This window comes from Streptomyces nidicola, from assembly GCF_050106155.1.
In the GTDB taxonomy this organism is placed as follows: Bacteria; Actinomycetota; Actinomycetes; order Streptomycetales; family Streptomycetaceae; genus Streptomyces.
Genome location: NZ_JBNBPI010000001.1, coordinates 4,869,957 through 4,926,082, shown reverse-complemented (window position 1 = coordinate 4,926,082; position 56,126 = coordinate 4,869,957). Strand labels below are relative to the sequence as shown.

At 72.1% G+C, this 56,126-nt stretch carries 49 protein-coding genes, 1 pseudogene and 1 riboswitch (2 of these 51 cut by a window edge); of the genes and pseudogenes, 33 read left to right on the top strand and 17 right to left on the bottom strand.

Translation table 11 applies throughout. From position 1 onward, the window contains the following. On the bottom strand, nt 1–233 hold the 5' portion of the coding sequence (locus ACOKM3_RS22475) for a chitinase (protein WP_426902843.1). The gene continues 775 nt to the left of window position 1, outside the view; only the first 233 of its 1,008 coding nucleotides appear in the window; its start codon is at nt 231–233; its stop codon lies beyond the left edge, outside the window. A gap of 272 nt (nt 234–505) precedes the next feature. Between ACOKM3_RS22475 and ACOKM3_RS22470 the strand changes: the two genes are divergently transcribed. From ACOKM3_RS22470 to ACOKM3_RS22460, 3 genes are read left to right on the top strand one after another with little or no spacing between them, the layout of a single operon-like run. Then, the gene (locus ACOKM3_RS22470) at nt 506–733 is read left to right on the top strand and encodes a hypothetical protein (protein WP_426902842.1); all 228 of its coding nucleotides are present in this window, start codon (nt 506–508) and stop codon (nt 731–733) included. A 28-nt stretch (nt 734–761) separates the two neighbouring features. Continuing rightward, nucleotides 762–3,020, top strand: coding sequence for a bifunctional polysaccharide deacetylase/glycosyltransferase family 2 protein (locus ACOKM3_RS22465; protein WP_426906869.1), 2,259 nt, complete (start codon nt 762–764; stop codon nt 3,018–3,020). 53 nt (nt 3,021–3,073) lie between these two features. Then, nucleotides 3,074–4,093, top strand: coding sequence for an acyltransferase family protein (locus tag ACOKM3_RS22460; protein WP_426906868.1), 1,020 nt, complete (start codon nt 3,074–3,076; stop codon nt 4,091–4,093). Nucleotides 4,094–4,108: 15 nt separating this feature from the next. Here ACOKM3_RS22460 and ACOKM3_RS22455 read toward each other — a convergent pair whose 3' ends face one another. Next, complete coding sequence (locus ACOKM3_RS22455; RefSeq protein WP_327662624.1) at nt 4,109–4,375, bottom strand: winged helix-turn-helix domain-containing protein; 267 nt, start codon at nt 4,373–4,375, stop codon at nt 4,109–4,111. Between the two features lie 166 nt (nt 4,376–4,541). On the opposite strand from ACOKM3_RS22455, the gene ACOKM3_RS22450 reads away from it, so the two are divergent. The 4 genes from ACOKM3_RS22450 to ACOKM3_RS22435 all read left to right on the top strand — a co-directional run bounded on the left by ACOKM3_RS22450 (nt 4,542) and on the right by ACOKM3_RS22435 (nt 7,932). Then, the gene (locus tag ACOKM3_RS22450; protein ID WP_426902841.1) at nt 4,542–4,715 is read left to right on the top strand and encodes a hypothetical protein; all 174 of its coding nucleotides are present in this window, start codon (nt 4,542–4,544) and stop codon (nt 4,713–4,715) included. Then, a complete protein-coding gene (locus tag ACOKM3_RS22445; protein ID WP_426902840.1) occupies nt 4,712–4,894 on the top strand; it encodes a hypothetical protein in 183 nt (60 codons plus the stop codon). Before ACOKM3_RS22450 ends, ACOKM3_RS22445 begins: the two co-directional genes overlap by 4 nt. A 47-nt stretch (nt 4,895–4,941) precedes the next feature. Beyond that, nucleotides 4,942–5,346 (top strand): hypothetical protein, encoded by a 405-nt coding sequence (locus ACOKM3_RS22440; protein ID WP_426902839.1) that lies wholly within the window; start codon nt 4,942–4,944, stop codon nt 5,344–5,346. A gap of 90 nt (nt 5,347–5,436) precedes the next feature. After that, nucleotides 5,437–7,932, top strand: a complete 2,496-nt coding sequence (locus ACOKM3_RS22435) for a polysaccharide lyase family 8 super-sandwich domain-containing protein (RefSeq protein WP_426902838.1) — start codon at nt 5,437–5,439, stop codon at nt 7,930–7,932. 21 nt (nt 7,933–7,953) lie between these two features. On the opposite strand, the gene cobN is transcribed toward ACOKM3_RS22435, so the two are convergent. After that, entirely contained in the window at nt 7,954–11,727 is a 3,774-nt protein-coding gene (gene cobN, locus ACOKM3_RS22430) for a cobaltochelatase subunit CobN (RefSeq protein ID WP_426902837.1), read from the bottom strand. Nucleotides 11,728–11,781: 54 nt separating this feature from the next. Beyond that, a riboswitch (cobalamin riboswitch) is annotated at nt 11,782–11,874 on the bottom strand. Between the two features lie 85 nt (nt 11,875–11,959). On the opposite strand from cobN, the gene cobG reads away from it, so the two are divergent. The 3 genes from cobG to cobJ are packed head-to-tail and all read left to right on the top strand — an operon-like array spanning nt 11,960 to nt 15,521. Further along, entirely contained in the window at nt 11,960–13,342 is a 1,383-nt protein-coding gene (cobG, locus tag ACOKM3_RS22425; RefSeq protein ID WP_426902836.1) for a precorrin-3B synthase, read from the top strand. A gap of 8 nt (nt 13,343–13,350) precedes the next feature. Then, complete coding sequence (locus ACOKM3_RS22420; protein WP_403721942.1) at nt 13,351–14,001, top strand: precorrin-8X methylmutase; 651 nt, start codon at nt 13,351–13,353, stop codon at nt 13,999–14,001. Then, entirely contained in the window at nt 13,998–15,521 is a 1,524-nt protein-coding gene (gene cobJ / locus ACOKM3_RS22415; RefSeq protein WP_426902835.1) for a precorrin-3B C(17)-methyltransferase, read from the top strand. The genes ACOKM3_RS22420 and cobJ overlap by 4 nt, the downstream gene beginning before the upstream one ends. Before the next feature lie 165 nt (nt 15,522–15,686). On the opposite strand, the gene ACOKM3_RS22410 is transcribed toward cobJ, so the two are convergent. Continuing rightward, nucleotides 15,687–16,421: a cobalt-precorrin-6A reductase gene (locus ACOKM3_RS22410; RefSeq protein WP_426902834.1), complete on the bottom strand. Its 735-nt coding sequence runs from the start codon at nt 16,419–16,421 to the stop codon at nt 15,687–15,689. An 11-nt stretch (nt 16,422–16,432) separates the two neighbouring features. On the opposite strand from ACOKM3_RS22410, the gene ACOKM3_RS22405 reads away from it, so the two are divergent. From ACOKM3_RS22405 to ACOKM3_RS22390, 4 genes are all read left to right on the top strand, one after another. Continuing rightward, a complete protein-coding gene (locus ACOKM3_RS22405) occupies nt 16,433–17,584 on the top strand; it encodes a cobalt-precorrin-5B (C(1))-methyltransferase (protein WP_426902833.1) in 1,152 nt (383 codons plus the stop codon). Between the two features lie 43 nt (nt 17,585–17,627). Further along, nucleotides 17,628–19,559, top strand: a complete 1,932-nt coding sequence (locus ACOKM3_RS22400; protein ID WP_426902832.1) for an SMI1/KNR4 family protein — start codon at nt 17,628–17,630, stop codon at nt 19,557–19,559. Between the two features lie 62 nt (nt 19,560–19,621). Next, on the top strand, nt 19,622–19,891 hold the full coding sequence (locus ACOKM3_RS22395; RefSeq protein WP_426902831.1) for a type II toxin-antitoxin system Phd/YefM family antitoxin: 270 nt from the start codon (nt 19,622–19,624) through the stop codon (nt 19,889–19,891). Continuing rightward, the gene (locus ACOKM3_RS22390) at nt 19,884–20,147 is read left to right on the top strand and encodes a type II toxin-antitoxin system RelE family toxin (RefSeq protein ID WP_426902830.1); all 264 of its coding nucleotides are present in this window, start codon (nt 19,884–19,886) and stop codon (nt 20,145–20,147) included. The genes ACOKM3_RS22395 and ACOKM3_RS22390 overlap by 8 nt, the downstream gene beginning before the upstream one ends. A gap of 10 nt (nt 20,148–20,157) precedes the next feature. Here ACOKM3_RS22390 and cobM read toward each other — a convergent pair whose 3' ends face one another. Continuing rightward, nucleotides 20,158–20,907: a precorrin-4 C(11)-methyltransferase gene (cobM, locus tag ACOKM3_RS22385; RefSeq protein ID WP_426902829.1), complete on the bottom strand. Its 750-nt coding sequence runs from the start codon at nt 20,905–20,907 to the stop codon at nt 20,158–20,160. Further along, entirely contained in the window at nt 20,904–22,166 is a 1,263-nt protein-coding gene (cbiE, locus tag ACOKM3_RS22380) for a precorrin-6y C5,15-methyltransferase (decarboxylating) subunit CbiE (protein WP_426902828.1), read from the bottom strand. Before cbiE ends, cobM begins: the two co-directional genes overlap by 4 nt. A 119-nt stretch (nt 22,167–22,285) precedes the next feature. On the opposite strand from cbiE, the gene ACOKM3_RS22375 reads away from it, so the two are divergent. Then, nucleotides 22,286–22,696, top strand: coding sequence for a bleomycin resistance protein (locus ACOKM3_RS22375; protein WP_426902827.1), 411 nt, complete (start codon nt 22,286–22,288; stop codon nt 22,694–22,696). A 98-nt stretch (nt 22,697–22,794) separates the two neighbouring features. Next, nucleotides 22,795–24,594: a DUF6049 family protein gene (locus ACOKM3_RS22370; RefSeq protein ID WP_426902826.1), complete on the top strand. Its 1,800-nt coding sequence runs from the start codon at nt 22,795–22,797 to the stop codon at nt 24,592–24,594. A gap of 10 nt (nt 24,595–24,604) precedes the next feature. On the opposite strand, the gene ACOKM3_RS22365 is transcribed toward ACOKM3_RS22370, so the two are convergent. After that, the gene (locus tag ACOKM3_RS22365; protein ID WP_426902825.1) at nt 24,605–25,567 is read right to left on the bottom strand and encodes a S8 family peptidase; all 963 of its coding nucleotides are present in this window, start codon (nt 25,565–25,567) and stop codon (nt 24,605–24,607) included. A 66-nt stretch (nt 25,568–25,633) separates the two neighbouring features. Further along, entirely contained in the window at nt 25,634–26,581 is a 948-nt protein-coding gene (locus ACOKM3_RS22360; RefSeq protein WP_426902824.1) for a LysR family transcriptional regulator, read from the bottom strand. A 112-nt stretch (nt 26,582–26,693) separates the two neighbouring features. On the opposite strand from ACOKM3_RS22360, the gene ACOKM3_RS22355 reads away from it, so the two are divergent. From ACOKM3_RS22355 to ACOKM3_RS22335, 5 genes are all read left to right on the top strand, one after another. After that, nucleotides 26,694–27,932 (top strand): MFS transporter, encoded by a 1,239-nt coding sequence (locus ACOKM3_RS22355; protein ID WP_426902823.1) that lies wholly within the window; start codon nt 26,694–26,696, stop codon nt 27,930–27,932. A gap of 58 nt (nt 27,933–27,990) precedes the next feature. Continuing rightward, on the top strand, nt 27,991–28,890 hold the full coding sequence (locus ACOKM3_RS22350) for a nucleotide-binding protein (RefSeq protein ID WP_426902822.1): 900 nt from the start codon (nt 27,991–27,993) through the stop codon (nt 28,888–28,890). Beyond that, nucleotides 28,890–29,714: a ParB/RepB/Spo0J family partition protein gene (locus ACOKM3_RS22345; protein WP_426902821.1), complete on the top strand. Its 825-nt coding sequence runs from the start codon at nt 28,890–28,892 to the stop codon at nt 29,712–29,714. Before ACOKM3_RS22350 ends, ACOKM3_RS22345 begins: the two co-directional genes overlap by 1 nt. 47 nt (nt 29,715–29,761) lie before the next feature. Continuing rightward, nucleotides 29,762–31,183 (top strand): IclR family transcriptional regulator domain-containing protein, encoded by a 1,422-nt coding sequence (locus tag ACOKM3_RS22340; RefSeq protein WP_426902820.1) that lies wholly within the window; start codon nt 29,762–29,764, stop codon nt 31,181–31,183. A 72-nt stretch (nt 31,184–31,255) separates the two neighbouring features. Further along, on the top strand, nt 31,256–32,554 hold the full coding sequence (locus ACOKM3_RS22335; protein ID WP_426902819.1) for a PP2C family protein-serine/threonine phosphatase: 1,299 nt from the start codon (nt 31,256–31,258) through the stop codon (nt 32,552–32,554). Here ACOKM3_RS22335 and ACOKM3_RS22330 read toward each other — a convergent pair. Continuing rightward, entirely contained in the window at nt 32,482–33,117 is a 636-nt protein-coding gene (locus ACOKM3_RS22330; protein ID WP_426902818.1) for an NAD(P)-dependent oxidoreductase, read from the bottom strand. The genes ACOKM3_RS22335 and ACOKM3_RS22330 overlap by 73 nt on opposite strands. 125 nt (nt 33,118–33,242) lie before the next feature. On the opposite strand from ACOKM3_RS22330, the gene ACOKM3_RS22325 reads away from it, so the two are divergent. After that, nucleotides 33,243–33,665, top strand: a complete 423-nt coding sequence (locus ACOKM3_RS22325; protein ID WP_426902817.1) for a hypothetical protein — start codon at nt 33,243–33,245, stop codon at nt 33,663–33,665. 34 nt (nt 33,666–33,699) lie between these two features. Here the strand turns inward: ACOKM3_RS22325 and ACOKM3_RS22320 are convergent, their stop codons facing one another. Then, nucleotides 33,700–34,143 carry an SH3 domain-containing protein gene (locus ACOKM3_RS22320; protein ID WP_426902816.1) on the bottom strand — a complete coding sequence of 148 codons (444 nt, stop codon included), beginning with the start codon at nt 34,141–34,143 and terminating at the stop codon, nt 33,700–33,702. A 198-nt stretch (nt 34,144–34,341) separates the two neighbouring features. On the opposite strand from ACOKM3_RS22320, the gene ACOKM3_RS22315 reads away from it, so the two are divergent. From ACOKM3_RS22315 to ACOKM3_RS22295, 5 genes are all read left to right on the top strand, one after another. Next, nucleotides 34,342–35,355, top strand: coding sequence for an ATP-binding cassette domain-containing protein (locus tag ACOKM3_RS22315; RefSeq protein ID WP_426902815.1), 1,014 nt, complete (start codon nt 34,342–34,344; stop codon nt 35,353–35,355). After that, nucleotides 35,352–36,206: an ABC transporter permease gene (locus tag ACOKM3_RS22310; RefSeq protein ID WP_426902814.1), complete on the top strand. Its 855-nt coding sequence runs from the start codon at nt 35,352–35,354 to the stop codon at nt 36,204–36,206. The genes ACOKM3_RS22315 and ACOKM3_RS22310 overlap by 4 nt, the downstream gene beginning before the upstream one ends. Nucleotides 36,207–36,285: 79 nt before the next feature. After that, entirely contained in the window at nt 36,286–37,242 is a 957-nt protein-coding gene (locus ACOKM3_RS22305) for a hypothetical protein (RefSeq protein WP_426902813.1), read from the top strand. Continuing rightward, entirely contained in the window at nt 37,172–37,666 is a 495-nt protein-coding gene (locus ACOKM3_RS22300) for a DUF7144 family membrane protein (RefSeq protein ID WP_426902812.1), read from the top strand. Before ACOKM3_RS22305 ends, ACOKM3_RS22300 begins: the two co-directional genes overlap by 71 nt. A gap of 86 nt (nt 37,667–37,752) precedes the next feature. Next, nucleotides 37,753–38,754, top strand: coding sequence for an endonuclease/exonuclease/phosphatase family protein (locus ACOKM3_RS22295; protein ID WP_426906867.1), 1,002 nt, complete (start codon nt 37,753–37,755; stop codon nt 38,752–38,754). Nucleotides 38,755–38,895: 141 nt separating this feature from the next. Here ACOKM3_RS22295 and snpA read toward each other — a convergent pair whose 3' ends face one another. Further along, entirely contained in the window at nt 38,896–39,591 is a 696-nt protein-coding gene (gene snpA, locus ACOKM3_RS22290; protein ID WP_426902811.1) for a snapalysin, read from the bottom strand. Between the two features lie 128 nt (nt 39,592–39,719). On the opposite strand from snpA, the gene ACOKM3_RS22285 reads away from it, so the two are divergent. The 3 genes from ACOKM3_RS22285 (at nt 39,720) to metG (ending at nt 44,785) form a co-directional block, all read left to right on the top strand. Next, nucleotides 39,720–40,652: a LysR family transcriptional regulator gene (locus ACOKM3_RS22285; RefSeq protein WP_426902810.1), complete on the top strand. Its 933-nt coding sequence runs from the start codon at nt 39,720–39,722 to the stop codon at nt 40,650–40,652. Nucleotides 40,653–40,806: 154 nt separating this feature from the next. Further along, nucleotides 40,807–42,888 carry a VWA domain-containing protein gene (locus ACOKM3_RS22280; protein ID WP_426902809.1) on the top strand — a complete coding sequence of 694 codons (2,082 nt, stop codon included), beginning with the start codon at nt 40,807–40,809 and terminating at the stop codon, nt 42,886–42,888. A 166-nt stretch (nt 42,889–43,054) separates the two neighbouring features. Further along, complete coding sequence (gene metG, locus ACOKM3_RS22275) at nt 43,055–44,785, top strand: methionine--tRNA ligase (RefSeq protein ID WP_426902808.1); 1,731 nt, start codon at nt 43,055–43,057, stop codon at nt 44,783–44,785. Nucleotides 44,786–44,801: 16 nt separating this feature from the next. Here metG and ACOKM3_RS22270 read toward each other — a convergent pair whose 3' ends face one another. The 3 genes from ACOKM3_RS22270 to ACOKM3_RS22260 all read right to left on the bottom strand — a co-directional run bounded on the left by ACOKM3_RS22270 (nt 44,802) and on the right by ACOKM3_RS22260 (nt 47,955). Next, entirely contained in the window at nt 44,802–45,497 is a 696-nt protein-coding gene (locus ACOKM3_RS22270; RefSeq protein WP_426902807.1) for a hypothetical protein, read from the bottom strand. Nucleotides 45,498–45,580: 83 nt separating this feature from the next. Beyond that, nucleotides 45,581–47,017: an ABC transporter permease subunit gene (locus ACOKM3_RS22265; protein ID WP_426902806.1), complete on the bottom strand. Its 1,437-nt coding sequence runs from the start codon at nt 47,015–47,017 to the stop codon at nt 45,581–45,583. Then, the gene (locus ACOKM3_RS22260; RefSeq protein WP_426902805.1) at nt 47,014–47,955 is read right to left on the bottom strand and encodes an ABC transporter ATP-binding protein; all 942 of its coding nucleotides are present in this window, start codon (nt 47,953–47,955) and stop codon (nt 47,014–47,016) included. The genes ACOKM3_RS22265 and ACOKM3_RS22260 overlap by 4 nt, the downstream gene beginning before the upstream one ends. A gap of 121 nt (nt 47,956–48,076) precedes the next feature. Here ACOKM3_RS22260 and ACOKM3_RS22255 point away from each other — a divergent pair, with 121 nt between their 5' ends. Together ACOKM3_RS22255 and ACOKM3_RS22250 are read left to right on the top strand one after the other, a co-directional pair. Next, on the top strand, nt 48,077–49,237 hold the full coding sequence (locus tag ACOKM3_RS22255) for a sensor histidine kinase (protein ID WP_426902804.1): 1,161 nt from the start codon (nt 48,077–48,079) through the stop codon (nt 49,235–49,237). Next, nucleotides 49,234–49,938: a response regulator gene (locus ACOKM3_RS22250; RefSeq protein ID WP_426902803.1), complete on the top strand. Its 705-nt coding sequence runs from the start codon at nt 49,234–49,236 to the stop codon at nt 49,936–49,938. The genes ACOKM3_RS22255 and ACOKM3_RS22250 overlap by 4 nt, the downstream gene beginning before the upstream one ends. Before the next feature lie 2 nt (nt 49,939–49,940). Here the strand turns inward: ACOKM3_RS22250 and ACOKM3_RS22245 are convergent, their stop codons facing one another. After that, complete coding sequence (locus ACOKM3_RS22245; protein WP_461855373.1) at nt 49,941–50,837, bottom strand: intradiol ring-cleavage dioxygenase; 897 nt, start codon at nt 50,835–50,837, stop codon at nt 49,941–49,943. Nucleotides 50,838–51,051: 214 nt separating this feature from the next. Then, nucleotides 51,052–52,818: an aspartate--tRNA ligase gene (aspS, locus tag ACOKM3_RS22240; protein ID WP_426902801.1), complete on the bottom strand. Its 1,767-nt coding sequence runs from the start codon at nt 52,816–52,818 to the stop codon at nt 51,052–51,054. A gap of 324 nt (nt 52,819–53,142) precedes the next feature. Between aspS and ACOKM3_RS22235 the strand changes: the two are divergent. Next, a pseudogene (locus tag ACOKM3_RS22235) lies at nt 53,143–55,290 on the top strand (ATP-binding SpoIIE family protein phosphatase); the annotation flags it as partial. Here ACOKM3_RS22235 and ACOKM3_RS22230 read toward each other — a convergent pair. Continuing rightward, on the bottom strand, nt 55,230–56,126 hold the 3' portion of the coding sequence (locus ACOKM3_RS22230) for an AI-2E family transporter (RefSeq protein WP_426902800.1). The gene runs 273 nt beyond the window's last position; 897 of the gene's 1,170 nt are visible here — the last part of the coding sequence; the start codon falls outside the window, past its right edge — the gene reads right to left on this strand; it ends in the stop codon at nt 55,230–55,232. The pseudogene ACOKM3_RS22235 and the gene ACOKM3_RS22230 overlap by 61 nt on opposite strands.

Sequence of the window (56,126 nt, the reverse complement as noted above, 5' to 3'; positions counted from 1 at the left end):
CCGTTGGAGACGACGAAAGCGAGGTTGTACGCGTCCGGGGAACCGGCCGAGTCGGTGGCGTAGGCCGTGGAGGCGCTGACGTACGGGGCGTACTCGGTGGCGGCGGAGGAGTCGGCGTCGGAGCCGGCCTTGGAACCGGTGTCGGAACCGGTGTCGGACGACGTGGCGCAGCCCGCGCACGCGAGCACGGCCACGCCCAGCATCCCGGCGACGGACTTCAGCGGAATCGGCATACGGAGAACCTCGCACCCGAAACTGTGTCGGCCGGCCGTTTTCGCCCAAGAATTGCACAGGAGAACCGGGGCAGAACGACCGGTAACCCCCGACCTGCCCAGGCCGCTGACAGCCTTCGGCGCCTTTCACGGCGGGCTGACAAGTAGCGCTCAGCATGGGCCACAGAAGGCTGCATACTCTCCGCGGAATGCGCTCCGATGCCGTTCTCGAAACCCCTTCCGCAGGTCGCGGTCGCCGCCGGAAACCCCGTGGTGCCCCTGGCGAAGGTCCCGTGTTCGTCGACTCCTCAGGCCGCAGAGCACGACTGCTGCGCCGCCTGGGGATCGCCGTGTGCGTGGGCTGCGCGGGATACGTGATGTTGCTGGTGCTCGCGTTCATGGGCGTGGGCATCCCGCTGACCTCCTCGGACCTGCTGCCCTTCGGTGACGCCCGGCCGGCGCCCCCTTCCGCTCCCGCCTACGGCGCCAACGGCGGCCCCGGTGCCCCCGGCGCCAACTGAGCGGAGGACAGACCGAGTTATGACCCAGATGACGAAGCCGCCCGCGCCGCGCGGCGGACGCCGGCACGCCAATCCGAGCCGTATCGCCCGCATGGGCCGCCGCGCCGCGACGCTCCAACGCCCGCGCACACTCCTCGCGTTGCTGCTCCTGCTGGCTCTGAGCTGCGCGCTGCTGCTCGACGGCTATGTACGCGGCGAGGTGTTCAACGACCACCGGGTCCGGGACGGAGCCGCGTACGACCAGGTGTCGGACTCCGTCCTGGATTCCGGCCCGATCTGGACGTCCCGCAACGGGAAGGTCCAGGACGAGTCCGTGCCGGACAAGACCATCGTGCTCACCTTCGACGACGGCCCGAACCCCGAGTACACGTCGAAGGTCCTCGACATCCTCGACGAGAACGACGTGCCCGGCACGTTCTTCCTGGTCGGCTCGATGGCCGCGCGCTACCCGGACCTCGTGAAGCAGACGGTCGACCAGGGCAATGAGGTCGGCATCCACTCGTTCTCGCACGTGGACCTCTCGTACCAGTCGTACGCGCGCCTGAAGCGGGAGCTGAAGCAGACGCAGCTGGCGATCGCGGGCGCGGCGGGCGTCACCACGACGCTGTTCCGGGCGCCGTACTCCTCGGAGACCGACGCCATCGACAACTACAGCCTGGGCGTCTACAAGAAGGTCGCGAAGCTCGGCTACACCAGCGTGTTCATCGACACCGACAGCGACGACTGGAAGCAGCCGGGCGTCAAGAGCATCGTCGACACGGCCACGCCCAAGTCCGGCAAGGGTGCCTCGGTGCTCTTCCACGACGCGGGCGGCGACCGGGACCAGACGCTGAAGGCGCTGCCGCAGTACATCAAGAAGATGAAGGCCAAGGGCTACACCTTCACCACGGTGAGCGGCGCACAGGCGATGAACCAGAAGGCCCGGATGCCGGGCGGGGAGCGGGGCGGGCGGAGCCTCGATCCCACCTCCACGGCCGCCGAGCAGTCCGCGATGCACAAGGCGACCGGCTCCCTGCTGTACGTCGGCAAGTCCCTCATCGTGGCCACCGCGATCGCCGAGTGGACGATGCCGGTGCTCTCCGGGTTCCTGGCCGTCGTCGGCGCCGCCGTCCTGGCCAGGTTCCTGCTGATGCTGCTCGTGGCCCGGCGCCACTACCGGCAGCGCAACAGACCTTCCTTCTCCTGGGGGCCGCCCGTCACCCGCCCGGTGAGCGTGATCGTGCCCGCGTACAACGAGAAGGAGTGCATCGCGAACACGGTGAACTCGCTGATGGCGGGCACGCATCCGATCGAGGTCATCGTCGTCGACGACGGATCGTCGGACGGCACCGCGGAGATCGTCGAGTCCCTCGGCCACCCGAACGTGCGCGTCGTCCGGCAGGAGAACGCGGGCAAGTCCGCCGCCCTCAACAACGGTGTGCGCCACGCCCGTTACGACATCGTCGTGATGATGGACGGCGACACGGTCTTCGAGCCGGACACCGTCGCCAAGCTCGTGCAGCCCTTCGCCGACCCCGAGGTGGGCGCCGTCTCCGGCAACGCCAAGGTCGGCAACCGCAGGACGCTCATCGGCGCCTGGCAGCACATCGAGTACGTGATGGGCTTCAACCTGGACCGCCGCATGTACGACACGCTGCGCTGCATGCCCACCATCCCGGGCGCCATCGGCGCGTTCCGCCGGGACGCGGTGCTCGCCGCGGGCGGCATGAGCGAGGACACGCTGGCCGAGGACACCGACATCACCATCGCCATGCACCGGGCGGGCTGGCGCGTCGTCTACGAGGAGCACGCGCGGGCGTGGACAGAGGCGCCGGGCTCGTTCAAGCAGCTGTGGAGCCAGCGCTACCGCTGGTCGTACGGCACGATGCAAGCCCTGTGGAAGCACCGTAAGTCCCTTACGGACAAGGGGCCTTCGGGCCGGTTCGGGCGGGTCGGCATGCCGCTCGTCGTGCTCTTCCAGATCGTCACGCCGGTCTTCGCGCCGCTCATCGACGTGTTCACCGTCTACTCGATGATTTTCGTGGACTTCAAGGCGTCGCTGCTGGCGTGGCTGGCCGTGCTCGGGGTTCAACTCGCGTGCGCCGCCTACGCGTTCAGGCTCGACAAGGAGAAGTACCGGTATCTGCTGATGCTGCCGCTGCAACAGCTCGCGTACCGGCAGATGATGTATCTCGTCCTGATCCACTCCTGCGTCACCGCCCTCACGGGCGGCCGGCTGCGCTGGCAGAAGCTCAAGCGCACGGGCGAGGTCGGGACGCCGACGGCCGGCACGGGGGCGGGTCGGTGATCGAGGACTCTCCGACGCGGGAGCTGCGGGCGGTGGGCGTGCCGCCGGGTCCCATGCCTTCCGCGCCTCCGGCGGGGCGCGACCGGTACTTCGACGCGTTGCGGGCGGTAGCGCTGGTGCGTGTGGTGACGTACCACTGCTTCGGGTGGGCCTGGGCTGGGCTTGTGTTTCCGTCCATGGGCGTGATGTTCGCGCTGGCGGGGTCGCTGATGGCCCGGTCCCTGCAACGGCCCGCGCTCTCCGTGATCCGCAGCCGGATGCGGCGGCTGCTCGTGCCGTTCTGGGCGTGGGGCGCGATCGTCGTCGCGGCGATGCTGATCCATGGCTGGATGCCGGACTGGCGGATCGTCTACTGGGTGGTCCCCCTCGGCGATCCGCCGGGCAACGCCTGGGGCGAGCAGGCGTGGGAGATCCTCTGGTACCTGCGCTGCTACCTGTGGTTCGTGCTGCTGTCCCCGCTGCTGCTGCGGGTGTTCCGGTGGGCGCCGGTGCCGGTGCTGCTGCTGTCGCTCGTTCCGATCGCGCTGTTCGACACCGGGGACGCGACCGACTTCTGCATCTTCGTCTTCTGCTGGCTGCTCGGATTCGCCCACCGGGACGGGTTGTTGGAGCGGTGGAGGGCGTCGGCCGTCGTCGTGCTTTCGCTGGGTGCGCTCGCGTTCGGCCTCTGGTACGCGCTCAGCCACCAGGGCGAGTACGGGACGTACGACCTGGACGACGTGCCGCTCGCGCAGGCGTTCTGGTCGGCCGGGTTCGTCACGCTGCTCTTCTACGTGAAGGTGCGGTGGCGCGTCGACTTCGCGTGGCTCGCACGGTGGCGGCGGCTCGACCGGGTCGTCACCGTGTTCAACGCGCGTGCCGTCACGATCTACCTGTGGCACGAGATCGCGCTGATCCTCGCGGTGCCGTTGGTCGACACGTTCTGGAACGTTCCGGCGTTCGAGCGGTGGCTTCCGCTGGAGAGCCAGTGGTTTTTGTTCGGTGTGGGGTGGCTGCTGATCGCGGTGGCGGTGCCGATGTGGGGGTGGGTGGAGGACGTCGCGGCGAAACGCGCGCCGCGGCTGTTGCCGTGAGCCCTGGGGCCCCCGCTATTCGGCGGGGGCCTCTTCCGTTGGCAGTTCGCGGACTACGAAGGTGCCGCGGGCGTGGACGGTGACCACGAGACCCTTGTCGCGCAGGATCGACAGGGCGCGGCGCACCGTAATGGTGCCCGCGCCGAAGTCGTGCGCCATCGTCATCTCGCCGGGAAGCCGCGTCCCCGGCGCATAGGTGCCCTCACGGATGCGCCGCTCAATGATGTTGGCGAGCTGCACGTAGTGGTAGTCGATGCCCTCGGGGTCAATCTTGTCGCTCACGAAAGCGACCGTAATGGGTCGACCACGGCCATGCACTATCAGTATCGGTCAGTAGCGGTCAGCCGCTTCTTATCGCTTCAAGAAGCTTCTAGCTTCAGCAATGGAAGACCCCCGCGACGGGCCAACGTCCGGGGGCACGGCCAACGCTTAAGCAGGAGCGCTGACGATGTCCGACCTTATCCGCCTCACCCTCACCTGGGTGCTGCATCTCGTACTTCCGGGGACCGGCCGGCACCGCGCCGGAAACCCCTACCCCCTCGCGCGGAGGCGCCTCGCCCTCGTGCTCGCCGCAGATTGCGGGATCGATCTCGACCGACACGTACGAGGAGCAGCCGCATGAACGACAACCCCCACCGCCCCGTCCGCATGTGCGTGTGGTGCGAGGTGATCACGCACGAACCCGTGCTCGTCGCCGAGGTGCACCAGGGCACGGGCCCCGGGTTCAACGTGTACGCGTGCCCGCAGTGCGCCGAGTGGACTCAGCCGCACGAAGTCGACCTTCCGAGGCGGCTACCGTGAGGGACGGAACGCGAACCGTGGAGGCGGCATGCCGGCAAGCGGTCGAAGTGGAGACCAACGTCTTCTTCAAGCCCGACAAGTCCAGCTTCCTCACCCCCGACTTCCTGGTCCGCCGCGGCCTGCCCGGAGCCGACGCCTTCGCCGACGACACCGTCCTGGTCGGCGAGGTGGTCTCCGGCCCGTACAACCACCGCCCGGATCGGAGGATGTACCGGTACGCGGAGGCCGGGGTCCCCTGGTACTGGCAGGTCGAACTCGACCCCAACAAGGCATGGGACGTCATGTCGGTGCGGGCGTACGTACTGGCCCCCATCATCCAGGCCAGGCTCGCCGTGAAACCGCTGCATCCCACGGCGTACGTCCCCGTCGGCGAGTGGGAGCCGGCCGGCCTCGGCATCGAGTTCCCCGAGCCCTTCGCGATGAGCGTCAGCTGGGAGGACCTGGCGTTCTGAGCCGACAGCTCTTGTCGGGGATCACCCCGTCTGCTTGACTCCGGCGCGCGCGTGCCGATCGTGGGCGAACGACGGAGGGACGGACGACCGATGGAGATCACCCGGAGACGTCTGCTGAGTGTCCTGGCCGCGAGCGGGGTGCTCGCCGCCGTGCCCACCCAGTGGGCGAGTGCGGCTCAACTCGCGGACGGGACCGCGCGGTTGCTCGCCAATACGGTCGAGATGTTCGCGGGCACCGCCGCGTCCAACGCCCGCGATGAGACCGCCGCCAAGCTCGCCGCGATCGAGAAGACCGCGCGGACGAACCTCGCCGCGATGGACGCGGCGTCCGGCGACGGCGAGCTGTTCAAGGGCGTGCCGCTCGGCAGCAGCGATCCGAACCTCAACACCACGTATCAGCGGGTGTACGAGATCGCGCTCGCGACCAGGACGCCCGGCATCTCCCCCGATCTGTACGGGAGTTCGGCCGTGCGCGGCCGTGTCGTCGACGCGCTGACGTGGCTGCACGAGCGGTACTACGGCGACCAGTCCAAGGGCTATTACGGCAACTGGTTCACCTGGGAGATAGGCGTCTCGCAGCACGTCAGCCGCACCCTGGTGCTGCTGGGCGACGCGGCGTCCGCCGAGCTGACCACCACGTACATCGCCTCCATGGACGCCTATCTGCGCAGCGGCGAGAACGGCGACGTCGACCTCGACTCGCGCTTCCACACCGGCGCCAACCTCGCCGACATCACCACCAACCGCATCCTCCAGGGCGCCCTCACCGGCGACGAGGCCCGCATCCGCAAGGCCCTCACCGACCAGCTGACGGTCTTCGCGACAATCGACCCGTACGACCTGAAGCACGGCGTCACGGACGGGCACTACGCCGACGGCTCCTTCATCCAGCACTCCTCCGTCGCGTACACGGGCTCGTACGGAAAGGGCCTGCTCACGCGCGTGATCCAGACGCTGAAGCTGCTCGACGGGACCGGGTTCGCGTACGGCGACGAGCTGATCCCGACGGTGCAGAAGTGGGTGCGCGACGGGTTCGCGCCGCTGATCTTCGAGGGCTGGATGATGGAGGCGGTCAAGGGGCGGGCGGTATCGCGGACGGCCAGCGGGTACACCGACTCCGCCGTCGTCGTCGAGGCCGTCGTCGACCTCGCGTCCCTGTCGACGGGCGACGCGGCGACCGCGCTCAAGTCGTACGTGAAGCACATCCGCGGCACGTCGAAGGCCTCGCTCGACCCCGCGACGTTCGTCTCGCCGCTGAGCATCGTCCGGTACGCCGACATCCTCGCGGACTCCTCCGTCCCGGCCGCCGACCTCAACCCGCCCGCCCGCTCCGTCGCCTTCAACGCCATGGACCGCACGGTGCACCGCCGCCCCGACTACGCGTTCACGCTGTCCCGGTCGTCGTCCCGCATCAGCAAGTACGAGTACATGAGCGGCGAGAACCTGCTGCCCTGGTTCCAGGGCGACGGCACGCACTATCTGTATCTCGCCGGACAGGACCAGACACAGGCGTTCGGCGTCGACTACTTCACCACCGTGTCGCCGTACGGGCTCGCGGGCGTGACGGCGCCCGTCGAACACCGGGGATCCGTACCGGAGTTGTACGGAGGCAAGCTGTTCTACGACAACCCGGGCCACCCCCTGAACTTCACCGCGTCGTCCGAGTCGCAGAACAAGTACGTGTACTTCCCGACGGCCACGCAGGCGTACTCGGGCGGCGCCGTGCTCGACGACACGTACGGAGCTGTCGGGTGGGTCGCGTCGGACGACGTGCCGTGGCGGGACAAGCGGGCGGGGCTGCTGCCCGAGGACTTCGTGGCGTACCGGAGCGCGCGGGCCACCAAGTCGTGGTTCCTGCTCGACGACGAGATCGTGGTGCTCGCGGCCGGGGTCGGGGACGCTCCGGGCGGCGGGCGGGCCGTGACGACGACCGTCGACGCGCGCGTGGCCCCGGCGGGCGACTCGGTGACCATCGCCGAGGGCGACGGTTGGGTGCGCTGGGCGGACGGGACGCGGGACGCGGCGGTGGGGTATGTGCGGTTGGCCGGACCGGAGGCGAAGGCGCGGCTCGACACCGTGACGCGCAGCCGCCGCGTCGTACGGACCTCGAACCCGGACACGGCGGTGACGAAGCAGGTGTTCTCGCTGACGGTCGAGCAGGCGGCCGGGGCGAAACCGGTGTCCTTCGCGTACGCGCTGCTGCCGAACGCGTCCGAGTCCGCGGTGCGGGCGTACGAGGGTGCGCGCGTGCTCGCGAACACGTCGCGGATGCAGGCCGTGGCCCACGACGGGCTCGGGCTCACGGGGGTGAACACCTTCACGTCCGGCGCGCACCGCACGGCGGGACTCGACGTCGACGGTCCCGCGTCCGTCCTCGTGCGGCGCCGGGGCGGCGAGGTCACGGTGGCGGTGTCCGACCCGTCGACCGAACGCGACACGGTGACGCTGGTGCTGCGCGGTCGCCGCCTGCGCAAGGCCGACGGCGACGACGCGGTGCGCGTCACCGCCGTGCCGGGCGGAACCCGGCTCGACGTCGACACGCACCACGCGTACGGACGGAGCTTCGCGGTGACGCTGAAGCGGTAGGACGGTGGGAGGCCGTGAGGCCTACTCGTCCGCCTCCAGGTCGCCCTCCGACTCCAGGTACACCTGGCGGAGGGCCTCCAGCGTCTGCGGGTCCGGCTTCTCCCACATGCCGCGCGACTCGGCTTCGAGCAGCCGCTCCGCGATGCCGTGCAGGGCCCACGGGTTGTTCTCGGAGAGGAACTGGCGGTTCGTCTCGTCGAGGACGTACGTCTCGGTCAACTTGTCGTACATCCAGTCGGCGATGACGCCGGTCGTGGCGTCGTAGCCGAACAAGTAGTCCACCGTCGCGGCGAGTTCGAAGGCACCCTTGTAACCGTGGCGGCGCATCGCCTCGATCCACTTGGGGTTCACGACGCGGGCGCGGAAGACGCGGGACGTCTCCTCGACGAGCGTGCGGGTCTTGACCGTCTCGGGACGGGTCGAGTCGCCGATGTACGCCTCCGGGGCCTTGCCCCGCAGCGCGCGCACGGTGGCGACCATGCCGCCGTGGTACTGGAAGTAGTCGTCGGAGTCGGCGATGTCGTGCTCGCGGGTGTCCGTGTTCTTGGCGGCGACCGCGATCCGCTTGTAGGCCGTCTCCATCTCCGTACGGGCGGAGCGACCCTCCAGGCCGCGGCCGTACGCGTATCCGCCCCACACCGTGTAGACCTCGGCGAGGTCGGCGTCCGTGCGCCAGTCCTTGGAGTCGATCAGCTGGAGCAGACCGGCGCCGTACGTCCCCGGGCGGGAGCCGAAGATCCGGGTCGTGGCGCGGCGTTCGTCGCCGTGTTCGGCGAGGTCGGCCTGGGTGTGCGCGCGTACGTAGTTGTGTTCCGCCGGTTCATCGAGCGACGCGGCGAGGCGCACCGCGTCGTCGAGGAGGCCGATGGTGTGCGGGAACGCGTCGCGGAAGAAGCCGGAGATCCGGAGGGTGACGTCGATGCGGGGGCGGTTCAGCTCCTCGTACGGGATCGGCTCCAGGCCGGTGACGCGGCGCGAGGCGTCGTCCCAGACCGGGCGGATACCGAGGAGGGCGAGGGCCTCCGCGATGTCGTCGCCGGCGGTGCGCATGGCGCTCGTGCCCCAGAGGGAGAGGCCCACGGAGGTGGGGTACTCGTCGTTGTCGTCCTTGTACCGGGCGAGGAGGCTGTCGGCGAGCGCCTGGCCTGTTTCCCAGGCGAGGCGGGACGGGACGGCCTTCGGGTCGACGGAGTAGAAGTTCCGCCCGGTCGGCAGCACGTTGACGAGCCCGCGGAGCGGCGAGCCGGACGGCCCCGCCGGTACGAAGCGGCCTTCCAGGGCGCGGACGGCGTTGTCCAGCTCGTCCGTGGTTGCGCTCAGCCGAGGCACGACCTCGCGAGCCGCGAAGTCGAGGATGGCGGCAACGGGGTCGGGGCCCTCGTCATCGGCGCCCGGCGCCGTGGGCCGCCTTGCCCACCCTGCCGCCCCAGGCGGCAGATTGCCCAAGTCGGTGGCGGCCGACCGCAAATCAAGCCCCTCCGGCGTTTGAGGAGCGGGGTCCGGGGCGGAGCCCCGAGGCGTGAGGGCGGACAAGGCGGTACCGACCGCCTCCGGGTCCCAATCTGCCGCCTCCATGGCCTCGACGAGGGCCCTGGCCATGGCCTCCGCCTCGTCGGCAGACGTAAGGGTCGCCGCCGACTCGTCCAGGCCCAGCGCCTCCCGCAACCCCGGCAGGGCCTGGTTGCCGCCCCAGATCTGCCGCGCACGCAGAATCGCCAGGACCAGGTTGACCCGGTCCGCCCCGGAGGGCGCCGTGCCGAGGACGTGCAGGCCGTCGCGGATCTGGACGTCCTTGATCTCGCAGAGCCAGCCGTCGAGATGCATGATGAAGTCGTCGAAGCCCTCGTCCTCGGGCCGGTTCTCGATCCCCAGGTCGTGGTCGAGCTTCGCGGCCTGGATGAGGGTCCAGATCTGGGCCCGGATCGCCGGCAGCTTCGCCGGGTCCATGGACGCGATCTGGGCGTGCTCGTCGAGGAGTTGCTCAAGCCGGGCGATGTCACCGTAGGAGTCCGCACGGGCCATCGGCGGCACCAGGTGGTCGATGAGCGTGGCGTGCACGCGCCGCTTCGCCTGCGTGCCCTCACCCGGGTCGTTGACCAGGAATGGGTAGATCAGCGGCAGATCGCCGAGCGCCGCGTCAGGACCGCACGCCGCCGACAGCCCCGCGTTCTTGCCCGGCAGCCACTCCAGGTTGCCGTGCTTGCCGAGGTGGATCATCGCGTCCGCGCCGAAACCGCCGTCGCCCGAAGACGCCGCGATCCAGCGGTACGCCGCCAAGTAGTGGTGGGACGGCGGGAGATCGGGGTCGTGGTAGATCGCGATCGGGTTCTCGCCGAAGCCGCGCGGCGGCTGGATGAGGATGAGGAGGTTGCCGCGGCGCAGCGCCGCGAGGACGATGTCGCCCTCCGGATTGCGCGACCGGTCCACGAACATCTCGCCGGGCGGCGGCCCCCAGTGCCGCTCGACGCTCTCCCGCAGCTCCTGCGGCAGCGTCGCGTACCAGCGCTTGTAGTCGGCGGCCGGGATACGGACCGGGTTCTTCGCGAGCTGCTCCTCGGTCAGCCACTCCTGGTCGTGGCCGCCCGCGTCGATGAGCGCGCGGATCAGCTCGTCGCCGTCACCGGAGGCGAGACCGGGGATCTCGGCCCGGTCCCCGAAGTCGTAGCCCTCGTCGAGGAGCCGCTTGAGCAACGACACAGCAGAGGCCGGAGTGTCGAGGCCCACCGCGTTGCCGATGCGCGAGTGCTTCGTCGGGTACGCGGACAGGACGAGCGCGAGCTTCTTGTCCGCCGCCGGGATGTGCCGAAGTCGCGCGTGCCGTACGGCGATCCCGGCGACGCGGGCCGCGCGCTCGGGGTCGGCGACGTACGCCGGGAGCCCGTCCTCGTCGATCTCCTTGAAGGAGAACGGGACGGTGATGAGGCGGCCGTCGAACTCCGGCACCGCGATCTGGCTCGCGGCGTCCAGCGGCGAGACACCCTCGTCGTTCTCCTCCCAGTCGGCCCGGGAGGACGTCAGGCACAGGGCCTGGAGGATCGGGACGTCGAGCTGGGTGAGCGCGCCCGCGTCCCACGACTCGTCGTCGCCACCGGCACTCGCCTCCGCCGGTCGCGTGCCGCCCGCGGCGAGGACCGTCGTGACGATCGCGTCGACCGGGCGCAGGGCGTCGATCAGCTCCGGCTCGGGGGCGCGCAGCGACGCCACGTACAGCGGGAGGGGGCGGGCGCCCGCGCGCTCGATCTCGTCGCAGAGGCCCTGCACGAACGCCGTGTTGCCGCTCATGTGGTGGGCGCGGTAGTAGAGCACGGCGACCGTGGGGGCGTCGCCGTGCTCCGTGGCGGGCTCGCGGTCCAGCGGGCCCCAGGTCGGCGCGGCCACCGGCGGCTCGAAGCCGTGGCCGGTAAGCAGCACCGTGTCCGAGAGGAAGCGGGCCAGGTGGTCCAGGTTCTGCGGGCCGCCGTGCGCCAGGTACTTGTGGGCCTCGGCCGCGATGCCGACCGGCACCGTGGACGTCGCCATCAGCTGGGCGTCGGGGGCCTGTTCACCGGTGAGGACGACGAGCGGGACCCCGGCGGCGAGCAGCCGGTCGATGCCGTCCTGCCAGGCGCGGACGCCGCCGAGGAGGCGTACGACCACCAGGTCCACGCCGTCGAGGAGGCCCGGCAGGTCCGTCTCCACGTCGATGCGGGAGGGGTTCGCGAAGCGGTACGCGACCGGGGCGTCGGCGGCGTTGGCCGCACGGGCGCTGAGCAGGTCGGTGTCCGACGTCGACAGGAGCAGGAGCTGCTGAGGCATGCGTCGTCTGGCCTTCCTCGGGGTGTCCGCGCCCCGGGTGGTCGTGTGTACAGGGAGTTCCTGGCTCGCTCTCCGGTGGAGAGTTCACAGTGGCGGGACCGCGCCGGAATCACACCGGGCTTCCTCCCCTGCCGCCGTCGCCGGCGGTGGCCGACCGGGTCCGGGCAGCCACCGAGCATCGTACGGTGCCGGGCGACGACCTGGTACGGGGTGGTGGAAAGAGCCCATAGGTATGCTCCCCGGCATGTCCCCCTCCCCCATATCCGTCCCGCCCCCTGAGCCGGGTGCAGCCTCGACGGGCTCCGGTGACGCCTGCCCCGGAGCTTTGCGGCTGCATATGGCCGATGACGGGTTTCTCGCACGGGTGCGGATCCCTGGCGGGGTGCTGAGCGTGGACCAGGCGCGGGCGCTCGCCGGGGTGGCGGGGCGACTCGGGGACGGGATGCTGCATCTCACCTCGCGGGGGAATGTGCAGTTGCGGGGTTTGCGGGACGGGTGCGGGGCGGAGTTGGCGGGGGTGCTCGGGGCGGCCGGACTGCTGCCGTCCGCCGCGCACGAGCGGGTCCGCAACGTGGTGGCTTCGCCGATGTCAGGGCTCGACGGACGCGGGTTCGTGGACGTACGGGAGTGGCTGACCGGGCTCGACGCGGGGCTGTGTGCGAGTTCCGTCACGCCGGAGTTGTCCGGGCGGTTCCTGTTCGGGTTGGACGACGGCCGGGGGGACGTGGCCGCGCTGCGGCCCGACGTGTTGGTTCAGGGGCTGCCGTCCGGGGAGGCGGAGGTGTTCCTCGGGGAGGCGGGGGTGCGGGTTCCGTACGGCCGGGCGGCGGAGGTCGCGGTTGCCGCGGCGGAGGTGTTTGTCGCGGCGGCGCGGGAGGCGTCGGGGCGGGTGTGGCGTGTTGCTGAACTTGACCTCTCCGCCGAGGAGTTGACCCGTCTCCTGTCCGCCCACCCGTGGTTGACGCCTCGGGGCTCCGCCCCGGCCCCCGCGCCTCAAACGCCGGCGGGGCTGGATTTTGCCGAACCGGCGTTGACGCCACGGGGCTCCGCCCCGGACCCCGCTGCTCAATCGCCGCAGGGGCTTAATTCGGCCGCCACCGCCTTGGGCAATCTGCCGCCTTGGGCGGCAGGGTGGGCAAGGCGGCGCCCGGTGCCGCGCAGCCCTCAAGGAGGCGTCGGCCCCGGTGCCCGGCCGGTGGTCACCGTGCCGCTCGGGGCCATCGAGCCCCGCCAATGGGACGCGCTCACCGGACTCGCCGGGCAGCTTCCCCCGCGGGAGCTCCGGCTGACGCCCTGGCGGAGCGTCGTCGTGCCCGGGGCCACGCCGGAGCAGATCGAGCGGCTCGCCGAGACCGGGCTCGTGAGCGACCCCACATCCCCCTGGACCCGCGTAGCTGCTTGTATCGGGCGGCCCGGGTGCGCCAAGTCGCACGCCGACGTACGACACGACGCCGCCGCCCACATCGACGAGGCCCACCCGCAACTCCCCACCTACTGGTCCGGCTGCGAGCGCCGCTGCGGGCATCCCGTCGGACCGTACGTCGACGTCGTGGCCCGGCCCGACGGCGCGTACACCACCACCGTCCCCTCCGTCCCCCACCACACCGAGAGCTGAGACCAACCGTGTTCGACTACGAGAAGGACGGTGCGGCGATCTACCGCGAGTCCTTTGCCACGATCCGCGCGGAAGCCGCGGACGGACTCGCGGCGCTGCCCGCCGACGTCGCCCAGGTGGCCGTCCGCATGATCCACGCCTGCGGCCAGGTGGATCTCGTACAGGACATCGGCCACTCGACCGGCGTCGTGGCGAACGCGCGGGCCGCGCTGCGCGCCGGGGCGCCCATCCTCTGCGACGCCCACATGGTCGCCAGCGGCGTCACCCGCAAGCGGCTCCCCGCCGACAACGAGGTCATCTGCACTCTCCGGGACCCTCAAGTCCCGTCGCTGGCAGCCGAGTTGGGGACCACCCGTAGCGCCGCCGCACTCGAACTCTGGCGCGACCGCCTCGACGGCGCCGTCGTCGCCATCGGCAACGCGCCCACCGCGCTCTTCCACCTCATGGAGATGATCGCGAAGGGCGCGCCGAAGCCCGCCGCCGTTCTCGGCATACCCGTCGGCTTCGTCGGCGCCGCCGAGTCGAAGGACGCGCTCGCCGCGAACGAACTGGGCCTCGAACACCTCGTCGTACGGGGACGCAGGGGCGGCAGCGCCATCACCGCCGCCGCACTGAACGCGATCGCGACCGAGGCGGAGATCATGGAGGACCGGGCATGAGCACCACCCCTTCCCAGCCGGGCAAGCTGTACGGGGTCGGGCTCGGCCCCGGCGACCCGAACCTGATGACCGTGGCCGCGGTGAAGGCGATCGCCTCCGCGGACGTCATCGCGTACCACTGCGCGCGCCACGGGCGTTCCATCGCCCGCTCGATCGCCGCGGAGCACATCCGTGAGGAGCAGATCGAAGAGCGGCTGATGTACCCGCTCACGGTCGAGACCACGGACCACCCCGGCGGCTACCGGGGCGCGCTCGACGACTTCTACGCCGAGGCCGCCGCCACCCTCGCGGCCCACCTCGACGCGGGCCGCACGGTCGCTGTGCTCGCCGAGGGCGACCCGATGTTCTACGGCTCGTACCAGCACATGCACAAGCGGCTCGCCGACCGTTACGAGACGACCGTCATCCCGGGGGTCACGTCCATCAGCGCGGCGGCCGCACGGCTCGGGCAGCCGCTGTGCGAGGACAAGGAGACGCTGACCGTCATCCCCGGCACGCTCCCGGAGGACGAGCTGTCCGCGCGGATCGCCGCGGCGGACTCCGCGGTCGTCATGAAGCTGGGGCGTACGTTCACCAAGGTGCGCGCGGCGCTGGAGAGTTCGGGGCGCCTTGACGACGCGCGTTATGTCGAGCGGGCGTTCATGGACGGCGAGCGGACGGGTGCGCTCGCCGACATCGACCCGGCGTCCGTGCCGTACTTCTCCGTCGCCGTGCTGCCCTCGCGGGTCGACGCGGAACCGGTGGCGGAGCCGGACCCGGCTCGCGGCGAGGTCGTGGTCGTCGGCACGGGTCCGGCCGGCGCCCCCTGGCTTACGCCCGAGTCACGCGGCGCCCTCGCGAATTCGGACGCCCTCGTCGGCTACACCACGTACCTCGCGCGCGTGCCCGAACGGCCGGGGCAGGTGCGGCACGGCTCGGACAACAAGGTCGAGTCCGAGCGCGCCGAGTTCGCCCTCGACCTGGCCCGGCGCGGGCATCGCGTCGCGGTCGTCTCCGGGGGCGACCCCGGCGTCTTCGCGATGGCGACGGCGGTACTCGAAGTCGCCTCGGAGGACCGCTACTCGGGGATCCCGGTGCGCGTTCTGCCCGGCGTGACGGCGGCCAACGCAGCGGCGGCGAAGGCGGGCGCCCCCCTCGGCCACGACTACGCCACGATCTCCCTCTCCGACCGGCTCAAGCCGTGGGAGGTCATCGCGGAACGCCTCCGTACGGCGGCGGCCGCGGATCTCGTCCTGGCGCTCTACAACCCTGGTTCGCGCAGCCGGACCTGGCAGGTGGGCAAGGCGCGCGAGCTGCTCCTGGAACTGCGCCTGCCGGACACCCCGGTGGTGCTCGCGCGGGACGTCGGCGGCCCCGAGGAGAGCGTCCGCGTCATCCGTCTCGCGGACCTGGACCCGGAGGTCGTCGACATGCGTACGCTGCTGATCGTGGGGTCGTCCCAGACCCAGGCGGTGGTCCGCGCGGACGGCCGAACGGTGACGTGGACCCCGCGCCGGTACCCCGACCCCGACACCGTGTGACGCCGAGGGGACTCCGCCGGTCAAAAGATTGGGGCTCCGCCCCATACCCCGCTGCTCAATCGCCGCAGGGGCTTGATGTTGCCAACCGCCGCCGTGGCGCGAAGGTGGGCAAAATCAAGCCCCGCCGGCGATTGAGGCGCGGGGTGCGGGGCGGAGCCCCGGGTTTTAAGTCACTGTGGCGTTGAGCCACTCGGTGGCTTCCTCCACGGTGGTGGCCACTGGTACCCCGTCGGGCACCGGGGGGCGGCGGACCACGACCACCGGCACCCCGGCCTCGCGCGCGGCGGTCAGCTTCGGGGAGGTCGCGGCCCCGCCGCTGTCCTTCGTCACCAGGACGTCGATGCGATGGTCCGCGAGGACCGCGCGTTCGCCGTCCAGCGTGAACGGCCCCCGGTCCAGCAACACCTCCATCCGCGGCGGAACCGGCGGCTCCGGCGCATCCACGGACCGTACGAGGAAGTGCGCGTCGTCGACATGGGCGAACGCCGCAAGCCCCATCCGCCCCGTGGTGAGAAAGACCCGCCCCGCCCCGCGCACCGCCTCCGCCGCCTCCTCCAGGGAGGCGACCTCCCGCCAGTCGTCCCCCGCACCCGGCACCCACCCGGGCCGCCGCAGCGCGAGCAAGGGAACATGGGCGGTGGCGGCGGCCCGCGCCGCGTTGAAACTGATCGTCTCGGCGAAGGGATGGGTCGCATCGATGACCGCGCTCACCGCGTGCTCGCACACCCACTCCGCCATCCCCTCGGCACCACCGAACCCGCCGATCCGCACCTCCCCGACCGGCAGCCGCGGCGCCGCGACGCGCCCCGCGAGCGAACTGGTCACACGGACGTGCGGATGCAGGGCCTCGGCCAGGCGCCGGGCCTCGGTCGTCCCGCCGAGAATCAGCACGTGCGGCATCGGGGAACTCCATGAGTGGTGAGACGGAAACGAGTGGTGGGACAGAAGCGAAGGGTGGACGCGGCGCCCAACTCAAGCACACCGGCCTGCGCCCCGGCTGGACGACCGGCGCCTGCGCGACCGCCGCGACCACGGCCGCGTACACGGCACTCCTGACGGGCGACTTCCCCGACCCGGTGACGATCACCCTCCCGAAGGGCCAGACGCCGTCGTTCGCCCTCGCGGTCGAGTCCCACGACGGGGACTCCGCCACGGCCGGCGTGGTGAAGGACGCGGGCGACGACCCGGACGTCACGCACGGCGCGCTCGTACGGTCCACGGTGCGACGCCTCCCACCCGGCTCGGGAGTCGTCTTCAAGGCCGGGCCCGGCGTCGGCACGATCACCCGCCCCGGACTTCCTCTCCCCGTCGGCGAACCGGCCATCAACCCGGTCCCCCGCGAGCTGATGCGCACCCACATCGCGCAGGTGGCGGCAGCGCACGACGCCCCCGGCGACATAGAGGTCACGATCTCCATCGACCACGGCGAGGAGATCGCCCGCTCGACGTGGAACCCCCGCCTCGGCATCCTCGGCGGCCTCTCCGTCCTCGGCACGACGGGAATCGTCGTCCCCTACTCGTGCTCGGCGTGGATCGACTCGATCCGCCGCGGCGTGGACGTGGCGCGGGCCGCGGGCCGCACCCACGTCGCCGGCTGCACGGGCTCGACATCCGAGAAGACGGTCGTCCGCGAACACGACCTGCCCGAGGACGCGTTGCTCGACATGGGCGACTTCGCGGGCGCGGTCCTGAAGTACATCCGCCGCCACCCGGTCGACCGCCTCACCATCTGCGGCGGCTTCGCCAAACTCTCCAAACTGGCGGCCGGCCACCTCGACCTCCACTCGGGCCGCTCCCAGGTCGACAAGACCTTCCTGGCGGACCTGGCCCGGCAGGGCGGAGCGTCGGAGGCGCTGGCCCAGGAGGTCACCGAAGCCAACACAGGCCTCGCCGCCCTCCAACTCTGCACGGCAGCAGGCGTCCCCCTCGGCGACCTGGTGGCGAACACGGCCCGCGACGAGGCCCTCTCGGTCCTCCGCGGCGCGCCTGTCGCGGTGGACGTGATCTGCATCGACCGGGCGGGAACGGTCGTCGGCCGGAGCGGGACGCAGGGACCGCGCTGACACGTCACGACCGTTGTCAGTGGCGGGTGCCATCCTGTCGTTCATGGGGAACTCGGGGTGGGGTCCGCTGCTCAAGCGGTGGAGCGAGGAATGGCTGGAAGCGCGGGCCGCTGAGGACCCGGACGTGTTCGAGGACCTCGACGAGGCCGTCGTGCGGGACCGCTGGCTGGGGTTCGAACCGGCCGGGGCGGAGGCCATCGCAGCGTTGGAGGAGCGGATCCGGGGGCTCGGGATAGAAGTGCCGCTGCCGCCGTCGTTGCGCGGGTTCCTCCAGACGACGAACGGGTGGCGGCACGCGGGCGGCTCGGTCTATCTGCTGGCAGGGGCTGAGGACATCGGGCCGTACGGGGATCCGCTCGGGCAGCAGGCGGTGTACGAGGAGTATCTGGACGAGGACGCGCCCGACGACCAGGTGCTCCTGGTCGGCATGTGGGGCCGGGCGCTGCAACTGTCGCTCGACTCGGACATGACGGATGTGCTGCTCGACCCGGGCGACGTGGGCGCCGACGGGGAGTGGGCGGTGTACGTGCACCGCGGGTGGAGTGGTGAACGGCCGGGCCGGTACACGTCGTTCCGCGCGTTCATGGAGGACATGTACCAGGAGTTCTACCGCCTGGGCGGCGACCACTCCGGCTTCGAGAACACGGTGACGCGGGACCTCGACTCCCGGGTGGAGGAGGCCCGACTCGCCTGCCTGAGAGGCGAGTTGGACGACGCGCTCGACGTCTTCCACGAGGCGGGGGAACTCGGCAGGCCCCGGGCCGGCCTGCTGGCCGCACAACTGCGGACACTGCTCGGCGACGGCGGCTGGGTGCCGGTCGACCCGCGCATGGACGATCCGCTGTACGCGGGCGAGGTGCTGCCCCTGAAGGCGCTCCACCACGTGCGCGAGGGCGGGCAGCGCGACGACCTCGTGCTCGGCCCGGCGACCGAGGACCACGCGACGGACCGGGAGCGGGCCGGGGCGGTGCTGGCGCGGATCAGGGAGCGTACGTACGAGTACGCGTCGCCGGGGCCCTTCGGGCGCGCGGTCGTCGAGGCCAGGGAACTGGCGCGCTGGGGCGACACCGACGGCGCCTGGCGGGTGCTCGCGGCGGCGGTCCCGCGCTGGGAACCGTACCGGGACGACCATGTGGCGCCGTTCGGCCTGCTCGCGGACCCGCTGCTGGGCCCGGTCGTCACGCCGGAACGCGGCCGGGAACTGCTCACCACGCCTCGCGCCGGTCAGACGGCAGCCGCGCCCGCCGACCGGAATGAGCCGAAGCCGGTGGTGGTGCCCGACGGGCTCGGATGGCTGACCCAATGGCACCCGAGGGCCGAACTGCGCCGGGACGCCTACCGGTTCGTTCTTGTGGAGGACATCCGCCCCGAGGAGCTGGCGGAGCGGTTCGGTACGGGACCGCTGGAGCCCGTGGCGGCCGAGTCCGAGCTGCGGAACCTCCCCTTCGCGCGGCCGCAGCGACAGGGCCCCCGCACCCCTCTGGCCAGGATCGGCGCCCTGGACGGCTGGAGCTTCGCCTTCGAGTCGGGACTCTGGCCGGACGCCGAGTCGGGGCGCCTGCCGGCCTTCGCCCCGGACCGCCTGACGCACCCGGGCACCGCCCTGTCGCACGGCACGCGCGCCCTCACGGTCTGGTGGGAGCCCGGCCTGTTCCACTTCGCGTGCGCCGAGGACGGCGAGCAGCGGTACGCCTTCACGGTCCACGAGAACGAGCGGCGGGAAACGGGTGCGATCCCCGCCGCACTCTCCCCCGCCCTGCTGTTCCCCGACCCCGCGGGACCCGCCGCCGACCTCTCGGACGAGCGCCGCGCGCTGGACGCGACAGCGGCGACGTTCGACGTCTCGCTGCCGCGTTTCGCCCTGAACACCGGCAGACTGCCCGTCCTGCCGACCCGACCGTGGCTCAGGAGCAGACCTCCGGAAGCCGCGAAGGCGGGTGCGAGGCTCACGTTCACACGCAGGAGGGCCCGGTGAGCCGGTTCAACGGCCACTACCCCACCTTGTGTACACATGGCACACTGGGTACATTTGAGCGTATGACGCAGCCGCTACCCATAGAGTCCATCCGCGATGTCCGCGCGCACCTGGCCGAGGTGGTGGAGCGGGCCGACCGGGACGACGTGCCCACGGTGATCACGCGCCGTGGCAAAGAGGTCGCCGCCGTTGTGTCCATCGAGGTGCTGCGGAAGTACCAGGAATGGGAAGAGCGCGAGATCAACCGCATCATCGACGAACGCATGGCGAAGCCCTCGGCGGGCGTCCCGATCGAGGACGTCATGAGGGAGACGCTGGCGCGCAGTGAGTGAGTACCGCACCGTCTTCCACCCCGAGGCACAGGCCGAACTGCGCAAGATCCCGCGCGCCACGGCACTCCGCATCCTGGCCAAACTGACCGAGCTGGAGAGCGATCCGCTCGGCTTCAACACCACCGCGCTGGTTTCCCAGCCCGACAGGCGCCGCCTCCGAGTGGGCGACTATCGCGTGATCTACACGATCGACAACGGCGAGCTGGTGGTCTGGGTCGTGCACATCGGGCACCGGTCCACCGTCTACGACACCTGAGCTCCCCGGCTCAGCACACGTGCCGGTCGCGTTCCGTCGAGTACAGGTGGCTGTCGCGGAACTGGGACGCGCCGAGCGTGCGGCCCACCAGGATGACCGCCGTGCGCAGCACGCCCGACGCCTTCACCTGGTCCGCGATGTCGGCGAGTGTGCCGCGCAGGACCAGTTCGTCGGGGCGGCTGGCGTAGGCGACGACCGCCGCCGGGCAGTCCTCGCCGTAGTGGGGGAGGAGTTCCGAGACGATGCGGTCCACGTAGCGGGCGCCCAGGTGGAGGACCAGGAGCGCGCCGCTCGCGCCCAGCGTGGCCAGGTCCTCGCCGGCGGGCATGGGGGTGGCCTGTTGGGCGATGCGGGTCAGGATGACCGTCTGGCCGACCGTGGGGACCGTCAGTTCGCGCTTGAGCGCCGCTGCCGCCGCCGCGAACGCCGGGACGCCGGGCACCACTTCGTACGGGATGCCGAGCGCGTCCAGGCGGCGCATCTGTTCCGCCACCGCGCTGAAGACGGACGGGTCGCCGGAGTGGAGGCGGGCGACGTCGTGGCCCGCCTCGTGCGCCGCCACGTATTCGCTTTCGATGGCGTCCAGGTCGAGGTTCGCCGTGTCCACGAGGCGTGCGTCCGGGGGGCATTCGGAGAGGAGTTCCTGCGGGACCAGTGAGCCCGCGTACAGGCACACCTGGCACGCCGCCAGCGTGCGCGCGCCGCGCAGGGTGATCAGGTCCGCGGCTCCGGGGCCCGCCCCGATGAAGTAGACGGTCATCGATCCTCAACCCCTGTTTTCGTTACTGACCATTGCGTGACCGGCATCGCCTGCCGCCAACCCGTGAAGCCGCCGACCGGCACGGCGTGGGCGACGGAGAGTTTCACCAACTCGCCTCCGTGGCGGCGGTACCAGTCCGCCAGAAGTGCCTCGGATTCGAGGGTGACCGTGTTCGCCACCAGGCGGGCGCCCGGTCGGAGCGCCGCCCAGCAGGCGTCGAGCAAGCCAGGTGCCGTGAGGCCGCCGCCGATGAACACCGCGTCGGGCGGAGGGAGTTCGGCGAGGGCGGCGGGGGCCGGGCCCGTCACCACGTGCAGCGTCGGGACGCCGAGGCGGGACGCGTTGCCTGCGATGCGTTCGGCCCGTGCCGGGTTCTTCTCCACCGTGTACGCCGTGCACGACGGGTGCGTGCGCATCCACTCGATCGCGATCGAGCCGGAGCCGCCGCCCACGTCCCACAGGAGTTCGCCCGGCGCGGGGGCGAGTGCCGCGAGCGTCGCGGCGCGGATGTGGCGCTTCGTGAGCTGGCCGTCGCTGTCGTACGCGGCGTCGGGCAGGCCCGGTACCGCGCCGAGGCGCAGGGCGTCGGCGGCGCGGCGGCAGTCGACCGCGATCACGTTCAGGGGGTCGCCGGGAGCGTGCGGCCAGTGCTCGGCCACGCCCTCGTACGACGACTCCTGCTCGGTGCCGAGCTGTTCCAGGACGGTGAGGCGGCTGGGGCCGAAGCCCCGTTCGCACAGCAGCTTCGCGACCTCGGCGGGAGTGTCCGCGCCCGCCGAGAGGACCAGCACACGGCGGCCGTCGTGCAGCGCGGCCGTGAGGCGGTCCGCCGGGCGGCCGACCAGCGTCACGACCTCGGTGTCCTCGACGGGCCAGCCGAGCCGTGCGCACGCGTAGGAGAGGGAGGACGGGTGCGGCAGAACGTTGATCGAGTCGGCGCCCACCGTCTCGGTCAGCGTGCGGCCGATCCCGTAGAACATCGGGTCGCCGCTGGCCAGCACCGCGAGGCGGCGGCCCGCGTACCGCTCCAGGAGCTCCGGGACGGCGGGGCGCAGCGGCGACGGCCACGGGACGCGTTCGGCGGCGCACTCGGCGGGCAGCAGGGCGAGTTGGCGCGGTCCGCCGAGGACGGCGTCGGCGGCGAGGAGCGCGGTGCGCGAGGTGTCCGGGAGGCCCGGCCAGCCGTCGGCCCCGATCCCGACGACGGTCGCCACGGGTCCTGCGGGGTGCGCGGGAGACGCGGGGGTCGCGGGAGTCACTGCCAGGTACCTCGTAGGTCGTACGTCATGCTCGGAAGGTCACGTCAAGGCCGTCGACGTCGGGAGCCGCACTCTATCGGGCGACATCGGCGCCCCGGCCGAGCGCCCCTGGAGGCCCGATGTCCCGCACCCCGACGACCGGCCGCGTCGCCCCGGTCATGCCCGGCCGCGACCTGGAGGCGACCGTCGCCTTCTACGCGGACCTCGGCTTCACGGCCGACGCCCACTATCCGGACGACGGCTATCTGATCCTCGTACGCGACACCGTCGAACTGCACTTCTTCCACGCCCCCGACACCGATCCCCTGAGCACCGCGCACGCCGCGTACCTGCGGCTCGACGGGGGCGCGCACATCGCGGACGCCCTGTACGAGGAGTGGCGGGGCGTCGGCCTGAGCCAGGCCCCCGACGCGACGCCGCGGCTCGTCGAGCCGGACGACACGGTGTACGGGATGCGGGAGTTCGCGCTCGTCGACCCGGACGGGAACCTGCTGCGGATCGGCTCCGTACTGGAGGAGCGGGAGGGCTGACGCCGACGCGCCGCCCGGCCGCACGGTCCTCGTACCGGCCTGCTCCACGGTGTTACCTCAAGACCTCAGGGACCGGCGGCAGAGGGGAACGAGGCGGCATGGCGAGGAACGGGACGGCACGGGCCTGGGTCGTGTGCGCCATGGTGCTCGGGGCCACGGCCCTTCCCGGTACGACGCCGGAGGCGAGCGCCGCGGACGACCCCACGCGGGCCGCCGTCGTCTGGCCGGTGACCACGACCCCGCACATGACGGCGGCCGCCCTCGGCTCGGGGGCGGACGCGAAGCCGGTCTTCGACGACGACTCGCTCGCCGGCCTGTTCGCGCCCGGCGGCCGGCTGCGCGAGGTCGTCGAGGCGGGCAAGGGCCGCGACGTCAGCTGGGTGCTCGACCCGGACGTGGTGATCGCCGCGCAGGAGATGTCCACCGGCTACCGCGTCGCGAAGAACGCCGACTCCGCCAGCCCCCAGGACACCACCGAGGGCACGGGGCAGGGCGCGGCCCGCTCCTGGCTCACGGCGCTGAAGGAGGCCGTCAAGGGCCGCGAGGTCTGGCTCCTCCCGTACGCCGACACGGACCTCGCCTCGCTGGCCCACCACCCCGGCACCGACACCGACGACCTCACGGAGGTCGTGTCCGGGCTCGCGGCCGACACGAAGAAGCGGGTCGACCGGATCCTCGACATCAGCACCCGCTCCGGGCTCGGCTGGCCCGCCGACGGCGCGCTCGACTCCGCCGTGACCGCGCTCGGCGCCAAGCTGGGTGTGACCCGGGTCCTCGCCTCGGGCCAGGGGCTCACGCCCGCGGGCGCCGACCCGGTGACCGTGGGCAGCGGCGACGACAAGCTGACGGCGCTGCCCTACGAGGCCGACCTCACGACCGCGCTCGGCCGTATCAAGGACCAGGCGCCCGACCCCACTCCCTCCGCGACGCCGTCACCGTCGTCGTCACCTTCGCCCGGCGACTCCACGCCGTCCCCGAGCGCGAGCGCCTCCGCGAGCCCCGACACCGCCGACAAGGACACCGTCGACCACATCACCGCGCTCGTGAAGGCGAACGCCCGCCCGGTCCTCGTACCGCCCCGCAATCTCTCGGGCACGGCGGCGGACGCGCTCGGCGAAGCCATCGACTCCGGCACCGACGACGGCTGGCTGGACCTCCAGGGCCTCCGCGCGGCCGACGACGACCCGGTGAAGGGGACGGCCGGGTCCCCGTCCGCGTACCCGGCACGGCTGCGCGGCAGCGAGCTGGAGAAGGACCAACTGACCGACGCGGCAGGCAACTTGGACCGGCTCGCGACCCTCAGCAAGGTGCTCGCCGACCCGAAGGACACCACGGCGTCCGTGCACGCGGCGATGGCCCGCGCGCTGGCCACTGCCTGGCGGGTCGAGGAGGACTCGGCGCAGCGGACGTTCCAGGAACGTACGACGGACTTCCTGTCGACGTCGGTGAAGTCGCTGCGGCTGGTGCCGAAGACGACCGTCACCCTCACGTCGGGCGACGCCTCGATCCCCGTCACGGTCGACAACGCGCTCCAGCAGGAGGTCTCCGGGCTCGAACTGCGCGTCACGTCGAGCGACTCCGAGCGACTCAAGGTCAACGACGACGTGATCTCCGTGTCGGCCGAGGGCTCGGCGAGCCACACCTCCCAGATCGACGTCACCGCGAAGGCCAACGGCAAGGCGCGTCTGACGGCCCAGCTCTACACGACGAGCGACGGCAAGCCGTGGGGCGACGAGATGACCTTCGAGGTCGACGTGACGTCGGTGTCGTCCGGGGCGATCGCCGTGGTGGCGGCGGGCGTCGGGCTCATCGTCCTGGCCGCGGTGTTCCGGATGCGCCGGGTGCGCAGGCGGAACGGGAACGGTGACGGCCAGGACGAGAGCGTTCAGAAGGACTGACCACGACTGATTACGAGTCCTTGTCCGCCTTCTTCACCGCCGCCTCCGCGTCCACGATCCCGAGGCCCAGCTTGGCGTTCTTCTTCGGGTTGGCGGCCGTCTCCCGGATCGTGGAGATGATCTCGTCGGGGTCGAGCCCCTGGTGGTGCAGGAGCGCCGCGAGCGCGGAGACGTAGGGCGCCGCCATCGACGTGCCGGAGAGCTTCCCGTAGCCGGACGTGTCCTTCAGGGTCTCCTTCGTCGTGTACGTCGGCAGCGTGGAGAGGATGTCCTCGCCGGGGGCCGAAACGGCCTGCTCCGCGCCGAAGTTGGAGAAGTCGGCAGCCGTGCCCTTCTCGGTGCTGGCGCCGACGACCAGGACCGGCGTCTGCACCTTGTACGGCTGGGTGTCCGCGCCGTCGTTGCCCGCCGCGGCGACGACCACCGCGCCCTTGTCGTGGGCGTGCTGGATGGCCTGGTTGAGGATGCCGCCCTGGAGCAGCTTCGTCATCAGGACGCCCTCGCCGAGCGAGAGGTTGATGACGTCGGCGCCGTGGTCGGCGGCCCAGACGATGCCCTTGGTGATGTTGCCGTTGGATCCTGAGCCGTTCGCGCCGAGCACCCGCACCGGCATGATCTTCGCGCCGGGCGCGCCGCCCGCGACGCCGACGCCGTTGTCGGTGTGGGCGGCGGCGATGCCGGAGACGTGGGTGCCGTGGCCGTTGAGGTCCTTGGGGTCGTCGTCGCCGTCGACGAAGTCGTGTCCTTCGACGAGCCGGCCCTTGAGGTCGGGGTGGTCGGTGGCGACGCCGGAGTCGACGACGGCGATGGTCGTGTCGTCGCCCTTCGACGTGTCCCAGGCGGCCGGCAGTTTCATCGCGTCGAGGGCCCACTGGTCCTTCCGCATGGGGTCCGGCTTGCTGTCGTCCCCGCAAGCGGTCAGGAGCAGCAGGCTGGCGACGGTGGCGGCGACGAGCGGTGTACGGATGCGCATGATCCGAGCCTGCGGGCCCCCGCCGCCTCACGCATGTGGTGGCCAGCCGTGTGGGCTACGGCGGTGCTACCGCGCCCAGTTTGGCGTCCAGAAGTCGCCCGAGCCGTCCTCCTGCCGCTCGTACCGGTCCGTCAGATACGCCCGGAGCGCCGCGAGACCGGGGTGCCGGTTGTCGTCCCGCCACAGCAGCGACAGCGGGTAGAGCGGCGTCGGACGGCGTACGGGGATGAACCGGAGCTCGGTGTCGGCGGGCCGGGTCAGCGGGGTGCGGGTGCCCATGATGGTGGCCACGTCGTCCGCCGCCGCGACCGTCCGCAGCAGGTGGCCGCCGCCGAAGGTGGTGCCGCCGACGTCGATGGTGAGGCCGAAGGCGCGCTCCAACTCCTCGTAATACGCGGCCCATTCGCTGCCCTTGGCCATGCCGGGCATCCAGATCCGGTGCCCGACCAGCTCGGCGGGCGTGACCTCGGGGCGGTCGGCCAGGGGGTGCGCCGCGCCGGTGACGAGGATGGCCGGCTCGTCGATGACGCGGGCGCTGCGCACCTCGCGCGGCAGCCGGTCCTCGGGCACGGCACGCGTCCAGAACGCGGCGTCGATGCGCCCTTCCCGTACGGACGCGAGCGCGGCCCGCCCGCCCTGGCCGAGGGCGACGACGTCGAGCGGGAGGTGCGGGTGGGCCTGGTGGAAGTCCTGCACGACACCGTTGGTGATCACGTTGGCGCCGAGCACGTCCACGCGCAGCGGGCGCCCGCCGCCGCGCACGGAGTCGGCGGCCCGCTCGGCGACCGCGAGCAGCTCCCGCGCGTGCGGCAGGAAGGTCTCGCCGTCGAGGGTGAGGCGCGCGCCGCGCGGGGCGCGCGTGAAGAGGCGCACGCCGAGCTCCCGCTCCAGGGCGGCGACGCGCTTGGAGGCGGCCTGCTGGGTGATGCCGAGCTCGGCGGCGGCGATCTGGATCTGCCCCTCGTCGGCGACGGCGACGAAGGTGCGTACGGTTTCCGGGTCCACGCTCTCCATACAACCATTGGTTGTACGGATATGGGTGCCGGTTGTTTGCCGCGGCGCGCCGCTCGGCGCTTGTATCTCCCGGTCGGAGGCGGGAATCAGGGGCGGAACGGGAGGACGGCGCATGCGGCTCGGGCGGGACTTCGGGTGGCTGTGGGCCGCCTTCGCGGTGAGCACCGCCGGTTCGTGGCTCGCGCTCGACGCGTTCCAGCTGATCGCCGTCCTGGTGCTGCACAGCGGCGCCGCGCAGGTGTCGTTCCTGTCGGCCGCCGGGCTCGCGGTCGGCGCGCTGCTGGCGGTGCCGCTCGGGCCGTGGATCGAGTTCCGGCGCAAGCGGCCGGTGCTGGTCCTCGCGGACCTGGTGCGCTGCGCGGCGCTGCTCACGCTGCCCCTCGCGTACGCCCTCGACGCGCTGACCTTCACTCAACTCGTCCTGGTCTCCGTGGTCGTGGCCGCCGCCGACATCGTGTTCCGGGCTGCGAGCGGCGCCCACCTCAAGGCGCTCGTCCCGGACGAGGGCCTGCTGGCGGCCAACGCCCGGTTCGAGTCGACGCAGTGGACCGCCACGGCCGTCGGACCGCCGCTCGGCGGCGCGCTCATCGGCGCCTTCGGGCCGCTGACGACGGTCGTCCTGGACGCGCTGAGCTACGTCCTGTCGGCGGTGGGCGTCCGCGCCATCCGCGCACCCGAACCGAAGCCCGCGCGCAGTGCGAACGGCGGCCGGTTCAACGCGACCGACATCGCGGAGGGTTGGCGCCATCTGTGGCGGCAGCCCCGGCTGCACGCCCTGTTCCTCAACAACGGCCTGGTGAACGCCCTGATCATGGTGGGCTCCCCGCTCATGGCGGTGCTGCTCCTCGACGACCTGGGCCTCGCCCCCTGGCAGTACGGCCTGGTCTTCGGGATCCCGTGCCTGGGCGGCCTCGCCGGCTCCCGGCTCACCGGGCCGCTGGTGCGGCGGTACGGGGAGCGGCGGGTGCTCCTGGTGAGCGGGGCGGCCCGGGCGTGCTGGCCGATCGGGCTCGCGTTCGTGGGGCCCGGGGTCGCGGGGATGCTCGTGGTGGTGCTCGTGGAGTTCGGCCTCATCACGTGCTCCGCCGTCTTCAGCCCCGTCATGGCGGCCGAGCGGCTGCGGCTGACGGACGACGACCGGGTGGCGCGGGTGCTGTCCGCCTGGACCGTCACCCAGCGGGCCGTCACCGCCGCGCTCACGCTGGTGTGGGGCGGCTTCGCGGCGCTGATCGGGACGCGCGGGGCGCTGGCGCTCGCCGGAGTGCTGCTCCTCGCGACGCCCCTGCTGCTGCGCGGCCTGCGCTCCCCGGCGTGTACACCCCGCCCCGCGGCGCCCACGCTGCCAGAGTGACCACGAACAAACACCCAAATGCACCGGATTTTCCGGTTCAGGGAGTTAGGGAGCTTTCGTGGCAAACGTACACGTGATCCTCAATCAGAAAGGCGGCGTGGGAAAGTCCACGCTCGCCGTGAACCTCGCGGCCGTCACCGCCGACGTGCTCGGCGCGGGCGCCCCCGACGCCGAACGCCCGCCCGTCGTCGCCGTCTCCATCGACCCGCAGGGCTCGGCGGTGTGGTGGTCGGAGCGGGTCGGCGAGGGCCTCCCCTTCGACTTCGTGCAGGCCCACGACGACCTCTCGGGGCTCGCGGCGCTCTCCCGCATCCCGTCCGCCCAGCACGTCTTCGTCGACACCCCGGGCTGGCTGGACCTCGCCGACGACGACGGCACCGACCCGCTCGGCAAGGGCGCGGCCGCCGACGCCCTGCGCGCGGTGCTCTCCAACGCCACCGACGTCATCGTCCCCATCGAGCCGGAGCCGCTCGGCTTCCAGCCCACGCAGCGCACGGTGGAGCGGGTGGTGAAGCCGCGCGGACTGCCCTTCCGCGTGGTCATCAACAACTGGGACCCGCGCGACGGCAAGGCCGATCTGGCGCAGACCCGCAAGTTCGTCGAGGCGCAGGACTGGCCGCTCGCGCGCACCGTCGTGCGCCACTACAAGCTGCACACGCGGGCGTCGGCGGACGGCCTCGTCGTCACGCAGTACGGCGCCAACCGGGTCGCGCTCCAGGCCCGCGAGGACTTCTTCCGGCTCGCTTTGGAGGTGGGCCTCGCGGCGATCCCGGCCCCGGCCCGCAGCTCCAGGAAGCCCGCCAAGAAGGCCGACGCGAAGACCGCCGCGAGGACCGAATCGAAGACCGACTCGAAGGCCGCCAAGAAGACCGCCGCTCCGGCCGCCTCGAAGGCCGCCTCGAAGCCCGCCCCCAAGACCGCCACGAAGTCCTCCCGCAGCAAGAAGGTGACCGTCTGATGGGGCGCCGTACCGACCTGTCCTCGCTCCTGTCCGCCGAGAAGGAGGCCGCCGAGGAGCAGGCCGCGGCGCCGGCCCAGCGCAGACGCCCCGACACCAAGCCGCTCACCGTCCCGATCGGCGACCTCACGGAGAACCCGGACAACCCGCGGCACGAGCTGCGCGACCTCGACGGGCTCGCCGAGACGGTCCGCGAACGCGGCGTCCTCCAGGCCCTCGGCGTCGTCTCCGCCGCCGTCTTCCTCGCCGCGCGCCCGCACCACAAGGAGGCCGTGGGCGACGCCCCGTACGTCGTCCTGCACGGCCACCGGCGGCTCGCGGCGGCCCGGATGGCGGGCCTGGACGAGGTTCCGGTGCTGGTCAGGGACGATGCGACGCGTTCCGACGAGGACGCGCTGATCGAGAACGTGCAGCGCGACGACCTCACGGAACTGGAGCAGGCCCAGGCCATCCAGGGCCTGATCACCTCCTACGGCTACTCGCAGCGCCAGGTCGCCGCCCGGATCGGCAAGACGCAGGGCTTCATCTCCCAGCGCCTGTCGCTGATGAAGCTGCGCGAGGACATCCAGGAGGCGCTCGCCGACGGCCGTGTCTCCATCGAGGACGCCCGCCGCATCGCCCGCCTCCCGAAGGACGAGCAGGTGCTCCCCGGCGAGCCGGATGCCGCCGCCACCGTCCCGGCCGCCCGCAAGGAGAAGCGCGGCCGCGATTACGGCGTAATCAAGATCGACAGCCGGGGGACCCCGGACGATGTGGTCGAGGCGCTGCGCCGGCATCTGGCCCCCGCCACCCTCGACCGGATCATCGAACTGCTCGGCCGATAGTCGACCGTGTCGTCCACACGGTCTCCGTGGTCGCTTACCGTGGCCCCGTGCTCGAAGTGCCGACCGTGCCGACCATGCCGTCGACGACCCTGACCCCGCAGCCGCCCGCCGAGGCCGTCGCCCCGCTGATGCGCGGCCTCGACGTGCTGCGGAGCCTCACGGACGCCGAGAGTGGGGACGGCACGCTCGCCCTCGCCGACCTCGCCCGCGTCACGGGCCTGGCCCGCTCCACGGTCGACCGGATCTGCGCGACCCTCGCCCACCTGGGCTTCGTACGCCTCGACGGGCGTGACGCCTCGCTCGCCCCGCCCCTGATGACCGTCGCCAACGCCTGCCTGGACGCGCTGCGGGTGCCGGGGGCCCTCGGCCCGCTCGCCGACGAACTGGCCGACGAGCTCGACGAATCCGTCTCCCTCGCGGTCCCCGACGGCGACGACATCCGCTTCGTCCACCAGGTGCTGCGCAGGCGCGCCCTGTCCATCAGCTTCCGGGTGGGCGACGCGCTGCCGGGGGGCGGGTGTGCGCCGGGTCTGGTGTTCCGCGACGACCTTCCGCTCGCGGTGGACGACCAGCTGGTGGAGCGGGGGTTGGTCGCGGTGGCGGTTCCCGTGCGGGGCCCCTCCGGGGATGTGGTGTGCGCGGTGAGCGTGGTCAGCCATACGAGCCGGCATACGGCGGGTGAGCTGCCGGGGGCGGTGCGGGGGCCGTTGGAGTCGTGTGTGCGGTCGATGGAATCCGTGCTGGCCACCTCTTCCTACGCCTCGGGGCGCCGCCCCGGACCCCGCGGGCTCCCGTCCAAGAGCGGGGCTGACATGGAACGCGCCCCAGTTGTGTCGCTCGCCCGAGGCCTCACCGTTCTCACCGCGTTCGACGGCGCCCACCCCACCCTCACGCTCACCGAGATCGCCGAGGCCACCGGGCTCGCCCGTGCCACGGCCCGCCGCGCCCTCATCACCTACGAGCACCTCGGCTACGTGACCCACGAGGACCGCGCCTACCGCCTCACCCCCCGCGTCCTCACCCTCGGCTGCGCCCCGCTCTCCCGCACCACGCTCCCCCGCATCGCCGCCCCGCACCTCGCCGCCCTGTCGCAGCGGCTCGGCGAGTCCGTCGGCCTGTCCGTGCCGGACGGCGACCGTGTGCGGTGCACCGCGCGGGTGACGCCGCGCCGGGTCATGAGCGTCGACATCGGCGTCGGCTCCCGGCTGCCCGCGCAGGACACGGCCGCCGGGCGGCTGCTGCAGGGCGGCGGGGAGTCGGCCGTGGCCGACGGGCCCGAGGCAGGGCTGCGGTCGGTCGCCGTGCCGGTGCGGGACCGGGCGGGCCGCGTCGTGTCCGCGCTCGACGTCACCGCCCACCAGGGCCGCGGGGACGACGACGCGTGGACGGAGGCGCTGCGGGACACCGCGGCGCTGATCGCGGCGGACCTGCACGTGACCTCGCGCTTCGTGAGCGTCCCGGTGCACTGAGACCCGGATCTCACCGGCGTACGGACCTTGGTCCCTACTCCTCGCGACGAATGCCCCGCATCCTCATACGTGATGACATCTCGTGGCTCGAGCGGCTTCTACTCCTCGATCCGTGGCGCGGCCCCCTCCGACTCCCGCCCCACGGGCGGCTGGCGTGCCGTCGTACTGCTCGTCGCGGTGATGGCGCTCATCATCACGACCCTCGACGTGGCGACGCCCGCCGACTTCCGGGCCCGCGCCCTGCTCGGCCTCGTGCCGGTCATGGTGGCGCTGCTCGCGCCCGTGTCCGTCACGGCTGTCGTCACCGGGCTGCTGATCTGCTTCTACGTCGGTCTGCAGGCCGTGGCGCCGCTGCCGAGCGGCGGCTGGGCCGTGCTCGGCCCGCTGATGATCGGCACCGGCGGTCTGCTCGGCGTGCTGATCGCGCGCCGCAGGGAGGAGCAGCGGGCCCGCCTCCAGGCCCTCACGGACATCGCCGAGGCCACGCAGCGCGCGGTGATGCGCGGACTGCCGGAGCGCATCGAGGACCTGCGCATCGCCGACTTCTACCAGCCCGCCGCCCGCGCGGCCCGCGTCGGCGGCGACTGGTACGACTTCCAGCCCTCGCCGTACGGGGTGCGCGCCGTGCTCGGCGACGTCAGCGGCAAGGGCCTGCCCGCGGTGTCGGCGTCGGCGTGGCTGCTCGGCGCGTTCCGGGAGGCGGCGTACCACGAGGAGCGGATCGAGGAGGTGGCCCGGCGCCTGGAGATCGCCATGCAGCGCTACAGCGCCTGGACCCGGCTCACCGACGGCGAGGGCCTTACGGACGCGTTCTCCACGGGCCTGCTGCTGCACTTCCCGCCGACGGCGGACGGGGCCCCGAAGTACGTCGACGTCGTCAACTTCGGGCACGAGCCGCCACTGGTCGTCACCGCGGACGGCCGCGTGCACACCCCCGACCTCCCGGCCGGGCTCCCCCTCGGCATGGGCACGCTGAGCGCCGCGGGGCCCGGCGCGGCCCGGCTGCCCTTCGGGGTCGGGGACACGCTGATCCTCTTCACCGACGGCGTGACCGAGTGCCGCGACGAGGACGGCACCTTCTACCCCGTACGCGAACGGCTGCCGCGCCTGCTGTCCCCGCGCGGCGCGCAGGAGCCGCCCGGGGCGCTGCTGCGCCGCCTGGCGGAGGACCTGCGCGAACACCGGTACGGGCCGCCGGGCGACGACGCCGCGATCACCGTGATCCGCAGGACCGCGGAGCGCGCGCCGTACCGGAACGAGGCGGACGCCGAGCTGTACGCCACTCAGGGGCCCACGGTTCAGTACGCCACCGACATGCGCTTCCTGGAGTGCGCGTCGCGCTCGATCTCGTCGACGAAGGCCAGCGCGTAGTCCTCCGCGCTGATCCGGCTCTCGCCGTTCGCGTCCTTCATGAGCCGGTCGCCGCCGATCCGGAACTCCTCGGTGCGCTCCCCCGGGCCGATCTCCGCGGCCGGCGAGATGTACGTCCAGTCCAGGTCGTCGACCGTGCGCAGATACGCGAGCACGTCCCGGTGCGCGAGCGCCTCGCCGCGGTACGCGTCGGGGAAGTCCGGCTGGTCCGCCAGCGCCTCGCCCGGCGCGACCTCCAGGCTGCCCGCCCCTCCGACCACCACGAGCCGCGCTACCCCGGATCCGCGCACCCCGGCGACCACGGCCTGGTTGAGCGCGAGGAACGGCTTCTGCGGATCGGATCCGTCACGGGGCGGCGCGAGGGCGGAGGCCACGGCGTCGTGCCCGCCCGCGAGTTCCGACAGCCGCTGCACGTCGGAGACGTCCGCCGCTACGGCCGTGACACCGGCGACGGGCACGTCGCCCGAGCGGCTGACGGCGGTCACGCTGTGGCCGCGGCCCAGGGCCTCTGCGGCGATACGGCTGCCGACCATGCCGGTGGCGCCCAGGAGCAGGATGTTCATGGGGTCAGCGAAACACGGTGCGGCACCGCGCGCATGTTGCGAAGGGCGTGCCACGAGAGGTCAATGGAAGGCGAAGGAAGCTGAACTCGGGGCATCCGAGGGGGCCTGGCAGAAAGGAGCCCGTCATGGCTCAGCATGCGGCACCCGCACCCGGACGCGGCACCAGTGGTGCGGCGCTCTCCCCGACGAGCGCGGCCGTCGTCGTTCCCGTCGTGACCGGCATCGCGTACGGCTTCTGGGCGGCGAGCATCGACCGCTTCGGCGGCGAGGTCACCGGGGGCAACATCGCGCTCGGCTTCGTCACGGGCATCATCGTGGCGGCGCTCTGCTTCGGCATCCACCACTGGTCGAAGCAGCAGGCCGGCCGGCACTTCCTCGCGCGGGCCTCGGCCTGGGGCGCGTTCGCCGGCATCGCGGTCGGCTTCCTGCACAGCCTGTCGGATCCCGCGATCCTGTGGTCGATCATGCTCGGCCTGGTCGTCGGGGCGTCCACGTTCGTGGGCACGTACTACCGGTACTACTCGGCGAGCGAGTACGCGCCCGTATAGCCGCCGCCCGGACAGCCGTACTAGAACGTACGTTCTAGTACCAGACGCCGAACTCCCGGGACTCGGTCTCCTTGTAGTACCAGCCGCTCGGGCCGTGGTCATGATCGTGACCGTGATCGTGCCGCGGCCCGTCGGACGGCGCCCCGGACGTACAGCTCGGCACGCCCTGGCCACCCGTGTCCACGTACGCGGCGCTGGCCCAGCCCCGGGCGCCCGTGAACCAGTACCAGGTCGAGGTGCCGTGCACGGACGAGCCGTCGGTGGCGCACTCGATACGGTCCTGGCTGCCCGGCGCGAGCCGGTACACGACGGATGCCGAGGCGCTCGGCCCCGAGCGCAGGTTGAGATCGGAACGGGAGACGACCGTCCCCCAGACGACGTCCCCGCTGTTCGCACTGGCCGGTGCCGCGGCGGTCACGGCGAGCAGTCCGCCCGCCAGTAGCCCGGCGGCGGCCAGGGCCGGAGTGGTTCGGCGCATGATCGGCCTCCCAGAGTGACCCCCCGGCCCCCCAAGATCTTCACGCCCCCACGTCCAGGAAACACCCGTTCGGCCCAGTGCTCCACCGGAGGCCCGGCGACCCTGCCGGTACTCCGCCCGAGCCCCGGCCGCCCGGCCGATGAGTTCCCGTCGCGGCCCCGGTCTTCCTCTGTGACGTGACCGAGAGGGGCACCCGACATGAGCACCACCGCCACCACGACCGGCCTGGCCATCGAGACCGCGGGCCTCGTCAAGACCTTCGGCGACAACCGCGCCGTCGACGGCATCGACCTGACCGTCCCGGCCGGCACGGTCTACGGAGTGCTCGGGCCGAACGGCGCGGGCAAGACCACCGCCGTGAAGATGCTCGCCACGCTGCTTCGGCCCGACGCGGGCGAGGCCCATGTCTTCGGCCACGACGTGGTGCGTGAGGCCGACGCGGTGCGCTCCCGCGTCAGCCTGACCGGCCAGTACGCGTCGGTCGACGAGGACCTGACCGGCCACGAGAACCTCGTGCTGCTCGCCCGCCTGACCGGCCACGGCAAGAAGCCGGCGGCAGCCAGGGCCGAGCAACTCCTCGATGCCTTCGGCCTGTTGGAGGCCTCCGGCCGCCAGGTGAAGAACTACTCGGGCGGCATGCGGCGCCGTATCGACATCGCCGCGTCCATCCTCAACACCCCCGACCTGCTGTTCCTGGACGAGCCGACCACCGGGCTCGACCCGCGCAGCCGCAACCAGGTGTGGGAGATCGTCCGCGCGGTCGTCGCGCAGGGCACGACGGTCCTGCTGACCACCCAGTACCTCGACGAGGCCGACCAGCTGGCGGCCCGGATCGCCGTCATCGACAAGGGCCGCGTGATCGCCGAGGGCACCAAGGGCGAGCTGAAGTCGTCGGTCGGCTCCGGATCCGTCCACGTACGCCTGCGCGATGCGCACCAACGCCCGGACGCCGAGCGGCTGTTGACCTCCGTGCTCGACGCCCAGGTGATCCTGGAGCCCGACCCGGTGGCGCTCACCGCCCGCGTCGGCGGGTCCGACAACGGCCGGGGCGCCGCCGAGCAGGCCTCCCGCGCGCTGGCCGAACTGGCCGCCGCCCGCATCACCGTGGACACCTTCGCCCTCGGCCAGCCCAGCCTCGACGAGGTGTTCCTGGCCCTCACCGACCAGCCCGCGGTCCAGCCCGCAGGCCCTCTCGAGGAGGCGACGGCATGACCACCGCCACCACCCCCGGTACCGAAGCGCAGGAACTCGCCCCGGTCAGCGCCGAGTCCCTCGCCGAGCTGCTCATCGCCAAGGAGCGCCCGCCCCGGCCCAGCGCCGTGTCCGCGTCGCTCACCTTCGGCTGGCGCGCGATCCTCAAGATCAAGCACGTGCCGGAGCAGCTCTTCGACGTCACGGCGTTCCCCGTGATGATGGTGCTGATGTACACGTACCTGTTCGGCGGCGCCCTGGCCGGCTCCCCGAGCGAGTACATCCAGTACCTGCTGCCCGGCATCCTCGTGATGTCGGTCGTGATGATCACGATGTACACGGGCGTCTCGGTCAACACCGACATCGAGAAGGGCGTCTTCGACCGCTTCCGTACGCTGCCGATCTGGCGCCCCTCCGTCATGGTCGGGTACCTCCTCGGCGACGCCCTGCGCTACACGATCGCGTCGATCGTGATGCTCGCGGTCGGCCTGATCATGGGCTTCCGGCCGGACGGCGGGGTGCTCGGCGTCCTCGCGGCCGTCGCGGTCCTGCTGGTCTTCTCCTTCGCGTTCTCGTGGATCTGGACGATGTTCGGGCTGCTGCTGCGCACCGAGAAGTCGGTGATGGGCGTCAGCATGATGGTGATCTTCCCGCTGACGTTCCTCAGCGACATCTTCGTGAAGCCCGAGACGATGCCGGGCTGGCTCCAGGCCTTCGTCAACAACAACCCCGTCACCCACGTCGCGTCCGCCGTGCGCGGCCTGATGGACGGCGACTGGCCGACGGCCGAGGTGCTGTGGTCGCTGGGCTGGGCGGCGCTGCTGATCGCCGTGTTCGGGCCCGTCACGATGCGGCTCTACAACCGGAAGTAGGGGGCCGAGGCTTTTCGGCGGTAGTCCGTATGCAGGCACCCCGGTCGCGCACGGCGCGGCCGGGGCCTTGCCTGGAACGGTGATCCGAAGAACCGCCTCCGCCGTTCTGCTCGTCCTCGCCTGCCTCCTCGTCCCGCTCGGCACGCTCTCCACCTGGGCGAAGTACGAGATCGGGGACGGCGACCGGTACGTGTCCGCGATGGCGCCGCTGGCCGGCGACCCGGACGTGCGGAACGCGGTCGCCGACGCGGTGACCACCGGGGTCATGAAGAACCTCGACGTGGGCGCGCTCGAATCGGTCGTCGAGGACTATCTGCACGACGCGGTCGTCTCGTTCACGGACACCGACGCCTTCCGCGGCGCCTGGAACACCGCGAACCGCGCCGCCCACGACGCCGTGCAACAGGCCCTCGACGAGGGCACCACCGGGCCTGTCACGCTCGACCTGGCCCCCGTCACCCGGCAGGTCAAGCAGCAGCTGGAGGAGAACGGGGTGCCGTTCGCCGAGCGGATCCCGGTCGCCCACACCGAGGTCACGCTGCTGTCGGCCGGGGACCTGGCCGGGCTGCGGAAGGGCTTCCACGCCTTCCAACTCGCGGGACTGTGGCTCCCGTTGGCCGCCGTCGTGTGCGCCGTCGTGGGCCTCGCGCTCGCCCGGCGGCGCCGTCCCGCGCTCGCCCTGACCGCCCTCGGCGCCGCCCTGGGCGCGGCGGCGCTGCTCATCGCGCTGCCGCTCGCCCGCGCGTTGACGCTCTCGGACATCTCCGACGCGGCGAACAAGGCGGCGACCGGCTCGGTCTACGACGCCCTGACCTCGCCGCTGCGCACCGCGTCGTGGGTGATCGTCGCGGTGGGCGTGGTGGTGGCGCTCGTGGTGTGGCTCGGCCGACACCCGTTCAGCCGCGCACGGAATGCCTCCGCCCTGCTCCGGCGCGAGCATTCCGGTGACACGAGGAGGCGCCCGCATGACACAAACACCACCGGAGACCGGGTCGACGACCGCCTGGTCCCAGGACCACCGCACGCCCGACCCTGACCCCACGCGCGGCGAGGGCCCGCGCGGCGAATGGGCGGCCGGCGGCACCCTGTTCGCCGGCGTCCTGATGCTGGTCAGCGGCTGCCTCGGCGTCCTCAACGGGATCGCGGCCATCGCCAAGGACGACGTCTACAGCCGGATCGGCGACTACGTCTACGCGTTCGACCTGACCACGTGGGGCTGGATCCACCTGGTGATCGGCGCGCTCGTCGCGGTCACCGGCTGGGGCGTGCTCAAGGGCCAGGACTGGGCGCGCGGCGCGGGCATCGGCTTCGGCGCGCTCTACGTCGTCGAGTACTTCCTGTTCCTGCCGTACGCGCCCGTGTGGTCGCTCATCTCCATCGCCATCGGCGTCTTCGTCATCTGGGCCCTCGCCACGGACCACGGCCGCGCCACCGACCCCCGGACCACCAAACCGGCCTGACGGTGCGCGACCCCGGCTAACCTGGAGGACTCCGAACAGACCGGTACGGAGACGGGGGCCGGGTCTTGGACCAGCGACAGCAGCACATCACGGACGAAGCGCCCGGCGCCCCGCGGTACGAGCCGCGGGGCGCCGGGCGCCGCCGTGTGAACAGGGCGGGGGCTTGGGCGGCGGCGCTGCTGCTCGCGGGGGTCAGCGTGGTGGTCGGCTGCCGGGCCGCGGACCGCGACGCGGTGACCCCCGTACCGCAGCTCCTCGCGTTCCTCCCCTGGCTGCTCGCCCCCACGGCCGCCGCCCTGCTCCTCGCGCTGCTGTCGCGCTGGCGTACGGGGATGGTCTGGGGCGTCGCCGTACTCGGCGCGCTCGCCTGGTACATGGAGCCGTACGGGAAGGACGGCGGCGAGCCGGACGGCGCCCCCGTCTCCGGCGTCCGGGTGCTGGCGTCCAACGTGCAGTTCAGCCGCGCCACCAACGCGCTGATCGACACGGTCGCCCGGCACCGGCCCGACATCGTGTTCGTCGAGGAGTGCGGGCGGCCCTGCCGGGACGCGCTGGACCGGGAGTCGCTGCGCACCCGCTACCCGCACCGGCAGGCCGTGGCGGCGGACGGCTCGGAGGGTTCGATGATCCTCAGCAGGTTCCCGCTGAAGGCGGCTCCGACGGTGGCGGGGACGATGGGCATGCCGGCCGCCACCGCCGACGTACGGGGTCACGCGGTGCGCCTCCAACTCGTGCACCCCATGCCGCCGTTGCCCGACCAGGTGGGCGTGTGGAGGACGGAGCTGGGCCGCCTCGCGGACGCGGCGCGGTCCGCCGAAGGGCCCGGGATCATGGCGGGGGACTTCAACGCGACGCAGGACCACGCGGCGTTCCGCCGGATCCTCGACGCGGGGCCGCTGCACGACGCGGCCCGCCTCACCGGCCACGCCCGCACCCCGAGCTGGCCGTCGACCGCGCCCGGCCCGCTGGGCACGCAGATCGACCACGTACTGGTGACCGACGACTTCTCCGCGGACAAGTCCCGCTTCATCGACCTCGCGGACACGGACCACCGGGCGCTCCTGGTGGACCTGACGCTGCACGGCTGAGCCCGTACACCGCACGCACCGGGCCGCCGCCCATGGGGAGACGGGCGGCGGCCCGGTGCGTGCGAGAGGCGGCGGCCCGCTGCGGTCAGGTCGCAGGTGGGGGCCGGACCGCGCGCCTCGGCCTTCTGACCCGCCAGGGTCCTAGCGCAGCGCGGCCTCGGCCTTGTGCAGGGCCTTGGCGAACCCGTTGGCCCACAGGGATTCCACCTGGGCCTTCTCGTTCGCGTCCGGGTTCGCGTTGGTGCACGAGGGGCCGGGCCCGCCGCCCGACATCAGCTCGCTGCACGGCCCCTCGTAGTGGTCGGGCAGCCCGAGCACGTGGCCCGTCTCGTGCGTGGTCACGCGCGTGGAGTCGTACTCCTGGTTCTGCGCGTAGTCCAGGAAGACGTAGCCGCTGCCGTGCCCGTCCGTCGACGCGTACGAACCGCGCGAGTCGTTCCCCTCGCGGTACGAGAAGTCGCCCCCGCCGGACGAGGCCTGGAGCTTCACGTTCGACACCGACGCGTTCCAGATCGACGTGCTCTTCGCTATCTGCTGCTGGAAGGTGGGCGCCCCCGAGGCGTCGTACGAGACGGTGACGGACGCGGCGCCGGGGTTGGCGGCCCGCTTCTCGGCGACGGACTTCAGGACGGCCTGGAAGAAGGCCTTGTTGGCGGCGGCCTCCTCGGCGGAGCCGGCGTAGTGCGAGCCGACGTAGTGCGCGACCCGCTCGGTGGACGCGGAGGAGACGGCGGATGAGGAGGCGGTCGCGGGGGCCGCGGCGAGGGCGGCGACGGTGAGCCCGGCGCCGAGGGCGCAGGCGAGCAGACGAACAGATGTGGGGGGTGTCATGTTCATGCGTGAGAGTCTGGGGCGGACGGGACGCACGGGATAGATGCCACTGCGCGATAACTCCGCGTTATCCCCACACAGTTGACGCCGGTGACTCTGGTGCGACGTACGGGACCGGCCTACGCTCGACGCCCATGGAGCTGGAAGTGCGGCACCTGCGCGTCCTGTGCGCGATCGAGGACACCGGCAGCCTGCACAAGGCGGCCCGTCACCTGGGCATGACCCAGCCCGCCCTCAGCACCCAGCTGCGCCGCATCGAGGACCACCTCGGCGGCCGCCTGTTCACCCGCGAACGCACCGGCTGCCGCGCGACGCCGCTCGGCCGCACCCTGCTCACGCGGGCCCGCCCGCTGGTGGACGACCTGCGCGCGCTGGTCGACGAGACGCGCGCGATGGCGCGGGACTCGGCCGGCGACCTCCTGCGCATCGGCTCCACCGCCAGCCGCGCGATACCGGGCTGGCTGCGCCGCCTGCGCGCGAGTTCGCCGCACGAGCCGTCGCTGCGCATGGACGTCTCGGCGCACGCGCTGCTCCGCCTGGTGGCCGAGGGCGGCCTCGACGTGGCGTTCGTCCACGAGGTGGAAGGCAGCCCGCTGCGCATACCGGAGTCCCTGACCTGCAAGGTCCTCCTGGCCCGCGAACCGCAGTACGTCTCCCTGCCGGCGGACCACCCGGCGGCCCGCTGCCCCGTCGTCCGCCTCACGGACCTGGCGGAGGACCGCTGGATGATCGACCCCACGGTCGACGGCGAATGGGACGGCCTGCTCCGGGCGTTCCGCTCGGCGGGCGTCAACCCCCGTGTGCTGCACGGTGATTACCTGACCGCGTCCAACCTCGTCGCGACCGGCGAGGTGGTGACGCTCTGCCAGCCGACGTCCCTGGCCCGCCCCGACATGGCGATCCGCCCCCTGGAGGGCGACCCGGTCGCCGTACGCCTCCTCCTCGCGGCCCGCTCCGCACCCGTCCTGGACGCGGTGCTTCCGGCCCTGCGGGAGGCCTATTGGGAGTCGGCGCACCAGTCACCGGCGTATCGGACACGTCTCACGGAGTCGGGCGTGATCGACTGAATCCATACAGAAAGGGCGGCAGTTGTCCGCTCGGTCGAACGACCCGACCCTGCCCAAGATCACGGCCCGCGGCGGCTAACCTTACGTGTCCGCCCTGGCCAGGGGTTCCAGGGAGCAGGGACGTCGGGGACAACTCATGCGGAAGGTTGCGCACATGGGCATTCTGGATCTGCTGCGGAACGCGTTCGGGCGGTCGCGCAAAAAAGACGAGAGCGCTGCGCCTGACGCTGCCGCTTCCGACCAGGCACCAACGGTCCCCGCTCCGTCCAAGGGCGAAGCCGACGACCTGGTCTCGGCGGCCTTCGACAACATCTCGGTCCCGAAACCGTCGAGCCCGGTGGGCGGCGAGCGCCTGACGCGGGACGCGGGGGACGGGGCGGAGGCTGCGGCGCCGACCGAGGAGCCGACTCCGGCTCCGGCCGAGGAGTCGACTTCGGCCGAGCGGAAGACGGAGGCCGCGGCACCGGCGGAGGCCGAGACCGAGGCGGCTTCTGCTGAGGCTCCGTCGGAGGATGCGGCCAAGGCGGAAGCCGCGGCGCCGGCCGAGGAGAAGGCCGAGCCCAAGTCCGAGGACGCGGCTCCGGTTCCGGCTGCGGCCGAGGAGAAGGCAGAGGCTGCGGCTCCGGCCAAGGAAGAGGCTGCGCCCTCGGCACCGGAGGAGCCCAAGAGCGAGACCGAGACCGAGACCGAGGCCAAGGCCGAGGACGCGCCCGCCGCCGCGAGCGACACCGAAGCCCCGACCCCCGCCGAGAGCAAGGCCGTCGCCGAGGATCAGGCTCCCGCCGCGAGCGAGACCAAGGTCGACACCGAAGCCCCGGCCCCCGCCGAGGCCAAGGCTGCAACCCCCGCCAAGGGCAAGGCTGCGAGGCCCGCCAAGGCGAAGGCCAAGGATGCGGCCCCTGCCAAGAGCGAGGCCAAGGCCGACGTCGAGGAAGCGGCCCCCGCCGCGAGCAACACCAAGACCGACACCGGAGCCCCGGCCCCCGCTGAAACCAAGACCCCGGCCCCCGCCGAAGCCAAGACCCCGGCCCCCGCCGAAGCCAAGACCCCGGCCCCCGCCGAAGCCAAGACCCCGGCCCCCGCCGAAGCCAAGACCCCGGCCCTCGCCGAAGCCCAGGCTGCGGCCCCTGCCAAGAGCGAGGCCATCGCCGACGTCGAGGAAGCGGCTCCCGCCGAAACCAAGGCTGCAGCCCCCGCCAAGACCAAGGCCGCGAAGCCCGCCAAGGGCAAGAGCAAGGCCAAGGCCGAGACCAAGGCCGACGCCGAAGACCCGGCTCCCGCCCCCGCTGTGGGCAAGCGTCCCGCACGGCGGGACGGGTGGGCACAGCCCCCGGTGCAGGCCGAAGAGGACAAGGGGCCCACCCCCGCCGCGGCGGAGGAACCCACCCCGGCGCAGCCCGAGGCGACCGAAAAGGTCGACCCCGTCGCGGCGAAGACCTCCGCGCAGGCCGAAGAGGCCGAGGGGCCCACCCCCGCCGCGGCGGAAGAGCCCGCCCCGGCGCAGCCCGAGGCGACCGAAAAGGTCGACCCCGTCGCGGCGAAGACCCCGGCGCAGGCCCAAGAGACCGAGGACGTCGACCCCACCCCGGTAAAGATCAAGACCCGCGCCCCCGGCCTGGCAGCCGCCCACTCCGCCGCCGGCGCCGCCCTCAAGAACCGCGACCTCACCGGCACCCGTGCCACGGTCTACCTCGTACTGGACCGCTCCGGCTCGATGCGCTCGTACTACAAGAACGGCTCGACCGCCGCCCTCGCGGAGCAAACCGTCGCGCTGGCCGCCCACCTCGACACCCGCGAGACCCCCACCGTCCACACGGTGATCTTCTCGACGGACATCGACGCCGCCGGCGACCTCACCCTGGACGCGTACGAGGGCAAGGTCGACGCGTGGCACGCGGAGGCGGGCCGGATGGGCCGCACCAGCTACCACCGCGCCATCGAAGAGGTCGTCGCCCACCACGAGAAGTCGGACGACCCCACCGCCCCCGCCCTGGTGATCTTCCAGACGGACGGCCCCCCGGACGTCCAGCGCCCGGCGAACGAGGCCCTCGCGAAGGCGGCCGAGCACCCCCTCTTCTTCCAGTTCGTGACGTTCGGCGACCCGGACTCGAAGAACTTCGACTACCTCCGCAAGCTGAAGGCGGAGAACGCCGCGGTCTTCCACGCGGGCGAGACCCCGCTGGAACTCACGGACGCGGAGCTCTACAAGGGCCTCCTGGAGGCCTGGCGCCCGTAACCCCCGCCCCGTGACCACGTAACCCCGCTCTCCCCCAAGAGCCCCCGACACCCCATGGCCGTCCGCGCAGTAAAACACCGCGCGGGCGGCCACCCCATGTCGGCTACGATTTCTAGATTCCACTCACGTCAATTCCATTCACGTCACAACCCGGGAGCAGCCCCCGATGGCTCGACACCTCATCACCAGCGCCCTTCCGTACATCAACGGGATCAAGCACCTGGGCAACATGGTGGGGTCCATGCTCCCGGCCGACGTGTACTCCCGTTACCTGCGCCTGCGCGGCCACGACGTGCTGTACATCTGCGCGACGGACGAGCACGGCACCCCCGCCGAGCTGGCCGCCAAGGAGCGCGGCATCCCGGTCGCCGAGTTCTGCGCGCAGGCGCACGACGCGCAGAAGGCGGTCTACGACGGGTTCGGCCTCGCGTTCGACCACTTCGGCCGCAGCTCGTCGCAGCAGAACGCGGAGATCACCCAGCACTTCGCCCGCAAGCTGAACGAGAACGGGTTCATCGAGGAGCGCTCCATCCGGCAGGTGTACTCGCCCGCCGACGGCCGCTTCCTCCCGGACCGCTACGTCGAGGGCACCTGCCCGCACTGCGGCTACGACAAGGCCCGCGGCGACCAGTGCGAGAACTGCACACGCGTCCTGGACCCCACCGACCTGATCAACCCGCGCTCCGCGATCTCCGGCTCCACCGAGCTCGAGGTCCGCGAGACCAAGCACCTCTTCCTCCTCCAGTCGAAGCTGCAGGTCGAGGTCGAGGCGTGGATCGACGAGGTCGCCGACGAGTGGCCGCAGCTCGCGTCCTCCATCGCCCGCAAGTGGCTGACCGAGGGGCTCAACGACCGCTCGATCACCCGCGACCTGGACTGGGGCGTTCCGGTCCCGGCGGACACGTGGCCGGAGCTGGCGGCCGAGGGCAAGGTCTTCTACGTATGGTTCGACGCCCCGATCGAGTACATCGGCGCGACGAAGGAGTGGGCGGACCAGGCCCCCGACGGTGAGACGCGCGACTGGAAGTCGTGGTGGTACGAGCCGGCCGGCGCCTCCGACGTCCGGTACACGGAGTTCATGGCGAAGGACAACGTCCCGTTCCACAGCGTCATGTTCCCGGCGACGGAGATGGGCATCCGTGAGCCGTGGAAGAAGGTCGACTACCTCAAGGCCTTCAACTGGCTGACGTACTACGGCGGCAAGTTCTCCACGTCGCAGAAGCGCGGTGTCTTCACCGACCAGGCCCTGGAGATCCTCCCGGCCGACTACTGGCGCTACTTCCTCATCGCGAACGCGCCGGAGTCGGACGACTCGTCGTTCACCTGGGAGCACTTCACGGCGACGGTGAACAAGGACCTGGCCGACACCCTCGGCAACTTCGTCAACCGCGTGCTCTCCTTCTCCCGCAAGCGCTTCGGCGACGACGTCCCGGCGGGCGGCGAGCCGGGCGAGGCCGAGACGAAGCTCGGCCAGGAGATCTCCACGCTCCTCGCCGAGTACGAGAACCAGATGGAGGCCCTCCAGTTCCGCAAGGCCGCGGCGGCGCTGCGCGCCCTGTGGTCGGCGGGCAACTCCTACCTGGAGGAGAAGGCCCCCTGGCTGGAGATCAAGACCGACAAGGACGCGGCCGCGCTGACCCTCCGCACGGCGATGAACCTCATCCGCCTCTACGCGGTGGTCTCCGAGCCCTTCATCCCGGCGTCGGCGGCCGCCATGCGCGCGGCGTTCGACCTCCCCGGCGACGACGCCACGTGGGTCACCCCGGAGGAGGCCACGGCCCTGACCACGGTCCCGGCCGGCACCCCCTTCACCGTCCCCCCGGTCCTCTTCGCCAAGATCACGGACGAGGACCTGGAGTCCTACAAGGAACGCTTCGGCGGCGAGCCGGCCGCGTAGGGTCTGTCGGCGGTGCTCAGGCGTCCCGGCGCCTGAGCACCGCCCACCCCACTACCAGCGCCCCGCCCGCGTAGGCGGCGAGGACGGCGAGGCCGGTCCAGGGGGCGAGCGGGGCCGTGCCGGGGCCGGTCGTCGTCTGGACGGCGAGGCCCGCCGTCATCGGAGAGAACTTCTGGACCCGGTGCAGCACGTGCTCCGGCATCGTGATGATCAACGTGGCCAGGTAGGGCCCGTACAGCAGCGCCATCACCGCGCCGACGGCCCCCGCCGCGTGCCGCACCACCAGCGCCACTCCCACGCTCAGCAGCGCGACGAGCAGCAGATAGACGACCGTTCCGAGCGTCGCCCGCCACAACTCGGGCGAGGTGAGCGGGAGTTGGGAGAACCCCGACGATCCCGATGATCCCGACAGGACCGTGCGGCCCGCCGCCAGCGAGCCGAGGACCGCGGGGAGCGCCGCCGCCAGGACCGCCGCCGCGGTCACCACTGTCTTCGCCAGGAACACCGTGGTGCGCCGCGGGTTCGCCGCGAGGGTCGTACGGATCATGCGCGGGTACTCGCTGGAGACCACGGCGACCGCGACGAGCGCGGCCGCCGTCTGCGCCAGGTACACCCCGGACAGGGACAGCGCGGTCGGCGCGAGGACCCCCGACTGGTCCTTCCCGGCGCTCGCCGCGATCAGCGCGGTGAATGCCACCATCACCCCCGTCACGGACACCACAGTCCACAACTGGCCAGGAACAGTGCGGAGTTTGGTCCATTCCCCGTGCACGGCGCGCGCCGCCCCCGCCGCCGTCATACGTCCCGCCCGGTCAGCCGCCACCGCGCCGCCCCGAGCACCACGGCCACGTACACGCACAGCACCCCGAAGCCCGCCCACGGTGTGATGACGGTGTCGAGGAGCCGGTGGGTCTGCTGGACCGCGAGGCCGGCCGTGGGTGTGGCCCGGCCGACGAAGTCGCTGAACCCGATGGACGTGCTCTGCGCGACGATCGGCAGCACCACGAACGTGACGATCATCAGGACCACGGCCGGCACGGCGCGCCGCAGCAGCGCCCCGACCCCCAGGCTCAGCACGGCGGCCAGCGCGAGGAACGCCGCGCTGCCGACGATCGCCCGCACGGTCGCCGGGTCGGTGAGGGAGAGCTCGGGGAAGAGCGGCGGTGCGAAGCCGTTGTCGCGCAGCGCGGGGCGGGCGACGAGGAACTCGGCCACGCACGCGACCAGGCCCACGGCGAACACCGTCGCGCCGAGGACGAGCGCCTTCGCGGCGAGCACTCGGCCGCGCCGCGGACTCGCGGTGAACGTGGTGCGCACGGTCCCGGTCTTGTACTCGGACGTGATGAACAGGACGCCCAGGGCGATCACCGCGATCGTCGCGATCTGGATGCCGTCGTCGAGCGCCATCTTGACCAGGTCGGGCTGTCCGCCGAGCTGTCCGACACCGCCCATGCCGAGGCCGCCCAGGTCACCGCTGCCGGTGATCGTGAAGGTGCCGGCCTGCTCGCGGAAGGGCTTCGGCGGGGCGACGGGGTCGGCCATCTCGCCCTTCTTCACGGTCTGCTTGATGTCAGTCTGCCGCCAGCCGCCGCTACCGGCCCGCGTGGGGAAGGTGACGTGGTCGAAGACGGCGCTGCCGAGCGTGGCCTCGGGGTGCATGCGCAGGTCGCCGGGGCCGCTGCGCTCCTCCTTGCCGTCCATCGGCGACGTGACGAAGAGGCCCGCCTCGGCGGTGGTCGGCAGCCCGGCGACGGTGAGCGTGCCGACCTTGTGCCAGGCGCGGCCGTCCGCGGATTCGTAGCCGGTGACCCGGTCCCCGGACCGTACGAGCCGCAGCCAGAGCGGGGCGTCCGCGCCGCCGGAGCCGGTCAGTTCGTGCTTCCCGTCGGCCATCATCCGCACGCCGTGCTCCGGCGTCACCATCAGGGCGGCGTACGAGGATCCGCTCGCGGTGCCGTCCTTCAGGAGCAGTCCCGCCTTCGCCCAGGCGGCGCTGTTCTTCTGCGCGGCGACCCGCACGGTGAAGGTGCCGTCGCCCGCGGCGGTGCGGTGCACGAAGGTCGAGGCGTCGTATTTCTTCGGGCCGCCGTAGCTGAACGTGCTGCCGTTCGCCGACGCGACGGTCAGCAGCAGGCTGAGCGCGAGCAGTGCGATCAGGGCGAGAGGGGTGCTGCGGACGCTGCGCAGCTTGGTCCACTCGGCGCGCACGGCACGGACCATCGGCGACCTCATGAGGACGCCTCCTGTGCGCTCAGTGCGGTAGCGGCGAACTCCGTTGCCGCACCGGTGAGTTCCATATACGCCTCCTCCAACGTGGCCCGGTGCCGGGACAGTTCGGAGAAGGGGATGCGGTGCGCGCCGAGCCGGGCGACGACCTCCTCGGCGGCCAGCCCGGTGACGGTGAGCGCGTCGGGCCCGGTCACGGCGACGGTGGCGTCGGCGCCCGCGAGCACCGCCAGGGCTTCGGCGCGCCTGCTGGTGCGCAGGGCGACGCGCTCGCCGGACGCCTCGTCGAGCAGTGCGGCGACGTCGGTGTCGGCGAGCAGCCGCCCCCGGCCGATCACGATGACGTGGTCCGCGGTGTCCTGGAGTTCGCTCATCAGGTGCGAGGAGACGAGGACCGTACGCCCTTCTGCCGCAAGGGACTTGAGGAAGCGCCTGATCCACTGGATGCCCTCGGGGTCGAGCCCGTTGACCGGCTCGTCGAGGATCAGCACGGGCGGATCGCCCAGTAGCGCGGCCGCGATGCCGAGCCGCTGGCGCATCCCGAGGGAGAAGCCGCCCGCGCGCTTCTTCGCGGCGGAGGCGAGGCCGACCTGGTCGAGGACGTGGTCGACGCGGCGGCTCGGCAGGCCGTTGTAGTGGGCGAGCCACAGCAGGTGGTCGCGGGCCCGGCGGCCCGGGTGCAGCGCCTCGCAGTCCAGCAGGGCGCCGACCGTGGACAGCGGGTCGGCGAGCCGGGTGTAGTCCTGCCCTCCGATGAGCGCTGCGCCGCTGTCGGGGCGGTCGAGCCCGAGCATCATCCGCAGCGTCGTCGACTTCCCCGCCCCGTTGGGCCCGACGAACCCGGTCACCCGCCCCGCCTCGACGGTGAAGCTGAGCCCGTCCACGGCCACGGTGGACCCGTACCGCTTGCACAGCCCGCGGGCCTCGATCGTCATATCGGTCATGCCAGTTGACGTTAGGGACCGGGCGCCGCGGCGGCGTCCCGCCCGGGCGTGGTCTCCCGGGGGGCCCGCTCCCCCCGCAGGGGGACGCCGCCCGCGCGGGGAGAAGCCGATAATGACCGCCATGACCGGGACCTGGAGCGCGGCACGGGCAGGGGTGCGGCGCGCGGCGGCCGCACGTGACCTGCCGCTGCTCGCCGCCACGGTCCTGGCCCTCGCGGCCCTCGCCGAGGTCACCGGACAGGGCCGCGATCCCGCCCCCGAACTCCCCGGCCTGCTCGCCCTTGCACTGGGCGCGACCGTCCCCCTCGCCTTCGTCCGCTCCCAGCTCCTCCTCACCGCCACGGCCCTCACCGCGGCCTCGCTGCTCGCCCCTCTCACGTACGGCCAGACGCTGTACGCGGGCCTCCCGGCGCTCGCCGCCGCCCTGTACCTGGTGGGGCTGCGCCAACCGGGCCGCACCGCCGTCCTGTTCGCCGTGCCCTTCACCGCGTACGCGCTCACGGACGCCGGCGGCCCCTACGGCGTCGTCCTCCTCGCGGGCGCGGCGGCCGCGCTCACCGCGGGCGGCGCCCGGCGCGCGCAGGCCGAGGCGGCCCGCCGTTCCGCCGCCGACTGGGCGTACGCGGACACGGCCCTCGCCCATGCGGCGCTCGGCGAACGGGCCCGTATCGCAAGGGAGTTGCACGACATCGTGGCCCACCACATCTCGACGATCTCGGTGCAGGCGGAGACCGCCCGCTACACGACCCCGGGCCTGCCGCCGGAGGGCGCCGAGCGTTTCCTGGCGATCGGCGACACGGCCCGACTCGCCCTCACCGAGATGCGCCGGCTGCTCGGCGTCCTGCGCGAGGACGCCCCCGCCGAATCCGCCGCGGCCGCGCCCCGCTCGCCGCAGCCTGGCCTCGACCAGCTCGTCACCCTCGTCGACGAGGCCCGCGCGGCGACCGGCACCGCGGTCCGCCTCATCGTCCGAGGCCACGTCACCGCACTCGATCCCGGCCTGGAACTCACCGCGTACCGCATCGTCCAGGAAGCCCTGACCAACGCCCGCCGGCACGCGCCCGGTGTCGCCGTGGACGTCGAACTGCACTACAGGGAAAGCCAGTTGGCGATACGCGTACGGGACTGCGGCCCGGGCACGGGCCCCGGCGAGCCGGGCCACGGCCTGCTCGGCATGCGGGAACGCACGGCGATGGCGGGCGGCACGCTGCACGCGGGCCCGGCTCCGGCCGGCGGCTTCCTGGTCGAGGCGTCCCTGCCGGTCAAGGGCCCGGCCGCATGAACACCTCCACGAACGCCCCCATGGACACCCCTATGAACGCCATCCGGATCGTCGTCGCCGACGACCAAGACGTCGTACGGGCCGGATTCGGCGCACTTCTCGACAGCCAGGACGACTTCACGGTCGTGGGCAGCGCACCCGGCGGCGCCGAAGCGGTCCGCGTCTGCCGCGAGGCCCGCCCCGACCTCGCCCTGATGGACGTCCGCATGCCCGGCATGGACGGCATCGAGGCCACTCGCCGCATCGCGCGCGAGCTGCCCGCGACCCGCGTCGTGATGCTGACGACCTTCGACCTCGACGAGTACGTGTACGACGCGCTCGCCGCAGGGGCCAGCGGCTTCCTGCTCAAGGACATGCAGGCCGAGCGGCTGTTCGAGGCGGTGCGGGTGGTCGCGGCGGGCGAGGCGCTGCTCGCGCCGACCGTCACCCGCCGCCTGATCGCCGAGTTCACCCGGCTCCGCCCGCGCGCGGTGCCCGAACAGGCCCTCGCCGTCGACGCGTTGACCCCGCGCGAACGCGAGGTGCTGCGACTGATCGCCGAGGGCCTGTCCAACCAGGAGATCGCCGGACGCCTCGTGGTCGGCGGCGAGACCGTGAAGACCCACGTCAGCCGGGTCCTCGCCAAGCTCGGCGTCCGCGACCGGGCGCAGGCGGTCGTGGCGGCGTACGAGTCGGGACTCGTGGTGCCGCGCTCCGGGTGAGCTCAGGAGGACCGGGAAGCGGCGGGCGACGGCATCGTGTCCGTCGAGTCGTGGGTCTCGGCCGGCGACACCCCCATCGTCAGCGACGCCACGACGCCCTTGTCGATGTGCTTCTTGAGGTACTTGAGATGGAGGAGGCCGCCCTCGGTGCCGTTGTCCGGGTAGATCGTGTCCCCGTCGAGCGTCGTGCGGGTCGTGGTGTTCGTCGAGTACGGCGCGACCTCGGCCGAGGCGAGGACGGACGCCTCGGAGAAGAAGAGCTGGCCGGTGTGGCAGGTGTGGCCGCCCTCGTAGCCCGCGTCGGTCCACTCGCCGTCGACGTGCACCTTGACGTGGATGTGCACGCAGCGGCCCTGGTACCAGCCCGGGAAGACCGTCTTGAACGCGACGCGGCCGTGTCTGTCGGTCTTCCACGTGCCGCGCAGATAGCGCTCGTCGTCGGTGGGCTCCTGGTGCCCGCCACCGCCGCCACCGGGGCCGCCGGGGCCGCCCGTCGGGGGTTCACCGGTCGGCGTGCCGGTGGGCATGTCCGTGGGGGCGCCGGTGGGAGGTGTGCCGCCGCTTCCGGAGCTCATGTCCTCGTAGCCGGAGTAGATGCCGACGGCGTCGCAGTGCCAGATGTCGACGGCGGCGTTCTTCAGCGGCTCGCATGTGTCCGCGTCGATCACCTTGAGGCTCAGCAGGAGCGGGATGCCCTCCTGGTCCTCGGTGATGTCGCGGCGGAGCTTGTCGGCGTCGATGTAGTACGGGCCCTCGGTGGTCTCCGTGGTGAGCCGGTAGCAGGTCTCCGTGTCCGACGCCGTTTCGTCGGCGAACGCTCCGCCCTCCGTGAGGGTGCCGGCGATCCCCACGGCCGCGACGGCCGCACCACCCGCCAGGATCGCCCTACGGCGGGTCAACTCTCGTCTGTGTGACGCTACTTGGGGCTCAGGTTGCTCAGTCGGCTCGGTCATGGGCGTGGACGCTAGGGGCCGAAGCTGTCAGGGGCGTGGGTGCGGGCTGTGAATCAGGACTGTGAATCAAGACTGTGCATCACCCGGAAACGCCAGGGCCCCGCTCCGACGTGCGGAGCGGGGCCCTGGCGTGAACTGCCGTACGGCGCCGGTGAGTTGGTTACTTCTTCTCGACCGGCTTGCGCAGCTGGATGTTGAGCTCGCGCAGACGCGACTCGTCCAGCTCGGTGGGCGCGCCCATCATCAGGTCCTGCGCGTTGCCGTTCAGCGGGAACGCGATGGTCTCCCGGATGTTCGGCTCGTCGGCGAGGAGCATGACGATGCGGTCGACGCCCGGGGCGATCCCGCCGTGCGGCGGGGCGCCGAAGCGGAACGCGCGGAGCATGCCCGCGAACTCGGCCTCCACGGTCTCGGCGTCGTAGCCCGCGATCTCGAACGCCTTGATCATGATGTCGGGCTCGTGGTTACGGATGGCGCCGGAGGACAGCTCGATGCCGTTGCAGACGATGTCGTACTGCCAGGCCAGGATGTCCAGCGGGTCCTTCTCCTCCAGGTCCTGCATACCGCCCTGCGGCATCGAGAACGGGTTGTGGGAGAAGTCGATCTTGCCGGTCTCCTCGTCCTTCTCGTACATCGGGAAGTCGACGATCCAGCAGAAGCGGAACACGCCCTCCTCGAAGTGGCCGGCGCGCTTGGCGGCCTCGACGCGGACGGCGCTCATGATCTTCGAGACCTCGTCGAACTCGCCCGCGCCGAAGAACACGGCGTGGCCGGCCTTCAGGCCGAGGCGCTCGGTGAGGACCTTGACGTTCTCCTCGGTGAGGAACTTCGCGATCGGGCCGGCGAACGTGCCGTCCTCGCCCACGCGGATCCAGGCGAGGCCCTTCGCGCCCTGCTCGACCGCGTAGTCACCGAGGCCGTCGAAGAACTTGCGGGACTGCGACGCGGTGTCCGGGACGGGCAGCGCACGCACGTGCTTGCCGGCGAACGCCTTGAACTCCGAGTCCGCGAACACGTCGGTGATGTCGACGAGTTCGAGCTTCGCGCGCAGGTCCGGCTTGTCGTTGCCGTACTTCAGCATCGACTCGCGGAACGGGATGCGCGGGAACGGGGACGTGACCTCGCGGCCGCCGCCGAACTCCGTGAAGATCTCCGTCATGAGCTTCTCGATGGGGCGGAAGACGTCTTCCTGCTCCACGAAGCTCATCTCGATGTCGAGCTGGTAGAACTCGCCCGGCGAGCGGTCCGCACGCGCGTCCTCGTCGCGGAAGCACGGCGCGATCTGGAAGTAGCGGTCGAAGCCCGAGATCATCAGCAGCTGCTTGAACTGCTGCGGCGCCTGGGGGAGGGCGTAGAACTTGCCCGGGTTCAGGCGGGACGGGACGACGAAGTCGCGGGCGCCCTCGGGGGAGGTCGCGGCGAGGATCGGCGTCGCCATCTCGTTGAAGCCGAGGTTGACCATCTTCGAGCGGATCGAGGCGATGACCTCGCTGCGCAGCATGATGTTGCGGTGCATGCGCTCGCGGCGCAGGTCCAGGAAGCGGTACTCCAGGCGGCGCTCCTCGCCCACCCCGTCGTCCTGGTTGATCTGGAACGGCAGCTGCTGCGCCGCGCCGAGCACCTCGACCGTGGAGGCCTCGATCTCGACCTCGCCGGTGGGCAGCTCCGGGTTGACGTTGTCCGCGCCGCGGGAGACGACCTTGCCGTCGATGCGGACGACGGTCTCCTTGGTGAGCTTGTCGAGGACCTCGGCGGCCTCGGTGCCGGGGCGGGCGACGAGCTGCGTGATGCCGTAGTGGTCGCGCAGATCGATGAAGAGGATGCCGCCCAGGTCTCGGCGATTGTGCAGCCAGCCGCTCAGCCGGACGTCGGAGCCGACGTCAGAGGCGCGGAGCTCGCCGCAGGTGTGGGACCTGTACCGATGCATCGTCGTTCATCCAGCCTTTGCGCTTGGGGTTCCCCGGGAGACAACCGGGATCCCCCCAAGCCTACCGGCCCCGCCTCGGGCCCTCTGCCTCCGCCGCCTTGGGCAATTGCCTCCGCCGCCTTGGGCAATCTGCCGCCAAGGGCGGCAGGGTGGGCAAGGCGGCACCCCGGCGCGGGCAGCGCCTCCGATCGGCCCCAGCCCCGTCGCGGCGCCCGCCCAGCCCCCGTCGCGGCCCACCGGCAGCCCGCCCCACCGCAACACCCCCACCCGCCCCGGCGAAGCCTCTGGTGGCCGCATGCGATCACCTCTTCCTAGAGTGGGGCAATGCGCACCGGTGACCTCCCTCCCGTGGAGGACGTCCTCGCCGCTCTGGCCACCGGGCTGTGGCGATGGGACAACCGGGCGGGGCTCGTGACCTTCGACGCCGAGGCCGCCCGGCTCATCGGCCTGCCCGCCGCCCCCGGCGAGCCCGTCACCTTGACGGAGTCCGCGGCCCGCGCCCGTTTCCACCCGGTCGACTGGAACGAGATAGACGGGATCGTGCAGCTCGCCGTCGCCGAGGGCACCCTCGCCGAGGCCCGGCTGCGCGTCATGGACGACCAGGGCCATGTCCTGCGCACCATACGCAGCCGCTCCAAGCCGATCGCGCACGGCGACGCCCCGGACTCGTACGAGCTGATCGGCACACTCCAGGAAGTGACCGAGCCGCCGCCCGGGGCCGCCTCCCGCACCCCGGTGACCGGCGACTGGCGGCGCTCGCGGGAGGCCTTCCTGCTGGACGCCGGGCGGGCGCTCGCGGAGGCCGGGTCCACGGAGGAGGTGCTGCGGGTCGCCGCCGGGCTCTCCATGCCGGGTTTCTCGCCGGACGGCCTCGCGGTGTTCGGCGTCGCGGGCGACCGGCTCACCGTCATCGGGCACCACGGCCAGGAGGACGGCGACGAGTCCCCGTTCACCGACATGGAGCTGGCCACGGACTACCCGGGCGCCGAGGTCGTCCGCACCGGGCGCGCGGTCTATCTGTCCTCGCCGGACGAGTACCGCGCCCGCTACCCGGCGGCCTGGCCGCTGGCCGCCCGCTTCGAGCGCAAGTCGTGGGCGTTCCTGCCGCTGATCGTCGCAGGCCGCACGATCGGCGCGTGGATGGCGGGCTTCACCTACCCGGTGTCATTCACGCCCGACGAGCGCTCGGTCCTCACCACGGTCGCGCGAATGCTGGCGCAGGCCCTCTCCAGGGCCGGGGTCGCCGAGTCTGAGCGGGAGCTGACCGACGGCCTGCAGAAGTCGATGCTGCCGACGCTCGGCCCGGAGATCCCGGGGATGAGCGTCGCCGCCCGCTATGTGCCGACCGGCGGCGGCCTCCAGGTCGGCGGCGACTGGTACGACATGATCCCGCTGCCGGGCGGCGGCATCGCCCTGGTCATCGGCGACGTACAGGGCCACGACGTGCGCGCCGCGGGCCTGATGGGACAGCTCCGGGTCGCCCTGCGCGCGTACGCCTCCGAAGGGCACCGTCCCGACGCCGTGCTCTCCCGCGCCTCCCGCTTCCTGCACGGCATCGGCGACACCGACGAACCGGGGGCCGACCCGCGCTTCGCGACCTGTCTGTACGTGCAGGCCGACCCCGCCACCGGCGTCCTGGAGATCGCCCGCGCCGGGCACCCGGACCCCGCGATCCGGATGGCCGACGGCACCGTCCTCGTCCGCCCCACCGCGGGCGGCCTGCCGCTCGGCGTCGACCCCGACGCGGACTATCCGACGACCCGTCTCGTCCTCGAACCCGCCGAGACGCTGCTCATCTGCACGGACGGCCTGATCGAGACGGGCGGGCACGACCTGGACACCGGCTGGTCGCGGATCCGCGCGGCCCTGGAGGCCGGCCCGGACGAGCGCCTGGAAGAGCTGGCCGACGCCCTGGTGCAGGCGGTGCACGGCCCCTCCTCGCACCACACCACGGGACCGCTCGCGGACCGCCGCGAGGACGACATCGCGCTGTTGCTGCTGCGCCGCACCACTCGGTCGGCCGCTGCCACCGTGGCCCGGCGCACCGCGATGACCATCGCCCAGGCCGAGCCCGAGCGGATCGCGGCCGCCCGCCAGCAGCTGCGGGAGCTGCTGCACGACTGGACCGACACGGATCAGCTGGACTCGGCGGTGCTGCTCGTCTCCGAGATGGTCACCAACGTCCTGGTGCACACCGACGGCGACGCGCTCCTGGTCGCCGAGGTCACCCGGCACGGCGCCGAACCGCGCCGGTTGCGCGTGGAGGTCGCGGACGCCTCCGACGACCTGCCGCACAAGCGCCGCCCCGGTGAACTGGCGTCATCGGGGCGGGGTCTGGTGCTCATGGAGCTGCTGGCCGACCGCTGGGGCGTGGACCCGCGGGGCGAGGGCAAGAGCATCTGGTTCGAACTCTACGAACCCTCGGAGGCTCCGGCGGGCCCGGCAGCCCCAGAGGGCCCCGAGGCCTCGGTGGAACCGGAAGGCCCGGAGGACCCGTCACCCGTTTCACGTGAAACAGAAGGCGGCCCTTCGCCCATGTCATCGGGCGCGTAACGCCTCCTCAGCTCCCCGAGGACACCGAACGCGGCGGCCACCAGCGGCACCGCGAGCAGCATCCCGAGAATCCCCGCGACCGCCGCGCCCGCCGTGATCGCCAGCATCACCATCGCCGGGTGCATCTGGACCGTGCGCGACTGGATCATCGGCTGCAGGATGTGCCCCTCCAGCTGCTGCACGGCGAGGATCACCCCGAGCGTCCACAGGGCGATGATCAGCCCCCGGTCGGCGAGCGCGACGAGCACGGCGACGGCCCCGGACAGGGTCGCACCGAGGTAGGGGATGTACGCGCCGACGAAGACCAGCGCGCCCAGGCCCACCGCGCCCGGCACCTGAAGGATCAGCAGTCCGACGGTGATGCAGATGCCGTCGATGAGCGCGATGAACGTCGTGCCGCGCATGAACCCCGAGATCGCCTCGAAGGCCCGCCGCCCCATCGCCTCAAGCACCTCACCGTGGTGCGGGGCGATCGCGCGAGCGAGCCCCGTGGCCCGGTTGGAGTCCTTCAGGAAGAAGAAGGTGAGCAGCAGCGCGAGCACGCTGGTCGCGAGCAGCGAGCCCAGCGCGGAGAGCCCCGCGATCACCCCGCCCGCCAGATTGGAGCCCCACTTGCCGACCTGCTCCTTGGCGTTGTCGGCGACATCGCCGAGGTCATCGGCGCCGGTGAGGCCGACGTGGTCCCTGAGCCAGTCCCCGGCCTGCCGCACCGAGTCGACGATCTGTTCCCCGGTGTCGATCAGCGCGGTGACCAC

What these genes read in the sequence shown, in the direction of transcription:
- ACOKM3_RS22465 (WP_426906869.1), top strand. Translation starts at nt 762, where the DNA reads ATGACGAAGCCGCCCGCGCCGCGCGGCGGACGCCGGCACGCCAATCCG.
- ACOKM3_RS22460 (WP_426906868.1), top strand. Translation starts at nt 3,074, where the DNA reads ATGCCTTCCGCGCCTCCGGCGGGGCGCGACCGGTACTTCGACGCGTTG.
- ACOKM3_RS22450 (WP_426902841.1), top strand. Translation starts at nt 4,542, where the DNA reads ATGTCCGACCTTATCCGCCTCACCCTCACCTGGGTGCTGCATCTCGTA.
- ACOKM3_RS22445 (WP_426902840.1), top strand. Translation starts at nt 4,712, where the DNA reads ATGAACGACAACCCCCACCGCCCCGTCCGCATGTGCGTGTGGTGCGAG.
- ACOKM3_RS22435 (WP_426902838.1), top strand. Translation starts at nt 5,437, where the DNA reads ATGGAGATCACCCGGAGACGTCTGCTGAGTGTCCTGGCCGCGAGCGGG.
- cobN (WP_426902837.1), bottom strand. Translation starts at nt 11,727, where the DNA reads ATGCCTCAGCAGCTCCTGCTCCTGTCGACGTCGGACACCGACCTGCTC.
- cobG (WP_426902836.1), top strand. Translation starts at nt 11,960, where the DNA reads ATGCTCCCCGGCATGTCCCCCTCCCCCATATCCGTCCCGCCCCCTGAG.
- cobJ (WP_426902835.1), top strand. Translation starts at nt 13,998, where the DNA reads ATGAGCACCACCCCTTCCCAGCCGGGCAAGCTGTACGGGGTCGGGCTC.
- ACOKM3_RS22410 (WP_426902834.1), bottom strand. Translation starts at nt 16,421, where the DNA reads ATGCCGCACGTGCTGATTCTCGGCGGGACGACCGAGGCCCGGCGCCTG.
- ACOKM3_RS22405 (WP_426902833.1), top strand. Translation starts at nt 16,433, where the DNA reads ATGAGTGGTGAGACGGAAACGAGTGGTGGGACAGAAGCGAAGGGTGGA.
- ACOKM3_RS22400 (WP_426902832.1), top strand. Translation starts at nt 17,628, where the DNA reads ATGGGGAACTCGGGGTGGGGTCCGCTGCTCAAGCGGTGGAGCGAGGAA.
- ACOKM3_RS22395 (WP_426902831.1), top strand. Translation starts at nt 19,622, where the DNA reads ATGACGCAGCCGCTACCCATAGAGTCCATCCGCGATGTCCGCGCGCAC.
- cobM (WP_426902829.1), bottom strand. Translation starts at nt 20,907, where the DNA reads ATGACCGTCTACTTCATCGGGGCGGGCCCCGGAGCCGCGGACCTGATC.
- ACOKM3_RS22375 (WP_426902827.1), top strand. Translation starts at nt 22,286, where the DNA reads ATGTCCCGCACCCCGACGACCGGCCGCGTCGCCCCGGTCATGCCCGGC.
- ACOKM3_RS22370 (WP_426902826.1), top strand. Translation starts at nt 22,795, where the DNA reads ATGGCGAGGAACGGGACGGCACGGGCCTGGGTCGTGTGCGCCATGGTG.
- ACOKM3_RS22365 (WP_426902825.1), bottom strand. Translation starts at nt 25,567, where the DNA reads ATGCGCATCCGTACACCGCTCGTCGCCGCCACCGTCGCCAGCCTGCTG.
- ACOKM3_RS22360 (WP_426902824.1), bottom strand. Translation starts at nt 26,581, where the DNA reads ATGGAGAGCGTGGACCCGGAAACCGTACGCACCTTCGTCGCCGTCGCC.
- ACOKM3_RS22355 (WP_426902823.1), top strand. Translation starts at nt 26,694, where the DNA reads ATGCGGCTCGGGCGGGACTTCGGGTGGCTGTGGGCCGCCTTCGCGGTG.
- ACOKM3_RS22345 (WP_426902821.1), top strand. Translation starts at nt 28,890, where the DNA reads ATGGGGCGCCGTACCGACCTGTCCTCGCTCCTGTCCGCCGAGAAGGAG.
- ACOKM3_RS22335 (WP_426902819.1), top strand. Translation starts at nt 31,256, where the DNA reads ATGACATCTCGTGGCTCGAGCGGCTTCTACTCCTCGATCCGTGGCGCG.
- ACOKM3_RS22330 (WP_426902818.1), bottom strand. Translation starts at nt 33,117, where the DNA reads ATGAACATCCTGCTCCTGGGCGCCACCGGCATGGTCGGCAGCCGTATC.
- ACOKM3_RS22325 (WP_426902817.1), top strand. Translation starts at nt 33,243, where the DNA reads ATGGCTCAGCATGCGGCACCCGCACCCGGACGCGGCACCAGTGGTGCG.
- ACOKM3_RS22320 (WP_426902816.1), bottom strand. Translation starts at nt 34,143, where the DNA reads ATGCGCCGAACCACTCCGGCCCTGGCCGCCGCCGGGCTACTGGCGGGC.
- ACOKM3_RS22315 (WP_426902815.1), top strand. Translation starts at nt 34,342, where the DNA reads ATGAGCACCACCGCCACCACGACCGGCCTGGCCATCGAGACCGCGGGC.
- ACOKM3_RS22310 (WP_426902814.1), top strand. Translation starts at nt 35,352, where the DNA reads ATGACCACCGCCACCACCCCCGGTACCGAAGCGCAGGAACTCGCCCCG.
- ACOKM3_RS22300 (WP_426902812.1), top strand. Translation starts at nt 37,172, where the DNA reads ATGACACAAACACCACCGGAGACCGGGTCGACGACCGCCTGGTCCCAG.
- snpA (WP_426902811.1), bottom strand. Translation starts at nt 39,591, where the DNA reads ATGAACATGACACCCCCCACATCTGTTCGTCTGCTCGCCTGCGCCCTC.
- ACOKM3_RS22285 (WP_426902810.1), top strand. Translation starts at nt 39,720, where the DNA reads ATGGAGCTGGAAGTGCGGCACCTGCGCGTCCTGTGCGCGATCGAGGAC.
- ACOKM3_RS22280 (WP_426902809.1), top strand. Translation starts at nt 40,807, where the DNA reads ATGGGCATTCTGGATCTGCTGCGGAACGCGTTCGGGCGGTCGCGCAAA.
- metG (WP_426902808.1), top strand. Translation starts at nt 43,055, where the DNA reads ATGGCTCGACACCTCATCACCAGCGCCCTTCCGTACATCAACGGGATC.
- ACOKM3_RS22265 (WP_426902806.1), bottom strand. Translation starts at nt 47,017, where the DNA reads ATGAGGTCGCCGATGGTCCGTGCCGTGCGCGCCGAGTGGACCAAGCTG.
- ACOKM3_RS22260 (WP_426902805.1), bottom strand. Translation starts at nt 47,955, where the DNA reads ATGACCGATATGACGATCGAGGCCCGCGGGCTGTGCAAGCGGTACGGG.
- ACOKM3_RS22255 (WP_426902804.1), top strand. Translation starts at nt 48,077, where the DNA reads ATGACCGGGACCTGGAGCGCGGCACGGGCAGGGGTGCGGCGCGCGGCG.
- ACOKM3_RS22250 (WP_426902803.1), top strand. Translation starts at nt 49,234, where the DNA reads ATGAACACCTCCACGAACGCCCCCATGGACACCCCTATGAACGCCATC.
- aspS (WP_426902801.1), bottom strand. Translation starts at nt 52,818, where the DNA reads ATGCATCGGTACAGGTCCCACACCTGCGGCGAGCTCCGCGCCTCTGAC.